The organism is Pseudomonas sp. SJZ078, from assembly GCF_007828255.1.
Taxonomy (GTDB): domain Bacteria; phylum Pseudomonadota; class Gammaproteobacteria; order Pseudomonadales; family Pseudomonadaceae; genus Aquipseudomonas.
This window is the reverse complement of sequence record NZ_VIUG01000001.1, coordinates 288358-344769: the sequence shown is the minus strand read 5'-3', so window position 1 is coordinate 344769 and position 56412 is coordinate 288358. Positions and strand designations below refer to the sequence as shown.

55 protein-coding genes and 2 pseudogenes (2 of these 57 cut by a window edge) are annotated in these 56412 nt (G+C 56.5%); 24 read left to right on the top strand and 33 right to left on the bottom strand.

Going from position 1 to position 56412, the window contains the following annotated elements; genetic code table 11:
* Positions 1-1431: the 5' portion of a type VI secretion system Vgr family protein gene (locus FBY02_RS01465; RefSeq protein ID WP_144922413.1), read on the bottom strand. Its footprint begins 771 nt before the window's first position; 1431 of the gene's 2202 nt are visible here — the first part of the coding sequence; the start codon lies at positions 1429-1431; its stop codon lies off the left edge, out of view.
* A 365-nt stretch (positions 1432-1796) separates the two neighbouring features.
* Between FBY02_RS01465 and FBY02_RS01460 the strand changes: the two genes are divergently transcribed.
* From FBY02_RS01460 to FBY02_RS01445, 4 genes are read left to right on the top strand one after another with little or no spacing between them, the layout of a single operon-like run.
* Positions 1797-2891 (top strand): DUF2169 domain-containing protein, encoded by a 1095-nt coding sequence (locus tag FBY02_RS01460; protein ID WP_178111850.1) that lies wholly within the window; start codon positions 1797-1799, stop codon positions 2889-2891.
* The gene (locus FBY02_RS01455; protein ID WP_144922407.1) at positions 2888-3919 is read left to right on the top strand and encodes a hypothetical protein; all 1032 of its coding nucleotides are present in this window, start codon (positions 2888-2890) and stop codon (positions 3917-3919) included. Before FBY02_RS01460 ends, FBY02_RS01455 begins: the two co-directional genes overlap by 4 nt.
* A 1-nt stretch (position 3920) precedes the next feature.
* Positions 3921-4910, top strand: a complete 990-nt coding sequence (locus tag FBY02_RS01450) for a PAAR-like domain-containing protein (RefSeq protein ID WP_144922404.1) — start codon at positions 3921-3923, stop codon at positions 4908-4910.
* Between the two features lie 32 nt (positions 4911-4942).
* Positions 4943-5776: a hypothetical protein gene (locus tag FBY02_RS01445; protein WP_144922401.1), complete on the top strand. Its 834-nt coding sequence runs from the start codon at positions 4943-4945 to the stop codon at positions 5774-5776.
* A 408-nt stretch (positions 5777-6184) separates the two neighbouring features.
* Here the strand turns inward: FBY02_RS01445 and FBY02_RS28260 are convergent.
* The 3 genes and pseudogenes from FBY02_RS28260 to FBY02_RS01430 all read right to left on the bottom strand — a co-directional run.
* Positions 6185-6390: pseudogene (locus tag FBY02_RS28260) on the bottom strand (c-type cytochrome); the annotation flags it as partial.
* A 13-nt stretch (positions 6391-6403) separates the two neighbouring features.
* On the bottom strand, positions 6404-6694 hold the full coding sequence (locus FBY02_RS01435; protein ID WP_144922398.1) for a hypothetical protein: 291 nt from the start codon (positions 6692-6694) through the stop codon (positions 6404-6406).
* Positions 6695-6789: 95 nt separating this feature from the next.
* A complete protein-coding gene (locus FBY02_RS01430) occupies positions 6790-7893 on the bottom strand; it encodes a polyamine ABC transporter substrate-binding protein (RefSeq protein ID WP_144922395.1) in 1104 nt (367 codons plus the stop codon).
* 136 nt (positions 7894-8029) lie between these two features.
* Here FBY02_RS01430 and FBY02_RS01425 point away from each other — a divergent pair, with 136 nt between their 5' ends.
* The 3 genes from FBY02_RS01425 to FBY02_RS01415 all read left to right on the top strand — a co-directional run bounded on the left by FBY02_RS01425 (position 8030) and on the right by FBY02_RS01415 (position 10296).
* Positions 8030-8821, top strand: a complete 792-nt coding sequence (locus FBY02_RS01425) for a helix-turn-helix transcriptional regulator (protein WP_144922392.1) — start codon at positions 8030-8032, stop codon at positions 8819-8821.
* A 302-nt stretch (positions 8822-9123) separates the two neighbouring features.
* Positions 9124-9804: an HNH endonuclease gene (locus tag FBY02_RS01420; protein ID WP_144922389.1), complete on the top strand. Its 681-nt coding sequence runs from the start codon at positions 9124-9126 to the stop codon at positions 9802-9804.
* A 126-nt stretch (positions 9805-9930) separates the two neighbouring features.
* The gene (locus FBY02_RS01415) at positions 9931-10296 is read left to right on the top strand and encodes a DUF5329 domain-containing protein (RefSeq protein ID WP_144922386.1); all 366 of its coding nucleotides are present in this window, start codon (positions 9931-9933) and stop codon (positions 10294-10296) included.
* A gap of 100 nt (positions 10297-10396) precedes the next feature.
* Here FBY02_RS01415 and FBY02_RS01410 read toward each other — a convergent pair whose 3' ends face one another.
* The gene (locus tag FBY02_RS01410; RefSeq protein WP_144922383.1) at positions 10397-11407 is read right to left on the bottom strand and encodes a tyrosine-type recombinase/integrase; all 1011 of its coding nucleotides are present in this window, start codon (positions 11405-11407) and stop codon (positions 10397-10399) included.
* A gap of 196 nt (positions 11408-11603) precedes the next feature.
* Between FBY02_RS01410 and FBY02_RS01405 the strand changes: the two genes are divergently transcribed.
* Positions 11604-12650, top strand: coding sequence for a DNA-binding protein (locus FBY02_RS01405; protein WP_144922380.1), 1047 nt, complete (start codon positions 11604-11606; stop codon positions 12648-12650).
* A 2-nt stretch (positions 12651-12652) separates the two neighbouring features.
* Positions 12653-12850, top strand: coding sequence for a hypothetical protein (locus FBY02_RS01400; protein ID WP_144922377.1), 198 nt, complete (start codon positions 12653-12655; stop codon positions 12848-12850).
* On the opposite strand, the gene FBY02_RS01395 is transcribed toward FBY02_RS01400, so the two are convergent.
* Positions 12847-14130: an OprD family porin gene (locus FBY02_RS01395; RefSeq protein ID WP_144922374.1), complete on the bottom strand. Its 1284-nt coding sequence runs from the start codon at positions 14128-14130 to the stop codon at positions 12847-12849. The two genes, FBY02_RS01400 and FBY02_RS01395, sit on opposite strands and share 4 nt — an antisense overlap.
* Positions 14131-14406: 276 nt before the next feature.
* On the opposite strand from FBY02_RS01395, the gene FBY02_RS28030 reads away from it, so the two are divergent.
* Both FBY02_RS28030 and FBY02_RS01390 read left to right on the top strand, forming a co-directional pair.
* A complete protein-coding gene (locus FBY02_RS28030; protein ID WP_178111852.1) occupies positions 14407-14565 on the top strand; it encodes a hypothetical protein in 159 nt (52 codons plus the stop codon).
* A 17-nt stretch (positions 14566-14582) separates the two neighbouring features.
* On the top strand, positions 14583-14807 hold the full coding sequence (locus tag FBY02_RS01390; protein ID WP_144922372.1) for a DUF2188 domain-containing protein: 225 nt from the start codon (positions 14583-14585) through the stop codon (positions 14805-14807).
* Between the two features lie 86 nt (positions 14808-14893).
* Here FBY02_RS01390 and dapA read toward each other — a convergent pair whose 3' ends face one another.
* Entirely contained in the window at positions 14894-15769 is an 876-nt protein-coding gene (gene dapA / locus FBY02_RS01385) for a 4-hydroxy-tetrahydrodipicolinate synthase (RefSeq protein WP_144922369.1), read from the bottom strand.
* A gap of 371 nt (positions 15770-16140) precedes the next feature.
* Positions 16141-17349, bottom strand: a complete 1209-nt coding sequence (locus FBY02_RS01375; RefSeq protein ID WP_144922363.1) for a methionine gamma-lyase — start codon at positions 17347-17349, stop codon at positions 16141-16143.
* A gap of 124 nt (positions 17350-17473) precedes the next feature.
* On the opposite strand from FBY02_RS01375, the gene FBY02_RS01370 reads away from it, so the two are divergent.
* Entirely contained in the window at positions 17474-17944 is a 471-nt protein-coding gene (locus FBY02_RS01370) for an Lrp/AsnC family transcriptional regulator (RefSeq protein WP_024777205.1), read from the top strand.
* Between the two features lie 88 nt (positions 17945-18032).
* Here FBY02_RS01370 and FBY02_RS01365 read toward each other — a convergent pair whose 3' ends face one another.
* Positions 18033-19205 (bottom strand): Bd3614 family nucleic acid deaminase, encoded by a 1173-nt coding sequence (locus tag FBY02_RS01365; RefSeq protein ID WP_144922360.1) that lies wholly within the window; start codon positions 19203-19205, stop codon positions 18033-18035.
* A 633-nt stretch (positions 19206-19838) separates the two neighbouring features.
* Here FBY02_RS01365 and FBY02_RS01355 point away from each other — a divergent pair.
* Genes FBY02_RS01355 through FBY02_RS01335 form a run of 5 tightly spaced genes read left to right on the top strand, consistent with a single transcriptional unit; the run spans position 19839 to position 24172 of the window.
* The gene (locus FBY02_RS01355; RefSeq protein ID WP_256662450.1) at positions 19839-20906 is read left to right on the top strand and encodes a 3-oxoacyl-[acyl-carrier-protein] synthase III C-terminal domain-containing protein; all 1068 of its coding nucleotides are present in this window, start codon (positions 19839-19841) and stop codon (positions 20904-20906) included.
* Positions 20881-21141: an acyl carrier protein gene (locus tag FBY02_RS01350; RefSeq protein WP_144922357.1), complete on the top strand. Its 261-nt coding sequence runs from the start codon at positions 20881-20883 to the stop codon at positions 21139-21141. The genes FBY02_RS01355 and FBY02_RS01350 overlap by 26 nt, the downstream gene beginning before the upstream one ends.
* Complete coding sequence (locus FBY02_RS01345) at positions 21134-21778, top strand: hypothetical protein (protein WP_144922354.1); 645 nt, start codon at positions 21134-21136, stop codon at positions 21776-21778. Before FBY02_RS01350 ends, FBY02_RS01345 begins: the two co-directional genes overlap by 8 nt.
* Entirely contained in the window at positions 21775-23127 is a 1353-nt protein-coding gene (locus tag FBY02_RS01340; RefSeq protein ID WP_144922351.1) for an MATE family efflux transporter, read from the top strand. Before FBY02_RS01345 ends, FBY02_RS01340 begins: the two co-directional genes overlap by 4 nt.
* On the top strand, positions 23117-24172 hold the full coding sequence (locus FBY02_RS01335; RefSeq protein WP_144922348.1) for an alpha/beta fold hydrolase: 1056 nt from the start codon (positions 23117-23119) through the stop codon (positions 24170-24172). The genes FBY02_RS01340 and FBY02_RS01335 overlap by 11 nt, the downstream gene beginning before the upstream one ends.
* A gap of 213 nt (positions 24173-24385) precedes the next feature.
* Here FBY02_RS01335 and FBY02_RS01330 read toward each other — a convergent pair whose 3' ends face one another.
* A complete protein-coding gene (locus FBY02_RS01330; RefSeq protein WP_144922345.1) occupies positions 24386-24931 on the bottom strand; it encodes an AraC family transcriptional regulator in 546 nt (181 codons plus the stop codon).
* A 427-nt stretch (positions 24932-25358) separates the two neighbouring features.
* Here FBY02_RS01330 and FBY02_RS01325 point away from each other — a divergent pair, with 427 nt between their 5' ends.
* Genes FBY02_RS01325 through FBY02_RS01300 form a run of 6 tightly spaced genes read left to right on the top strand, consistent with a single transcriptional unit; the run spans position 25359 to position 33212 of the window.
* Positions 25359-26609, top strand: coding sequence for an efflux RND transporter periplasmic adaptor subunit (locus tag FBY02_RS01325; RefSeq protein ID WP_144922341.1), 1251 nt, complete (start codon positions 25359-25361; stop codon positions 26607-26609).
* 43 nt (positions 26610-26652) lie between these two features.
* Positions 26653-27372 carry an ABC transporter ATP-binding protein gene (locus tag FBY02_RS01320; RefSeq protein ID WP_218570558.1) on the top strand — a complete coding sequence of 240 codons (720 nt, stop codon included), beginning with the start codon at positions 26653-26655 and terminating at the stop codon, positions 27370-27372.
* Between the two features lies 1 nt (position 27373).
* Positions 27374-29803: an ADOP family duplicated permease gene (locus FBY02_RS01315; protein ID WP_144922338.1), complete on the top strand. Its 2430-nt coding sequence runs from the start codon at positions 27374-27376 to the stop codon at positions 29801-29803.
* Positions 29800-31266, top strand: a complete 1467-nt coding sequence (locus FBY02_RS01310) for a sigma-54 dependent transcriptional regulator (protein ID WP_306085245.1) — start codon at positions 29800-29802, stop codon at positions 31264-31266. The genes FBY02_RS01315 and FBY02_RS01310 overlap by 4 nt, the downstream gene beginning before the upstream one ends.
* Positions 31259-32584, top strand: coding sequence for a PAS domain-containing sensor histidine kinase (locus FBY02_RS01305; protein ID WP_144922335.1), 1326 nt, complete (start codon positions 31259-31261; stop codon positions 32582-32584). The genes FBY02_RS01310 and FBY02_RS01305 overlap by 8 nt, the downstream gene beginning before the upstream one ends.
* Complete coding sequence (locus FBY02_RS01300) at positions 32529-33212, top strand: 4'-phosphopantetheinyl transferase superfamily protein (RefSeq protein WP_256662449.1); 684 nt, start codon at positions 32529-32531, stop codon at positions 33210-33212. The genes FBY02_RS01305 and FBY02_RS01300 overlap by 56 nt, the downstream gene beginning before the upstream one ends.
* 55 nt (positions 33213-33267) lie before the next feature.
* Here FBY02_RS01300 and FBY02_RS01295 read toward each other — a convergent pair whose 3' ends face one another.
* The 20 genes and pseudogenes from FBY02_RS01295 to FBY02_RS01200 all read right to left on the bottom strand — a co-directional run bounded on the left by FBY02_RS01295 (position 33268) and on the right by FBY02_RS01200 (position 52323).
* Positions 33268-33909, bottom strand: a complete 642-nt coding sequence (locus FBY02_RS01295; RefSeq protein ID WP_256667246.1) for a GIN domain-containing protein — start codon at positions 33907-33909, stop codon at positions 33268-33270.
* Positions 33910-33938: 29 nt separating this feature from the next.
* Positions 33939-35009, bottom strand: coding sequence for a MupA/Atu3671 family FMN-dependent luciferase-like monooxygenase (locus FBY02_RS01290; protein WP_144922329.1), 1071 nt, complete (start codon positions 35007-35009; stop codon positions 33939-33941).
* A complete protein-coding gene (locus FBY02_RS01285; RefSeq protein ID WP_144922326.1) occupies positions 34993-36300 on the bottom strand; it encodes a cytochrome P450 in 1308 nt (435 codons plus the stop codon). The genes FBY02_RS01290 and FBY02_RS01285 overlap by 17 nt, the downstream gene beginning before the upstream one ends.
* The gene (locus tag FBY02_RS01280; RefSeq protein WP_144922323.1) at positions 36290-37237 is read right to left on the bottom strand and encodes a 3-oxoacyl-ACP synthase; all 948 of its coding nucleotides are present in this window, start codon (positions 37235-37237) and stop codon (positions 36290-36292) included. Before FBY02_RS01280 ends, FBY02_RS01285 begins: the two co-directional genes overlap by 11 nt.
* Positions 37234-38088, bottom strand: coding sequence for a hypothetical protein (locus FBY02_RS01275; RefSeq protein ID WP_144922320.1), 855 nt, complete (start codon positions 38086-38088; stop codon positions 37234-37236). Before FBY02_RS01275 ends, FBY02_RS01280 begins: the two co-directional genes overlap by 4 nt.
* Positions 38085-39203, bottom strand: coding sequence for an acyl-CoA dehydrogenase family protein (locus tag FBY02_RS01270; protein WP_144922317.1), 1119 nt, complete (start codon positions 39201-39203; stop codon positions 38085-38087). Before FBY02_RS01270 ends, FBY02_RS01275 begins: the two co-directional genes overlap by 4 nt.
* Positions 39204-39231: 28 nt before the next feature.
* Positions 39232-40230: a 3-oxoacyl-[acyl-carrier-protein] synthase III C-terminal domain-containing protein gene (locus FBY02_RS01265; protein ID WP_144922314.1), complete on the bottom strand. Its 999-nt coding sequence runs from the start codon at positions 40228-40230 to the stop codon at positions 39232-39234.
* A complete protein-coding gene (locus tag FBY02_RS01260) occupies positions 40214-41035 on the bottom strand; it encodes an alpha/beta fold hydrolase (protein WP_144922311.1) in 822 nt (273 codons plus the stop codon). Before FBY02_RS01260 ends, FBY02_RS01265 begins: the two co-directional genes overlap by 17 nt.
* On the bottom strand, positions 41036-41524 hold the full coding sequence (locus tag FBY02_RS01255; protein ID WP_144922308.1) for a hypothetical protein: 489 nt from the start codon (positions 41522-41524) through the stop codon (positions 41036-41038). It abuts the gene before it with no gap.
* Entirely contained in the window at positions 41521-42648 is a 1128-nt protein-coding gene (locus tag FBY02_RS01250; RefSeq protein WP_144922305.1) for an acyl-CoA dehydrogenase family protein, read from the bottom strand. The genes FBY02_RS01255 and FBY02_RS01250 overlap by 4 nt, the downstream gene beginning before the upstream one ends.
* A complete protein-coding gene (locus FBY02_RS01245) occupies positions 42645-43076 on the bottom strand; it encodes a VOC family protein (protein WP_256662448.1) in 432 nt (143 codons plus the stop codon). Before FBY02_RS01245 ends, FBY02_RS01250 begins: the two co-directional genes overlap by 4 nt.
* Before the next feature lie 96 nt (positions 43077-43172).
* On the bottom strand, positions 43173-44690 hold the full coding sequence (locus FBY02_RS01240) for an AMP-binding protein (protein WP_144922303.1): 1518 nt from the start codon (positions 44688-44690) through the stop codon (positions 43173-43175).
* Entirely contained in the window at positions 44659-46212 is a 1554-nt protein-coding gene (locus FBY02_RS01235) for an AMP-binding protein (RefSeq protein WP_144922300.1), read from the bottom strand. The genes FBY02_RS01240 and FBY02_RS01235 overlap by 32 nt, the downstream gene beginning before the upstream one ends.
* On the bottom strand, positions 46213-46467 hold the full coding sequence (locus FBY02_RS01230; RefSeq protein WP_144922297.1) for a phosphopantetheine-binding protein: 255 nt from the start codon (positions 46465-46467) through the stop codon (positions 46213-46215).
* Positions 46445-48055, bottom strand: a complete 1611-nt coding sequence (locus FBY02_RS01225) for a class I adenylate-forming enzyme family protein (protein ID WP_144922294.1) — start codon at positions 48053-48055, stop codon at positions 46445-46447. Before FBY02_RS01225 ends, FBY02_RS01230 begins: the two co-directional genes overlap by 23 nt.
* On the bottom strand, positions 48052-49029 hold the full coding sequence (locus FBY02_RS01220) for a 3-oxoacyl-ACP synthase (protein ID WP_144922291.1): 978 nt from the start codon (positions 49027-49029) through the stop codon (positions 48052-48054). Before FBY02_RS01220 ends, FBY02_RS01225 begins: the two co-directional genes overlap by 4 nt.
* 2 nt (positions 49030-49031) lie before the next feature.
* A complete protein-coding gene (locus tag FBY02_RS01215; RefSeq protein ID WP_144922287.1) occupies positions 49032-49940 on the bottom strand; it encodes a hypothetical protein in 909 nt (302 codons plus the stop codon).
* 10 nt (positions 49941-49950) lie between these two features.
* Positions 49951-51276 carry a diaminopimelate decarboxylase gene (locus FBY02_RS01210; RefSeq protein WP_256662447.1) on the bottom strand — a complete coding sequence of 442 codons (1326 nt, stop codon included), beginning with the start codon at positions 51274-51276 and terminating at the stop codon, positions 49951-49953.
* Entirely contained in the window at positions 51242-51547 is a 306-nt protein-coding gene (locus FBY02_RS01205; RefSeq protein WP_144922282.1) for a hypothetical protein, read from the bottom strand. Before FBY02_RS01205 ends, FBY02_RS01210 begins: the two co-directional genes overlap by 35 nt.
* 255 nt (positions 51548-51802) lie before the next feature.
* Positions 51803-52323, bottom strand: a pseudogene (locus FBY02_RS01200) (transposase).
* 201 nt (positions 52324-52524) lie between these two features.
* On the opposite strand from FBY02_RS01200, the gene FBY02_RS01195 reads away from it, so the two are divergent.
* A complete protein-coding gene (locus tag FBY02_RS01195; RefSeq protein ID WP_256662446.1) occupies positions 52525-53010 on the top strand; it encodes a hypothetical protein in 486 nt (161 codons plus the stop codon).
* Positions 53011-53617: 607 nt separating this feature from the next.
* On the opposite strand, the gene FBY02_RS01190 is transcribed toward FBY02_RS01195, so the two are convergent.
* The 3 genes in view from FBY02_RS01190 to FBY02_RS01180 are tightly spaced (each overlapping or abutting the next) and all read right to left on the bottom strand, a layout consistent with a single transcriptional unit that may run on beyond the window.
* Positions 53618-53944 (bottom strand): hypothetical protein, encoded by a 327-nt coding sequence (locus FBY02_RS01190; protein WP_144922279.1) that lies wholly within the window; start codon positions 53942-53944, stop codon positions 53618-53620.
* Positions 53941-55305 carry an acyclic terpene utilization AtuA family protein gene (locus FBY02_RS01185; protein WP_144922276.1) on the bottom strand — a complete coding sequence of 455 codons (1365 nt, stop codon included), beginning with the start codon at positions 55303-55305 and terminating at the stop codon, positions 53941-53943. The genes FBY02_RS01190 and FBY02_RS01185 overlap by 4 nt, the downstream gene beginning before the upstream one ends.
* Positions 55306-56412 carry the 3' portion of a CitMHS family transporter gene (locus FBY02_RS01180; protein ID WP_144922273.1) on the bottom strand. 186 nt of this gene lie beyond the right edge of the window, so only the last 1107 of its 1293 coding nucleotides appear in the window; its start codon lies off the right edge, out of view; the stop codon is at positions 55306-55308.

Here is a 56412-nt window from a genome sequence, read left to right as displayed (position 1 = left end):
GCTGGAGCGGCTTTTCACCCCGCTCTGGGTGGCATTGGCAGGCAGCCCGTAGGGCACGGTCTGTTCGGCATTGTAGACGCGGCCGGTGATGATCGGCCGGTCCGGGTCGCCTTCGAGGAAACTGACGATCACCTCCTGACCGATCCGTGGGATTTGCACCGAACCCCAATTCTTGCCGGCCCAGGCCTGGGACACCCTAATCCAGCAGGAGCTGTTCTCGTTGGATTGGTCATGACGGTCCCAGTGGAAATGCACCTTGACCCGGCCATACTGGTCGGTCCAGATTTCCTCGCCACTGGGACCTACCACCACGGCCGTCTGCGGCCCGCGGACAATGGGCATGGGCGTCAGCGGGAGAGGGCGGAAGGCCTGGTGGGCGTCCATGCAGTCCAACTCGCTGACGAACTGTTCGGTCAGGTCCGGCTGCCCGCTTTCATAAGGATCCTGGCGAATCTGATAGCGTGCGACCACCACCAGGTATTCGCGATTCTGGTCCGCCCGGTCGTAGCCGGTCAGGGTGAACAAATGGCCGGAACCCAGCCCGCGAGCGAGACCACGCAGCTGCACCCGCTCGAATTGACTGTGAATGGCTTCGATGCGGGTACGTGCGTAGTGTTCACCGTCATTGCTCTGCAGGTATTCCCCGGGATAGTCATAGAGCGGGTAGTCGCCGTTGCTGTGGTCGCGCATGACACTGGAGCGTACTTCAAGGCTGGCGCGGGGGCGCTGGAAGTCATAGTCGTTCAGCGCCAGGGAACCGGGTTGGACTTCTCGCGCCAGTTGCCAATCGTAGAAGTGATCGCGCTCGCGCATCTGTCGATCGGGTGGGTAGAAGGGGACGCAGGCGTAGTCCGGCACCGTGGAGTGGGCGCCGTAGGCATCGGCCAGCACCAGTACATGGCGGGCCTTTTCATGGCGGAAGTAATAGTAGATGCCTTCCTGTTCCATCAACCGACTGATGAAATCGAAGCTGGTTTCGCGGTACTGCACGCAGTATTCCCACTCGCGATAACTGCCGCTCAGACTGTCTTCGAAGTCGGAGAAGCCGAGGTCACGGAACACCTGCTTGATGATGTCCGGCACGGTCTTGTTCTGGAAAATCCGGCAATCCGAGGTGCGCGTGAGCAACCAGAACCAGGGCCGCAGCGTGACACGGTAACCGGCGAACTGACCATGGCCGGTCAACTGACGGCAACTGCAGACAATCCCGTGGAAGTAGCGTTTACCGCCCTCGTACAGTTCCAGGGTCACGCCCATCGGCTTGCCCAACAACTGATCGAAGGTAATCGCCCGGTCCTCGGAGGTCAGATCCAGTTCGTAGTGAAAACACCGACCTAATTCTTCACCGCCGTCCATGCTTTGCAGCAGCAGGACGTTATCACCAAGGGGGCTGTCGACCTGCACCAGGCGGGTGTTTTGCGTGAGTGACATCAACGGCGCCCTCTGGCTGGGGTCTGGACGTCAGTGGGCCGTCTTGACTGCATAGCGCTGTCTATCCATCACAGGTTGATCTCCCTATCGGTCTATTCGATGCTCAGTCCCATCCGTTTTCTACGGACCGGGGTTGTCGTACGCGTTAGCCTCGTTCAGCTAGCGTAGACGGGAATGGAGGGGTTGTTACGCGTCTTATGGTCAAAGAGCCGGGCCAAGCGCCAAACCAGCGGCATGCTATCGTTGCAGTACAACAACGCAGGCGTGCGCCAAGGAAGGGAGGTGTGGGCTCGTAGCGCCACAGCATAGGGTGTTCATGCCCTCAAGACTGTTGCCAGGCTATGTGCACGAGTCACCAGAGCACTATGCAGATCACCAGCAATACCACTCCGTTTCTCGCCGAACGCTTTGTTTCAACAGACAAAAGCGGACAGAAGCACTGCGTTGTGGTTGTCAGGGCGACCTTTGACGTTAACGATCAGGGCGGCTGCGTGCCTGCATCGGAGCAGATCCCCTTTGTCTATTGCGACCAGCATCACGGCGATCCCGGCACGACATCGGTCCGTTTCGAGTCTGACTTCGCGCCGGTGAAACCACGCGTCGATGTGCTGGTCCACGCCTCGGCTGTTTCTCCGAAGGGTGAACCCGTGACCCGGCTACACGTCGGCTTCGCGGGTGCGGGTATCCATAAGCTTGCAGTGGTGAGTGGCGATCGCGTTTGGACGCTCGGTGTTACCGGGATCGTGGCGTCGCCGCCGTCACCCTTCACCTCGATACCGCTTTCCTGGGATCGTGCTTTTGGCGGCAGCGATCAATCCCATGACGACGAGACGAAACGTGGCAGCGATCTTCGCAATCCCACCGGTGTTGGTTTCCATTTGAATGACCGGGACGACAGCATCCTCAATACGAGATTGCCAAACGTGGAGCGCCCAGACGATCTGACGGGGGCTTGGACGGATAAGCCGCAACCCATTGGGTTTGCGCCCATCGGCCGGGGCTGGCACCCGCGTATCGGTTTTGCCGGGACATACGACCGGCACTGGTTCGAGACACGCCGGCCCTTCCTGCCGGAAAATTTCGACGTCCGTTATTTCCAGGCGGCACCGCTCGATCAGCAGTTGGATCGTCTGGAAGCCGGCACACGCTTTACCTGTGCCAATATGAGTCCGGGTGGGTCGTTCGTCGCTCAAACGCCGGCCTTCGACATCCCGATCACCTTCCTCTTCGAAAATCGCCAGGTGCAGGCGGCCATCAACGCTGACACCGTTATCCTCGAGCCCGGTTGTGCCCGGCTTACGTTACTCGGCAGGACATCGGTGTCGCTGCCTCGCAAACTGGCGCAACTGAGAGAAATACAGGTCGGCAGGCGCCGTTATACAGACCCGCACGGTAAACCGCATTTCGCCAACCTGTCAGACCTGGTCACCTCATTCGGACATGGGGAGACGAAGACATGATGCAGCCCGTCTACCTGTCTTGCCTGGGGTTGGTCTGCGCAGTCGGCCTGTCACCCGTGGCCGCCGCTGCAGCAATGCGTGCGGGGATCAGCGGCTTCAACGAATTGCCGTGGGTCGAAGATGGCCTGGAACCGATCATGGGTGCGAGAGTGCCAACGGTGGCGGAGGATCTCCACGGGCGTTCACGGCTCGTCGAAATGCTTATTCAGGTGTTGGGTCAAAGCCGTGCCACATTGGCGGATCGTGCGGATCTAAGCGAGCTGCCGCTGCTTCTCTGCACGTCCGAGCCACAAAGGCCTGGCTCGCGCATCGACGGCATCGTGACGCAAGTCGAGGCGCGATCAGGATGGCTGTTGCAACGTAAAGGCGCTGCCCATGTGGCCCTTGGGCATGTTGCAAGCATCGAAGCGTTGAGTCTGGCAGAGCGCGCCATGGACCAGGCCGACCGTGACGCCTGCCTGATCGTGGCGGTCGATTCCCTCGCCGATCCCCGCTGTTTGCTCTGGTTGGAGCACAGCGGCCGGCTCAAGACCACGCTACGCTCGGATGGCGTGATTCCGGGGGAAGGCGCTGCGGTGCTGCTCGTCAGTCGCAAGCCGATGAGTGCCGCGCCCTTGGTCGTTCGTGGCGTGGGTACTGGCAACGATGCCGCCACAGTGCTCAATGACGAGCCGCAACTGGGCCTGGGGATGACCACGGCTGTCGCAGCGGCCATCGCACAAGCAGGCGTTGCCATGCACGACATCGCTTGGCGTTTGAGCGATGTGTCGGGCGAAGCCTATGGGTTCGAGGACCTGGCCCTGGTCCAGTCTCGCCTGATGCGGCAAACCCGCCCGACCCAGGATCTATGGCATCCGGCGAGCTATGTTGGCGATTGTGGAGCGGCGTTGGGAGCGATACAAATCGCTTGGCTTGAACAAGCGTTTGCGCGTGGCTACGCCCCCGGTCCGATTGCACTGGTACACAGCTCGTCAGCGAACGGTGCCCGCGCAGCAGCCGTTATCAGTGGCACAGTGAGGGAGCGCTGACATGTCGCACGAGGTTTATGCCAACAGCAATGAGATCGCCGGAAAAGCCGGCATGGGCAAAGTGATCGCCTCGTTTCCCGATGTCTGCCTTTCGCCGCCAGGGCCTCCTGCCGGGCCGATTCCGATTCCTTATCCGGACACTTCCTTCTCGTCGGCGCTTAAACAGGGCTCCAGGACGGTCATGCTGCAACGTAAGCCGGCAGCGTTGTCACAACAGTCCTATTACCAGCCTTCCATGCTTGGTGACGAAGCGGCAACCCGGGCCTGGGGAATGTCGGTGATCACGCACCAGATTACGGGCAAGACCTACTTCCAGGCCTGGTCGATGGATGTTCAGATCGAGGGCAAGTATGTCTGCCGACACTGCGACATCACCACCAGCAATCATGCCAGCGCGCCTGGTGTGGGGGCTCCCAATCCGAATCTTGAAGCAGTGGGTTGGGGCGAATTGGAAGATGAAAGGCCTTACAAATGCGCGTGTTGCAATGGGCCTCGTCATTCCGCCGGTAAACCGATGACGATGGACGATTGGTACATGAAAGACTCTGCCGGCAATGTGGCCCCCCATGCGGCTGCATACACCGCCTTGATGAACGACGTGAACAATCGCAAGACGGCAACGCCGCCTTGCACCTGCAGCAGCCGGCTCGTTCCGTCTGCGCCTTGCAACGTATTCAGGCGACCCGTGACACCAGCGGAACGGCAGGCGAACAAAAGTGCCTGGAACAGCCTGCGTGACACGTACCAAGGGGTTTTCAACGTACCGAGCGAAGCACAAGTGATTGCAAATCTGACGCCGAAGCTGGGGCGCGCGCCGGTGCAGGCCGAGATTCAGGACGAGCGTCAGGTCAATCACCTGGTTCCCAAGGCTGCGGCCGGCGGCTGTCCCGTCGGTGAAGGTAATCTTGAGAAAAACGGCGACTTGTGTCCTGTATGTCGGAATCTGGACAAGCGCTTTGGTACGCTGCAGTCATTGGCCTCAAAAGCCTGAAACGACGCAAGCGACGATTGTGAGGAGTGACAATGGAGTGGAGTCGTTATGGCAACCCCGAAATGGTCGACTGGCAGGGGCGGGGATATTTTGCCTACCCTGACGCAGTGACCATGCCTCCCGGAAGGGAAGTCGGGCAGTTGCCGCAGGAGGGTGACTACTTTCAGTGGTTGGAAGCCTTGCGGCGGGCAAAACTTGGCGATTTCAGTCTACTGCCAGGGCTCGTCGAGTTGGGCAGCGGGGACACCCATCCGGTCAACCGACGCCTATGCGCGGAACTGTTAGGCGATGCCGGACCGACTTCTACTGTCGACACTCTCGCAGTACGACTGGCATCCGAAGAAGTGGGTCTTGAGCTCACGCTGGCCTGGGGCGCAGTGCTCACGCGGCGCGGAAAGCTGGCCGACATGCCCATTGTTCTCGCTGCATTCGAACGGGTCGCGACCATCAGCGACGCCGAGATCCTGCCAGTACATCTCTCGGCTTGCCTGGAGACGGGATACGAACTTTGCGACCATCAGGACTATGATTCACTGGACAGCTATCGCAACGCGGTGTTGAACAGATGCGCCGAACTGGCGGGTAGATTCGGTACGGATCAGGTCTGTGTCGACGGCGGTGAACCGCTGAGTGTGATTGGCCTGGCCCAGCGGATTCTACGGCGCCTGCGAGAACCTTGCTTCCCATTCGAACTGCGCCGGCGCTTCGAATGTGCGACCGGCATCGACTGCTCTTCCTTCTACCATGATCGGGTGTTCAGACCGATGCAGGCCTCAGCCCTTCTGGAAGCCTTTCTCGAAGACTCACATGTCAGTGGATTCGAAAGTGGCGTCCGTTATTTCTTTGGGCATCGCATTCCAGATTAACGCTGATTCCGAGTGAAGCTGTGCTCGTCACCACCATGCTTGTCCTTAGCATGCACCTGATAGTTGTAGGCTTGAGTCAGGACGGCGTAATGACTAGCCCGCTCTGGCGTTCCCATCGATGATCGAAACAAGCGCACACCTGATGTGGCGCTCGGCAGCATATTCATATTTTCCAGGACTCATTCTCCCCTGCACACACCTGCCGCAAGGAGGAAGTTGTCGACGGTAGTAGCGTCCGAATTTTTACGTTTTCTTGCTTAACGCATTGATTTAGAGCTATCGAGGGGAGCCCCAAGCTTGCTTCGATTTGAGGCGTGAGCGGTGCGTCGAATGGCGTATCACCCGTCGCCACGTCATAAGCGAACTTGATCCACACGAGAGCCAGCCTTGTGGTTTCTTCTAATCTTAATCATTGAGTCGTTTCTTGAAAGCGGCGCTGGTCAAGTCGGGGGGAGGAGGATTGCTTTTATTAGCCAAGAACCTGTGCCCTTGATATCGGCTCCATGGCACAGGGCGCATCTCTGGAGGTAGAGATTTTTGCCGTTAGTGTTGTCCGCCAAGGTTAGGGATGTTTGAGTGAGTGATAAGCACCCTAGCAAAAGCGGCAAGCCCAGGTGATTGCCGATTTTACGGGTGAGAGTCGCTATGTTGCCGGCCTGTGCCGGAATCACGATCCATGGCATGACGAACGTCCTTTTCGGCTGGGGCAAATTCGGGAAACTCCATCAGCAACGCCTTATTTCCGCCGATGATGAGTTTTTGCACTACCTGGGAGATGTTCACACGCACCACTCCAGTCGAAATGGAGTACATCGCCCAGGCTTGTTCGGGAGTGCAATGAATGATTTGTTCTTCAATCTCGTTATAGGCTTTGCGTTCGTCCGAGTTCAAGCAGGCTTGGTAATCACCTTGGCACATGATCCTATCCCTTCCTAAGACCCTATGACAGTCCCCCTTTAGTGAGGACTGCCTTCCCTATGTAGTTTTAATTACGACAGGCAAAAAACAGTGGATTAAATGCCGCTCTTCACTTTGGTCCAGACGCGGGTGCGAATTCGTTCCAAGGCCAATGGCAAAGGTTCTAGAGGGACAAGTGATGCAACTGTTTTCTTGTCTGGATAAATCCAGGGGTTGTCGCGCAGATGTTGCTCGACAAACTCAGTGGCGTCTTTGTTGGCGTTGGGATACAGGGTGTGATTTGAAGTCTTGGCGATGATTTCAGGGCGCAGCATGTAATTGATAAACGCCATGCCTTCTTTCGCATGGGGAGCATCTTTCAACAAAACCAGATTTTCCGACCAGACCAGCGCACCCTCGCGCGGGAGGCTGTAGGCAATCTTGCGCCCGGTTTGGTTTTTCTCGTTGATGGCCTGCGCAGCAAGAGCACCATTGGCCCATCCCACTACGGCACAGATGTTGCCATCGGCAAGGTCGGCGTCAATTCGGGATGAGTCGAAATAGAGGACGTAGGGACGGATTTTCAACAGCAGCGCCTGGGCCTTCTTGTAGTCATCCGGATTCTTGCTGTTGCTCGGCAGCCCCAGATAATGCAAAGCAATCGAAATGATCTCGCTGGGTGAATCCAGCATCGCCACGCCACAGGACTTCAGTTTACTGATGTTTTCTTCTTTGAATATCAGGTCCCAGCTGTCGACCGGAGCGTCATCGCCCAGTGCGGCCTTGACTTTATCGACGTCATAGCCAATGCCGGTGGTGCCCCAAAGATAGGGTACGGCATAACGATTGCCAGGATCGTTGACGGCAAGTTGAGACAAGATGTCTGGATCGATATGGGATAAATTGCCTAGCTGATTGCGATCCAGCGGCTGAAGCACACCGGCCTGGATCAGGCTTGGCAAGACATTGGATGTGGCGACAACCACGTCGTATCCCGTGCGCCCAGCCATCAACTTACTCTGCATGATTTCGGCGCTGTCGAACGCATCCATGTGGAAGCGGGTACCGGTTTCCTGTTCGAATTCCTTCGGGGTCTGCGGGGCGATAAACCCAAACCAGTTGTACAGGTGCACGCCGGATTCCACCGCTCCCACCGAGCTGCTTATTCCGATACAAAGAAGCGAGGCTGAAAAAATGCTGCGCAGGCGCGACTTGTTCATACAACTATCCCTGTCAAGGCGACGGCCCTCATGGCCCTCGTAACCCGGTAGCGAATATACCGGGCATTGACGAATAGTAAATACCTACGAATACTTACCCGCGCCCGACAAATCCCTAACCCAAAAGGGGTAGAAAATGCCTCTCGACCTCCATAGCCTGGCTTGGCATCGATCGATTGGACAATTGATCATGCGGTTGAACCGTCCAGAATTCTGGAGCTCACTTGTTCGTTTGTTGAATGAGTATGTGCAGGTCGACAATTGGGTGGTATTGATTTTCAGCAATCAACAAGTGCAAGTTGTCAGTCTTCCTGAAGTGGCCGACACAGAAGAAGTCGATGCGTTTATCCATCGCTATGTGAAGGGGCTGTACATGCTGGACCCGTTCTATATAGCAGATCGGGAAAACCCTCAAAGCGGCTTCTTTCATATGCTGGATGTCGCACCTGAGCACTTTCTCGAGACCGAGTATTACCATCAGTACTTTGAACAGTATATTTCGGTGGATGAGGCGCAATACAACGTCAGGCTCGACGCTGAAAGAACCTTGTGCGTTTCTTTCGGAAGTCATATCCGATTCAGTCAGGAGCAGATAACCACACTTGATCTTATCAAGCCATGGGTGACGGCGCTCATGCATCAGCGCATGAATCTCGAGGTTGACGTCGCGAAGGATTTTACCGCGCAAGCCCCATGGCCGGAGACAATGACCTCGCTTGGCGCACCGTTAACGATGCGGGAAAATGATGTGCTCAAATTATTGTTGAGCGGGTTTTCCAATAAGGAAGTCGCGGGAAAACTTTCTCTGTCAGCCGAAACGATAAAAGTGCACCGTCGCAACATCTACTCGAAACTGAATATCAAGTCACAGTCAGAACTGTTCGCTCGGTTCTTTACGTCGAAGCAGGATGCCCTTACGTCGAGTTGAACCTGCGTCCTGGCCGGTCACTCGGCCTCAAGCACGACTCCATGCTCCACAACGGCTGGTCGTAAAGGGTGAGCGGGGTACGGTTGAGCTGCGTGATGCGGGCCAGGGCGGCGTCGTGGGTCCGGGGTTCGCCGCGCCAGTCGTGGTAGGCGAGAGCGCCCTACATAGCAGTGCTGCCCGCCACCAACGCCATGCTCTTCGGTATTCCATCCGCCATCAGAAAAAGTGACCCTTATGATTGCTCACATAATGGCCGAGCCAGCCGAAAGCTTCTTATCGCTTGTTCTTGAAGGAGTATTTGAATGCTGGTGCAAGAGGCCGTGAGCTTTACTGAGGAGGATCAACGCATTCTGGATTCTCTGATGCCTGGGCAGGAGGGATGGCACACGCCGAGTGATCTGGAGTGTTTGTCCACCTGTCCCTATTCAAGTCGGTGTGTCGGCCATGGGCCGGCAGAGAAAGTCTGCTCTGATGATTGGAGACGGGCCCCATTGGATAAAGACTCCTCCAAGGTCTTCGTGCATGTCCTGCAGAACTTTGATTTTTACAACCAAGCCGATTTACCGCATTTAACCGTCCAATCGAAGGCAGTGTCTGCGCTTCATTCCAAATTCCTGAAAGCAATGGAAAGCCTGGTCGCTTCGGAATATGCGGAAGGGTCTTTGCAAATGACCCAGCATCGTCGGCGCGAGCGAGCCAAAGGTGTTTCTCTGCGGCTGAAGAACGAGCGTTTTTTTCAAACGAAAAAACTTGAGTGTGAGGCGTGTGGCGTCGATTTCTACGGGCTTTACGGAGCGGCGGGCTTTCGGATCATTGAGTGCCATCACCAGGTCCCGCTGTCTCATGGAGACCATAAAGGGAAAACCAAAGCGCAGGATCTGGCGTTGCTATGCGCGAATTGCCACAGGCTCGCTCATACATCGGAGTCACTGCATCGAACGGAGGCTTTGCGCCAATACGTTCAAGGCAAGGCAGCTAAATAATCAGTGTATGCTCACGGGAGCCATCCCGCCTGCACCCCTGGCGCCGGCTCCATTTCTACCAAAACCGGCTTCTTGCCCTCTGTTGTCGAAGAGCGAATCGCAACAGTGCCAATACGAGGAAAAATCATGCGGATGTGGATGATGGCAACGGGTATTTGCCTTATCGCAATTGTAACCAACGCCCAAGCTCAAACCACACCTCAAGCCACTCAAGAGATAAGGGGTCTGCTGGACTTTGTCGAGCACAGTGAATGCCAATTCGTGCGTAACGGAGAGGCGTTCCCAGGGTCCGAGGCTCGTATGCACCTGGAGAAAAAGCTGGATTACCTGAAGGACAAGAATAAGGTGAACAGTGCAGAAGACTTCATCGATCTTGCTGCCACGAAAAGCAGCATGAGTGGTCGCGACTATGAGGTGCGATGTCCAGAAGGCGTACAGCCTGCAAGTACCTGGCTCAAGCGGGAACTACAGAGACAACGGCAGCTTCATTGATTTTGCCTCAAGACGAATATAGCGGTTCTGGTTCTTGCTTGCTTTTATTCAACAACAATAGCGTATTGAGCCGGGGACTCTTCGATACGCTTTTCATTGTCTAAAAGAGTGTTTGAAGCGTGCCGGGTAGGTCTGCGTTTGGGGATCGCCGGCCGCCCCCTTTTTTCTCCAGCACGGGCGCATGCTGGGCAGCGCGCAGAGCCATTCCGCCAAAGGACACGCTGGCATCCACATAACGCAACGCCGATTTCATGTCCTTCCAGCCCACATATCCCATCAATCCCTTGATGTCCCAACCATTCGCAGATGCCCAGGTCGCAAAGCCGCGCCGCATCGAGTGACTGCTGTACAGCACCGCAGGCAAGCCTGCTTCTTTGAAAATGCGGCGCAACACGGGAATCAAGCTATGCGGTTGCATGGCTTTGCCTGACAGGTTGCCCCAGCGATCAATTCGCTGGAACACCGGGCCCTTTGCAATCCCGGCAACTGTTATCCAGTTGATGTAGGCCTCCACGGGACAGAGCATGGCGAGCGCCGGCGTCTGGAAGGTCGCTCCTTCATACTGGCGGTCGCCCTTGGAGTAGGGCAGGAAAAAGGTAATCCCTTCACCGCTGATGGCTTTCGTGTTCTCCACCGTCAGCCTGGTCAACTCATCGCCTCGAAAACCACGCCAGAACCCGATCAAGATAATCGCCACCGAACGGCGATGACGCACCAGCGATTTGTAGTCTCCGCGTTCAAGCGCGGCAGTGGCTTGCCCTTCAAGCCAGGCGACTGCTTGCTCCAGGTGCTTCAGCAGCAGCGGGGCGGCCTGTCTGACCTGTGCAGGGTGCACGACCCTGATGCCTTTGATCATCTGGCGGACGTCAGGCGTTTTGGTCGGGTCAGGGAAGCCCTGGGAGATGTGCCATTGGGCCAGGGCCGCCAGGCGCTGCTTCAGGGTATTGATCGAGAGCTTGTCAGCGTACTCCGCCAGGTACCGAACCACGCCTGTGCCAGTCGTGGGCAGATATCCACCCCAGGTGACTTCGAAGTGTTCGATCGCCGCCCGGTAGCTTTTCCGTGTGTTCTTTCGGGTGCCGGCACTGAGATATCGATCTGCCTTTTCCATTGTTTGCCGCCTTCAAAATCGGAGCATTGCTACCTGCATACGCCGCTTGGAGGTGTTCCGGGCGTAGCGACGAGTCAAGAAGCCATAAAGCATTATTATGGACTTGTAGAAAGTCAACATGAAAGGGTGTAAGGTTCGTCAATTCCAGTATGTATTTACATGACATGTAATACAGTACGAAATCATAGGAGGCTTTATGGCTCGAGGCGGGATCAACAAGGCTGTAGTGCAAAAGGCACGTCAGGCGCTGCTCGCCAGGGGCGCCAACCCCAGCATTGACGCCGTGCGCGTCGAGCTTGGAAATACGGGTTCTAAAACCACGATTTCTCGCTATCTAAAAGAACTTGAACCGTCCAATTCAGAGCCTGTGACCTCACGTGAGCGCATGAGTGAAACGCTCAACGGCATGGTGCAGACGCTGCTGGATCAACTGATGGAGGAGGGCCAGGAGGTCATCTCCCAGGCCTCTGCGGCTTTTGAGCAGCAACGGGCCGCGTTGGAAAACCAGCTCATCGAGCTCAGATCAGAGCTGGCTACCGCTCAACGACAATTGGCTACCCAACAGGCCGCGATAGACACGCAGAACGCGGAACTCACAACCGCCCAGTCCTCGCTCCAGGCTGAGTTGACGCGCAACGCACGCCTCAGCCAGCGCTGCACCGACCTGGAATCCCTGGTTGCTGAAAAGGACAAGCACATCCAATCGCTGGAGGAAAAGCATGTCCAGGCCCGTGGGGCGCTCGAGCACTATCGAGAGGCGGCGAAGGAGCAGCGTCATCAGGATCAGCGCAAACACGAGGCTCAACTGCACGAGATGCAGGTTGAACAGCGCAAGCTGCGAGAAACCATCGCCGTAAAACAGGACGACCTGACCCGACTGAATCGCGACAATGAACGCCTGCTCGCTGAAGCCAGGCAGCAAACCAAGGCCCTGCATACCCAGGAAGCCCTGGTTCAGTCGCTCAACACCCAAATTGCGGCGCTGCGCCAGGGTGAGGCCAGGACCGCTGGGGTGACTGAACACCTCATGGAACAGATCTCGACTCTGCATGAGGAGGTAAAGGCGCTTCACAAAGCCACCGCTGTAGCCGAGCTGCGTGAGCGGGAAACCACGGCGCTGATCGCTTCGCTTCAGAAAGAGAATGAGCAACTTCGGCAGGTTGAGACAAGCCCGGAGGAGGGTAGCGATACCTCCTCGGGGGCAGAGACGCACACCAAGCCTTCGAAACGACCCAGGAGATAAGCATGAATCAGATCGCAGGAAATCCGCAGGGCCATGATGAAGGCTCGTCAGCGTGGAAATTCGCTCATCAGCGACTTTCCCAAATCCTCATGGGCCGGTTTGAGTCATTTGGCCCTTTGATTCCGATCATGAAGCTGGATGCAGCCGGCAACAGAGATCACCGGACGATATTCAAAGTCAGCGGGAGGCAGACCGGTTAAAAACGTCCCAGCTTGAGGGGGTACTCGACCACGATGTAAACCCGGTCGATGTCATCCCCGCCCTGAGCGCTGTTGGCCCGATGGGTCACATGGGACACCTGCATGGACAAATCCTTGGCCGGCCCCGATTGCACGGTGTAGTGCAGATCGATATCCCGCTCCCAATGGCGTCCGCCGTCCCCTTGTTGCGGGACAAACTGGCCGGCGTCCGGGTCAAATGGATTGTACGCCCCACCTTGGGGGGCATGGGTGCCATCGATGCCGCGGCCGGTGACGTAGCGGGCCATGAGTTTCAATCCGGGGACGCCGAAAGCACCCAGGTCGAGGTCGTAGCGCGCCTGCCACGAGCGTTCGCCGGCGCCGTTGAAATCAGCGTATTTGATGGAGTTGGCGAGGTAGATCGAGTCGCCGCCCACAAAGTCGAAGGGCATGTCGCCATGGATCTTCTGATAAGCCAGAGTGAATCCCTGGGCGCCGACGGTGTATTTGCCAGACAGGCTATAGGCGGTGTTATCAATTGCGCCGGCCTCGGCGTCGCCGTAATCCTGGGTGTGGTAAACGTTGCCGTCCAGAAAGAACCCGGATTGCTTCAGATGCAGGTTGGCGTAGTACTGACGCCAGGTGTCGCTCAGCTCGGATGCATAGAGAGCACCGCCCAGCGGCTGATCCTCGAACAATTGGGCACCGAGGAAACTGATGCTGCCGGTCTCGGTGCTCACTCCATAACCGGTGAAATCCCCTCTGCGGGTCGAGGCATCCTGATTCTTGTACGCGGTGAAACGTCCGGCCTGCAAATGCACGTCGTCGAACTCCCGGCTGTCGAGCAGAAACCCCGTGGCGTATTCAGGTTGTAGGCGTTTATCGGCGGTGTCGAACACCGGTGTTTCCACGGTCATCTCACCGTAGGCCAAGGTGGTTTGGGACATACGCAGTTTCAACGCACCGCCGGCACTGGAAAAGTCGCTCTCACTGCGGCCATCCGAATCCAGCGGCAGCAATCCCGTACCGGAATGCCCCCTGCCGCCATCCAGTTTCACACCGAGAAAACCATGGGCGTCGATACCAAACCCGACGGTGCCGGGGGTAAAACCGGAGGCAAATGAGGCGATGAAACCTTGAGCCCACTCCTGCTTATAGTTTTTGTTCGCCGGGGAGGGGGATCGGTAGTCATTCTGCAGGAAGAAGTTGCGGCTCAACACATCCAGGGTTGAGCCGTCCATAAAGCCTTGTGCCGATGGCTCGGCAGCCAGGGCGGTGCCGCAGGTACCGATTAGCAACATGGATAACCAGAGCCTGGATCGTGGCCATTGTTGGGCGCGAGTTTTATTGCTGCAAAGGATGCGGGGGGTCAGTGCTTGAGTTGCGGTGCGCATGCTGGAGCCAGTTCGGTGACGAGGGGCCGATTATTGGCCGCAGGGCTCTGGCTGGTGAGTTAAACGTTGTTAATTCTGAGTGGGTACGACTCATCGGCTAACGCTGGCGCAAACTCGTATGGCATTGAACGCCTCGCAACGGCTGTCCTCCAATCACTATCGCAAAGAAGAAGGAGAACCAGCATGCAGCCTGAGACTGAAGGACTTGAAGAGCACGGCCCTAGCCGCGTGCCTTACATAAACGATCCGGAAAAGCCCACGTCACCGCCCTTGAACGATGCCGACGCCACTGATGCCGCCGAGGCGGAGGAAGATATTCAGGACGAAGCAGAATCCATTTGAATGTGAGGAGCAAGGCAATGGACAACTATCACCTGAGCCCGTCTGCGGATGGCTGGGAACTTAAGAAAGCCGGCGCAGAGCGTGCCTCTAAAAAAGCGGCCACTAAGCAGGAGCTGATGAACGCTCTGACAGATTTCTTTGATGGCAAAACTGCCTCGGTGAAGATTCACAGGGCCGACGGCTCCATTGAGGAAGAACGCACCTATCCGCGTTCCGCTGACCCCAGGCGGTCGAAGGGGTGACCCCAATTCGAAGATCTCGTCGAAACGACGCTTAGGGTGTGGTGGTTCTTGGGCATAGCACCACACCCATGAGATCGCCGCCCGACCTATGCGCTTTGACAGGTCAAACCTGAAAGCACAGATCTGAGTCGCTCCATCGTCGTTGATGAGCAAGTTTGCATGGGCTCACGAAGCTCGTTGCTGATCAGGCCGTGGATGCTCAGAGCTGCTTTGATGACAGCCTGGTTGGGCTCAGCGAACGCCATCCTTATCCAAGGCAGGAGGCGGTAAAAAGTAGCCCGGGCGCCTATGACATCGCCTCTATCCATCTCCTGCATCATCTGGACATACAGATCTGGACGGATGTGTGCCGAGGCTGAAATGGCGCCGGCCCCGCCCAGGGCGAGGTTTGTGAAGATCTGGATATCCTCGCCGGTCAGAATCTCTGCATTGCCGTCCTTGATCAAGGCCATGGTGGTTTCGACATCACCACCGCAGTCCTTGACCGCTGCGATTTTTGGGTGGCGCACGATCCTTCTCAGCGTCTCTCGTTCGATCCTCACGTCCGTTCGGTAGGGGATGTCGTAAAGGACTACTGGGACAGATGAGGCATCAGCGACTGTTTGGAAAAATGATTCGATGCCTTGCTGCGAAGGCCGGATGTAGTAGGGCGCCGGAACCAGAACGCCGGCAATGTCACGGCTCTGGATCTTTTGCTGGAACGCCAGGGCTTCCTGCAGGTTGTTGGCCGACAGCCCCATGATCACCTGGTCAGGTCGAGCGATCTGCAGAACTGCATCCAGTACCTCGAGTCGTTCATCCTTGTTCATCGCTGCGGCTTCGCCAGTGGTGCCGCATACGACCAGCCCCCTCACGCCTCCAGAAAGGAGCGTTTTCACCAAACCTTCGAGCGCGTCGAAGTCGACGTGTCCCGAATGAAAAGGCGTGGCCAGTGCAACCCAGATACCGCGAAAATTAGACATGCATTACTCCTCAGGCAGACCGATTAGTCGACGTCAGAGGAGGGGATGGGAATCAAGCGGGGAGGAGGCCTGGCGCTATCTGTCCTGTCAGCTCATCTGACGGGACAGCGCCCCGGTCAAATGAGCGGCTGTTTCTTGGATTTCTTGGCAACGGACACGCATGCGCATGCCTGGGCGCAGAGGCCCTTGGCAAACAGCATGTGGTCAGTGGTGAGAATCATGGTTGATCCGTTGCGAAGAGGAACTGCTCGATAGTGCACAGGGTGCGGTGCCTTGGTCAACTATGCAGCGGAAAATTGATCACGCAGTTTGGTGGGGCGCCATGCTCAACGGCGTGATAGTCCACGAGGGGGATAAGCGGTGGGGCATGTTCAACCTCCTTGAGCACAGGCATCCAGCGCTTGGGCGATGTCGGCTAGCAGGTCCGCGATGTCTTCAAGGCCCACCGACAAACGCACCAACCCCTCGGAAATCCCGTGGTGCACACGCTCTTCAGGCGTGTAGGTGGAATGGGTCATGCTGGCTGGATGTTGGGCCAGGGACTCGGCGTCTCCCAGGCTGACCGCGCGGGCGAACAACTCCAGTGCGTTCATGAAACGCCGGCCGGTGGTCAGGCCGCCCTTGAGTTCGAAGGCGATCATGCCCCCGGGCAACTTCATCTGCCTCGACGCCAGGTCGTACTGAGCAAAGGAGGGCAGGCCGGGGTAAGTGACCCATTCGACGGCCGGGTGCGCTTGTAAGTACTCGGCGATCACCTGGGCGTTGCTGCAATGGCGCTCCATGCGCAGTGACAGGGTCTTGAGCCCGCGCATCAGCAGAAAAGCGTCCTGAGGCGACATTACCGCACCGGTCAGGTCCTTGAGGCCTTGCAGGCGAATGCGGTCCGCCAGTGAATGACTGGTAACCACGATGCCGGCCGTGATATCGCCATGGCCACTGAGGTACTTGGTGGCCGAATGCACTACGACATCCGCACCCATTTCCAAGGGACGTTGCAGGTATGGAGTGCAGTAGGTGTTATCGACCACGACGGTGACATTCCGGTGATGGTGGGCAATCTTAGCCACCGCGCAGATGTCGACCAACTGCATGTTCGGATTGGCCGGGGATTCGAAGTAGATCATGCGCGTCGAAGGACTGATGGCATCGCGCAGTTCGGCCAGGTTGGACATGTCAACGTGGCGCACCTTGACGCCAAACTCGCCGATACCGTGGTGCAGCAAGGCGAAGGTGCAACCGTACAACGTACGGTTGAGGATGATCTCGTCACCGGGGCGCAGCAGGGTCCAAAAGGTCGCGGCAATGGCTCCCATGCCGGAGCTGAAGGCCACCGCCGCCTCGCCGTTTTCCAAAGCCGCCATGCGTGACTCCAACAGAGCCAATGTGGGGTTGGAGATCCGCGTGTAAAAATGCCCGGATTCTTCGCCGGCGAAACAACCGGCGCCGTACTCGACGGTAGGGAAGGCGAAGGTGGAGGTCAGGTAGATCGGCGGGATCAGTGCGCCGTTGTTGTCCAGCGGGTTATAGCCGTGATGGATGGCGCGGGTGGAAAAGCCCAGTTCATTTTTTTTATTGTTCATGTTGAGCGCTCCTGTGTTTCCTACAATGCTATGCTCAATCTCTACAAGAAAAATTCCAAATTGGCCCACAAATAACCAATCAATTGGAATAAACGCTCCGAAAAACACAATTTGGAGGCAAGACATGCCCGGCGAACTGGATCGTACCGACAAGGCCCTACTCGCGGCCCTGCAAGGCAACGCCCGGCTGACCATCGCCGAACTGGCCGAACATGTGGCCCTGACCACTTCGCCGTGTTGGCGACGGGTGAAAATTCTCGAAGAAAACGCAGTGATTACCGGCTACCAGGCGATTCTTTCGCCAAAGGCGCTCGGCTACGGCGTCACCGCATTTGTCAGCGTGATGATGGAGTCCCACAGTCAGGAAATGGCCCGATCCTTCGAACAGCGCCTATTGGAAATCCCGGAGATCGTCGCCTGTCACAACGTTTCCGGACGCTACGATTTTCTACTGGAAGTGGTGGCGAAAGACCTGGAGTCTTTCGGCGAATTTGCGCGAGAGGTGCTGCAAACCTTGCCGGCGGTCAAAGAGATCTATTCAAGTTTTTCGTTCAAATCGGTCAAGCCCTCGCGAGTGATCCCGGTGCTGGGCTGAGCGCGGTATTACCTTTGTCTATCGGGCCGGGCGGGCGCGTTATCTGAGCAGCCCGTTCGGATCTAATTGCGCACCTGTTGACTACCGGTCAGATATCCATATCGCCCCAATCAATGTTCAAAAAATCATGCCAATTTGAGTTGAAATTATCTATCTGCAAAAAGGCGAGGAAATCATTTATTTGTTTTAAAGCCATTGCCACCGGCTTTAATGATGAGTCGCTATCGTATTTTGCCTTCTTGGCTATAAGCAGGTCATTACAGTTCTTGTACAGCCAACTGTAATTCCGAAGCGATGTTATGATTTTTGTTTTGATGTTGGCGTCTAGATGATCGCTCACGCTGTATTTGATAATTTTGCCGCTAGAAAAATCTTTTTTTATTAATTTCAATGGCTTGCCGCCGTTGTTTCCGAGCTTTTCTACAAACATATTCGCTCTTTCGAGGCAGGTCTCGTTTGCCCCTGGGTCGGTGTGCGCATAATATATTTTGAATCCCCTGACATTTTTTGCATAATGCGCCAAGAAGCTAGCGCACATTAAGCAGGGTTTTAAAGTGACGAATAAGTGGCTGTCGTCCGGGATTTCGACTGAAGAATTCACAAAATAGTTGTATAGACAGCACACCTCGGCATGAAAAAGCCTGTTGGTGCCGGATTTATTCAAACCATAGCTTATGATTTCTCCATTTTTCGCCACCAGTAGCGCAGCTACGTTGTAGTCACCCAGTTTGCCGCCCAGTTTAGTCTGGTTATGAAGAAGTGCAAAAGCCGCGCACATGTAAAGGCGAGGTACATTTACATAGCTCTCATCCGTGCTGGCGAGATCCATCATTGAAAAAGAAGAATTGATTTCAAGCTTTTTATGTGTAGGAATAGGAAGCGCTTGTACGATATTTTCTGTTTTTGTCGAAGGAATAAAAAACTTGCTCTTCAGGTGCCCCTCCGATGCAGGGGCGTACGTTTGTACGTGCAAGGTTTTCCCAAATAGAACTACTCGCCCTACAAAATTGTACAACCCCAGGAGAGGAGGGATGTTGGGATTTGCGGTGGCATCATGCACCAGCAAGTCCAGATCAGTACTCATGTTAGGCCTTATCACGCTCCCCAAAGCAGCAAGAATCTCAAAATATTTCAGTTTGTGAAGTTGAATGACTCTATAGGCTGTGCGATCTTCTGCCTTGCTGCAGGCGAAATTCTGATCAGTTCCCAGGTAATAAAATTTACATAATGCAAGCCAGTTTTTCCATTCCTGCAAGTTCATCGGCAAGCTCCTTCTATTTCTGCATCTCCAGGTGTAGCTTTATGGCTATAACGTTTTGCGTTGGATGATGCGATCTCCGACCACGACCGGCAGCTCGACGTCATCAGCACCACGATCACTGAAACTCCTTCGACATGAGGTCCTGCAGTTAGGAGGACTTCATAGTTTTACATCATAGACATCGATCTGCTTTTTCGCGATCAGTCGCGACATGCATAAGGAGTGGAGGTTTTGCATCGTGCTCTCTGGAACTGGATTCGCAGGGAGGCGGTGATCGCAATTGCCATCGGGCCCCAGAACACCCTGCGTGTGAGCGGGATCGAAAGCACAGTGGCAAGCGCCGTCGGCGTCATCATCCACATGCGGGAAAGTTCTGCAACCGCGCCACCCGCGTCGATGCGATAACCGGTCGGCAGTTTGGCTTCGACCTCCTTGAGTAACGGCCGGATTTGCTGCGTCGCCGATACACCCGGTTCTGTTCTCCATCCTTCACGTCGGCACGCACTGTGATCGTCATGTCGCGATTGCGGCGCCACAGTACCGGTTCTTCCAGCTCAGCGCGCACCGGTGACTTTTTGTCCCCCCCTAAACCCCGTTGAACGCCGGTAGAAATCCCATTTGTGGGACCTGCAAATGGGAAAAACATCCTCTTTAAGCAATTTTAGGCAAAAAGCCCGATCCGTTTCTGGGACGATGTGGCTAATTGATGCAGGCACTGAAAATATTCTTTGCGGGAACGTTATGCTGCCACTTAATTATTTATGCTGGTTGCCGGTTCGTATTTCACTAGAGCCTCTCAGCACGCTTGAGCAGTCTCATGGTTTAAAACCTGGGGGCTGCAAGGTACTACAGCGTTATTATTCTTTGCACTCCGTCGGAATGTCTTCCGGAACCCACGCCGAGATGCTTGTGGATACGCTGTGCGCATTGGTTATTGCAAACCCACAGGTGAAAAAGGTCAAAGGTTGCCTGGTGTATGCCAAAACACAAACGCATAACACATTCTTTGATGATCGCTGGCTGGAGAATGTTGCCGAGGCGTGCGGGATAGGGCACTGGGAAGTACTCAGTGTGAGTTTGAATCATTGCTCATCTGCCCTGTCAGCGATTCATTTATTAAAAAACAGTTCGAGCAAGCGCGGCGAGCCAATGATTCTTCTTACAGGGGAAAAGGCTTTTCACAGTGCTGTCAATCGACTGGATAACAGCGTATTGGCTGAAATACCGGCCGCGATGCTGCTCAATGCGGGTCCCGCCCAATGGTATTTGACCCATACGGCGGTAAAACACATGTCCTCATTTTATGACAATCATCGGCATGAATCTGCCGCGCGCCGGCGCGAATTATATGCATCGCTGGAGCAGGACTATCATGATTTTTACCTCTCCGTGCTGGATAAGTTCAACGTTCCCGCTGATAGCATCGATGCCATCGTTCCGTGCAATCTGGACTTGCCGATGCTTGAAAGAGTTGTCGAGAAATTGAATTTCAAAGGCATCCTGTTTACCAGACATGTCGCTGAGTACGGACATGCTTATTGCTCAGACGTTCTATTTAACTTATCTGGCCTGTTGGAAGACTTCACGGGAAAGAAAATTCTCTGCCTGACCATGGGCATGGGGGTTACGCTTTCATGCGTTTTAATTGAGAAAAATGAAAATAGCGAGGTTCTACATGTCAAATCTTCTGTCAGCAGTTAATGAAGCGCTCAATGATGTCATGTCTTCGACCGTGTCGGTTGGGCTGGAAACGGATTTCAACGAAGACCTGGACCTGGATTCGGTATTGTTCGTTCAGTTTTTACTGACGCTTGAGGAAAAAGTCCCTGGGCTGATGTTTGATCCGGATCAGATCAATCAGGATGCATTTACCACCGTTGGCAAGTTGATCAGTTGGATTGGGCAGCACCTGCAGCTGGAGAGTGCGTATGCCTGATGGGCCGTTTAACCGAACTTATCAGCTGTTTGCGGACCATGAGCCCGCAGAAGCCGTGCGGCTATTGCGCGTTGGCTTACCCGATCAGACCAAGCCGGTATTCAGCCAAGGATATCAACTCATGCCGTTCGAGCGGGATGACGCTGCCGGCCAGTCCGGGCCGGCAGATCGGGTACTTGCCTCGCTTGGCCTGGATCTTCGATACCTGGGAGCGGAGCAGGCAACGGTCGTCGATGACACTTGCCTGATTATCTCCGTCGCGGCCCGCTTGGGACTGCTGACGCGCATGTTGGGCATGAGTTGGACGCATCTGTCAGCGCGCCGCAGCTTTGGTGTGAAAACCACCCAGCATCAGTTGATTAAGGCCGAGTTTGCCGACGTGAGCAGCCAGTGCAGCCTACTGATGTTGCAATGGGAAATGCGCATCGCCGCGCAGGACTTTCAAGACGCCGAACAAGACCAGTGGCAAATCACCCAGTTGGCCAACAGGGCGGAAAAACTGATGGGAGGCCACGGCTATTTGTTGGGCGCGACGCACACGCTGTCTTATCTCTCGATGATGATTTACAGCCTGCATGGTAAAACGACGAGGCATTACACCCTGCCACGGCACGCAAGCGTGGGGGAGGCCCTGTGAACACATCACCGGACCTGACCCTGTCGCAGCGCCAGGGAGCAAGCAGGGATATTGCGGACCTGCTCAAGCTTGCCTGGCCAATGATTGTCGTTGCCGTCGCTGTGTCTTTTTCACAGAACATCCAAACCGCTATTTTGGGGCATGGCGCCGAGACAACGTCGATTTACTGGTTGTCGATGATCCAACCATTCAGCTTTTTGTTCCTGGCTATTCTCGAGTGCCTGGCGATCACTAACCAGGTATTCAGTGCAAGGTCGCTGAACCTTTGGTCAAGGCAGAAAGTGCTGGTAGCCACGTCCATTTTGTCTGTGCTGGGTATCTTGGTCGTGGCCTTGCTCAGTGGTGCGATCGCACTCTGCGCACCTTGGCTGGAGAAGCTGCTGCCTGTATCCGGTGGGGGCTTTTATCAGGAAGCGCTTCCCCTCTACTTCCTTTCGATCTTGCCGTTCATTCATCTGGAAATGTGCAACAGCGCCTTGCGAGGGCAGGGCAAGAGCACGTTGAGCATGTTTCTAGTCATTGCCTATATTGTCCTGAACGCCGGTATTTGCTACATCAGTTACCACGTCTACGGCTTGGGCTTCTATTCCATCATCGTGGCCAATGCCTTGGCGTCCGGCCTGTTGATGCCCGTTGCGACATTGCTGGTGTGGCGTGTCGGTCGTCAGCAGCAGGACGATCGTCCGCATGCGTTCCTTGCCCGATTGAAAGGGCTGCTGCAGTTGGTTGGCCTGCCGATCTTCGTATCTTTTATCGTGGTGTTCTTCAGTTCATTGCTGGTGTTTCCCCTGATTGGAACATTGGGTGAGCAATATGTCGCCGCGTTCCTGATCATTACCAAGATCAGGATGTTCATCGTCATTCCCGCCGTGGCATGCGGCTCTGCTCTGGCGATTTTGGTAAACCAGCGTCTGACAATCAGTAGCGGCGAGGGCTTGAGGCGACTCTTGCATCGCGGACTGATGTTCATTGGCGGGCTTTATGCCGTGCTCACCGTCGGGGTCTACCTGAGTGAGGACGCGTTGATCGGCATTCTTTCAGGCAACGGGACGATCAGGGACGCCAGTCAACAGATGATGCTGATTTTATTACCGACGTTCTTTCTCACGGCATTCGTGGCGTCGTTGCAAGCTTTACTTGAGCAACTTGACCAGGCGCGTCGGGTGCTGATTCTGACGGTGATCATCGAGTTGCTCATGGTGATCGTTTTATTGGTCGGTTGGGATCGCTTCTCTAGCTTGAATGCCATCATGAGTATCATCATCACGTTCAGTGCGATTAATTTCTTGGCCTTTGCCAACGAATACTGGCGGCTGGCAAATAAAATCGGGAGCGAACATGTTATTTAGCGCGATCTATCCGTTGTTGCTGATAGTGTCGCTGATTCACCAAAATTACTTTCGCGTGCTGGTGGTATTGCGACGTCGGCCGAAATTGTTGATGAAGGCCCGTGTCCGGCCAACGACTCACTATGTTCGTGTGTGCCGTTTAATAAGGTTGTTCGATCTCTACTCGTTGAACATGATGTCTTCTTATCTTTCAGCGATGTGCGCATTGCGCCTGTTTGAAAAGACCCGACCGTTGCCCTATAAACCCGCCGAGATGATACTGCTCAGCCAATGCCAACAGGAAAATTTCACCTGGCGGCAGACCTTCGTAAAAATGTTCATTTACCCTCAATCCGCGAAGCAAGCAGAGAAAGTCTTGCTACTGCATGGCTGGGATGGGCGAGGCATCATGCTCAGGCACCTTGCCCAGCGCTTGCAGGCAAAGGGGTACAGTGTTTTTGTGCCTGATCTGCCAGCCCATGGCGTATCCCCGGGCAAGGGTGTGTCTTTCTACGATCTCTCCAGGGCGGTCATCGATATCGAGCGACAATACGGTCCTTTCTCGGTGGTGGTCGGGCACTCCTCCGGCGGGTTGGTAGGGTGCATGGCCGCACTCCAGGGATTGTTACTCAAGAGAATGATCTTGATCAGTAGCCCCTGCAGTTTTGGTGAGGTCCTGGATAATTATGTGCTTAACAATAAACTACCGCGCAACATTGCGATGTCGATGAAAAGGCTCTATCAGCTACGGTACGGCGTACACCCGGATAAAATCGGGCCGGAGCTCATTGCAAAAATTAAACAGCCGGTGCTGATATTGCATGATAAGGGAGACGTGAGTATCGACTTGGAAGAAGCCATGGTACTTAACTACGCACTGGATAAAAGCAAGCTGATCATAACCGAAGGAAAAGGCCACAATGGAGCCCTGCGCGATCCCACGGTGTTCAATCGTATTTCCAGATTTCTGGACAATACCGCGCAGGAAGATTATTTCGCCATGGTTGATCCGGCGCTGTGTCTGCGCAGCGGTTTTCGTATAGGTATCAAACGTACAGGGCGCTGATTGCCACTGATAACCGAGCGACTCAGATCGCCCGCGTACTTTTCCTGCCGTCCCCCAAGCACTCGCTATTCTTTCAACCGCAAGTGACTGTCGCCTCGACCACGGTTTTTGCTTTCTCCCGACAAGGGGAGATCCGTTGCGCCATGACGCTGAGTTTTCATATCTGCGGTTGTGCGAGTGACTGAGGGAGGCGGATCCAGCGGGACTTATTACTTACAATGAATTTATGTTGTTGAGCAGCATATTGCGTGAGAAACCATTTCGTTGAATGCCAAAAATAAAATCATATTCGGAGGATTCTTTCTTCACTTTCTGGCCGGTCGATTTCATTACGTCCTGTTTGAATCTCAGTGGCGTTTCGTTGTAGGCCTTGCTGAAGCTTCGAGAAAAATGCGGCAGGGACGAAAAGCCACAGGCGTAGCTGATGTCGGTCAATGACCATTCCGGGGCCAGGTTGATGAACTCTTTTGCTAACGCCAGGCGGACCTTCCACATCCATTTTATCGGGGTGACCTCATAAAACAGATTGAACACGCGACAAATATCGAATCGGGTTTTACCACAGATTTTCTCCAGGTCTTCCAAGGTGATTTCCTCCGAAATATTTTCGACCATGTAATTGATCACCGTGACAATGCACAGCGCCTTTTCCGTATGTGCATGCTTGCCATAGATTTGAAAATGACGTGTGTACAGGTCATCCATTATTTTTTGCGTAAAGAGGGTCTTCTCAGCATTCGAGATTTTAACGTCCCACATACAGACTCCGTTCTGCAGGCCCAATGGTGAAGTTTTTTATTATCGGATAGGCTGTGACTCCCTCACGCTATGGCAATTGCCATGCCAGTTTTTGCGTCATCATAACCAACTGTTTATTAAGGGCTTTTTGTGCTGCTCTCGATTTAGGGAAATTGAAGTCCCATTTTCGGGATACTTTTTTTGCGGGGTATTACCTTGCGTTCCATTATTGGGATTTTGATTTCATGCGGCTTTCCCATAAATAACAGCCAATCCGTAGTGCACGTTTCGCTGCCGTTTCGAAAATGAGACGTCGCGGCCTCGGTCTTCACTTGCTCTCGTCTTTCCGAGAATTTTATTCAATGAATATCAAGAGGTTATGATCACTCTCTACTCTTGGCATGGAATGTGCTGCAAACAATCCAGGTGGTTAATATTGGTGTTTTTTATGGATATCTCTATCCCGCAACAGGGAAAAAAGCGTGTACTCAAGAAGCACAGGAACGCCATGGTGGGTGGTGTCTTGTTGTTGATCCTTCTGCTGGTGATCTACAACTATCAGTTTTCGCCTTACCAAATTGCTCGCAGCAGCGTCACGGTTGCCGAGGTTAAGTTCGGTGACTTTGCCATCGAGGTGCGGGGCAATGGTGTACTTTTACCTTTGGACATCAATTGGGTGGCGGCGAACGTTGACGCTCGGGTGGAGCGAGTCATTTATAAGGCGGGGATGAAGGTCAGCAAGGACGAGTTGCTGGTGGTCATGAGTAACCCGACGTTGGAGCAGCAACTTCAGGAGCGGCAACTGGAGCTTAAGGCACTTCGAGCAGAAACCGAGGCCAAAAACGCCGAGCTGCAAAATAAAACGCTAAATCAAGAGGCGTTGATGTTGGACGTGAAGAGCCGGCTACTTAGTTCTTCACTGCGCCTCGCTGCCCAGACAAAGTATATTTTGGCGGTGCCCAGATTGGAGTATGAAACCACGCGTATTCTGACGGAACAGTATACTCAGCAAGTCAGTTTCGAAGAACGACGGCTAAAGACGCTTAGACTCAGCGTCGAGGCAGAAATAAAGGCTAATATTATCCGCCTTAACAAAATGGAGTCGTTGGTTGCATTGAGTCAGCAGGAGGTTGATTCGCTCAAGGTTAAATCGCCGATAGATGGCATTTTGCAAGACGTGAAAGTTCAGGTTGGCCAGCGGGTAACGGTCGGCAGTGATATCGCTCGCCTGGCTAAAGAGAAGGAGTTATACGCCGAGCTCAAAGTGCCCGAGTTGCAGTCGCGCGATCTGGCGGTCGGCCAGGCCGTCACGATCAACACGGGCCGGAGCCGGTTCCCGGGTGTGTTATCGCGGGTTGATCCCGCGGTGATCAACGGTACGGTCAAGGTCGATGTGACGTTCGATCAGCCGCTGCCACAGGAGGCACGTCCCGACCTGAGCGTGGATGGATTGATCGCGGTGACGAAAATCAATAATTCGTTGTATGTCGAGCGCCCACCGTTCGCGCAGAATAACCTGCCTTCTACGCTCTACCGGCTGGATGAAAAAGATCGTTCAGCGACCAAATTGAAAGTGGATTTCGGGCAGGGTTCTGCTGACTACATCCAGATCACCAGCGGGCTTAAAGCTGGCGACAGAATAATTCTCAGTGACAGCACCGCCTGGCAGGGTGCCGAACAGATTCAAATTGCCAACTGATGCAGCTCACGCCGGCTACCGGAACAATGCCCTGGAGACAGTAATGATGGAACCTTTGGTAGAACTGACTGACCTAAACAAGATTTTCCTCACCGATGAAATTGAAACCCATGCGCTCAGCAAAATCACGCTGACCATTTCCAAGGGTGAGTACGTGGCCATATCGGGGCCCTCCGGTTGTGGGAAGTCGACGCTGCTTTCAGTCCTCGGGTTGCTGGATACGGCTTCGAGCGGCACTTATCAGTTGGCAGGGCAAAATGTCGACAACATTTCCAAGAAACAGCGTGCGCAGGTGCGTAACCGGGACATTGGCTTCATCTTTCAGTCGTTCAACCTCATCAGCGATCTGACGATCGAAGAAAATGTCGCGCTGCCGCTGACGTACCGCGGTGATATTTCCAAAACCGAACGCCAACAGCGGGTGGCCGAGGCCCTGGCCAAGGTCAACATGTCCCACCGCAGTCGTCACTATCCTTCACAGCTTTCAGGCGGCCAGCAGCAGCGCGTCGCTGTCGCCCGGGCCATCGTGGGTAACCCGTCCATCCTTCTGGCGGACGAACCCACCGGTAACCTCGATTCGAACAATGCAGAAGCGGTACTGAATATCCTCGACAAGTTGCATGAAGAAGGGGCCACGATCTGCATCGTGACCCACGACCCTCGTTCGGCTGAGCGTGCGCAGCGCAATATTGTCCTGTCCGACGGAAAGGTCGTCGGCGATGGAGAACAGGCGCGCCAACTGACCCTGGTGAAGGAAGCATAAAATGCTTTTCGATATTCGCTATGCCTTGCGCCTGCTCCTGAAAAGCCCCGGCTTCACGTTTGTGACCGTGCTTATCATGTCCTGTGGCCTGGCACTGACCCTGTATATGTTTTCAGTGATCAACACCATCATGTTCACCGCGCTTCCTTATCCTGATGGGAAAAGTATGGTGTTGATCAATCCGACCGTGAACGGTGTCAGTCTGAGTGATTCCGGACTGAACTTCATGGACTACGGCGATCTCAAGGCGCGCTCCACCCAATTCGAGGACATGGGTTATTTCTATGCCGAGCGCGCGGATATCAGCGATGGCAGCAAGGCTGTTTCGTACATGGCCATCAGGAACACCGCAGAGCTGTTTTCCTATACCGCTGTCCAGCCATTTCGAGGACGTTTGCTCAATCAAGAGGACGTTCAGGCGGGGGCTGAGCCTGTCGCGGTGATCAGCTATGCCATGTGGCAAAACTACTTCGCTTCCGATGAGCAACTGATTGGCCGCGATATCCGGATCAATGGCATACATACCCGCATCGTCGGCATCATGCCGCAAAACTTTGCCTTTCCCTTCTTCCATGATCTGTGGTTGCCTTCCCAGCTTGTTCCCTCACAGTACCTGGAGCGTAAAGGTGCGCCGGAAGTGTCGGTGTACGCACGTTTGAAGCCGGGAGTGAGCCTTGGGGATGCCAACCGCGACCTCAACAGAGTGATGCAGGCATTGGCGTCGGAGTACCCGGAAAGCAATAAAGGGCTTTCCGCCCAGGCATTGACGTTCCAGGAAAACTTCATGGGTGAAGAGACCACGCCAATCTTCATCGTGATGCTGTTTGCCGTCTGCTTTGTGCTGTTGCTGGCGTGCTGCAATGTCGGGAATTTATTGTTGGCCAGGACGACCGAGCGAGCCAAAGAGATCGCCATCCGGGTCGCGCTGGGGTCTCCCGCAGGGCGTCTTGTCCTGCAAATGATGCTGGAGAGCTTGTTTATCTGTTTGCTATCGGGTGTCGTGGCAGTCCTGCTGGCCGCATGGGGGTTGGAAATCACCAATTCGATACTGCCGGGTTTCGTGCCGAATAAGATTCCTTTCTGGTGGCAACTGTCACTCGATAATGTATTGGTCCTTAATGCGCTTGTCCTGGTGGTTATCACCGCTGTACTTACCAGTGCATTGCCGGCCTGGAAAATCGTCCGTGGCAACTTCAATGAGGTGCTGCGAGATGGCACCCGTGGTGCGCAGAGCCGTGGCGCAGGTCGGGTTTCCCGGATCCTGGTGATCGTTGAAGTGGGGCTCTCTTGCTCGATCCTGTGTATCAGTGCGTTGTTCGCACTCTTGGTCTACCAGGCGACCCGCGCTGATTACGGTGTCGACCCTCGTGACTACCTGACTGCACAAATCCATCTCAACGCGAACAGTTACCCTGATGATGCAAGCCGTATCCTGTTCTACCAGCGCTTGCAGGACGCTGTCGCGGCGATCCCCAGCGTTGAAAACGCAGCGTTGACCACCAGTGCCGTGGGTCAGTTCACCGTACCGCGCCAGGTAGAAGTCGACGCATCGACCAACAATAGGAACGAGCGCTGGTCTTACCCGATGGTCAACGATGTGCAGGTGATGCCGGGTAGCTTGTCGGCGATGGGGATTACGCCTAAGGCGGGGCGGGAGTTTGTCCACGGGGATACCCAGGACTCACAACAGGTGGTCGTCGTCAGCCAGTCCTTTGCCGAGCAGTTCTGGCCGGGCGAGCGTGATGTGATTGGCAAGCGCCTGCGTTTTCGCGATACCGATGACCAGCGCTGGTACACCGTAGTCGGTGTGGCGCCCAGTGTTATTCATGGTCGACCTTTCAGCGCATTCCGCCACCGCACCACGGTGTATCGCTCTCTGGAACAGCAGTCCGCCCCCTCATTGATGCTGGTGCTACGATCCCAGCACGCGGAAACGATCGGGCCCGCCCTGGTCAACGCGGTTCGTCAGGTGGACAGCGATCTTTCTGTCAATCAGATCCAGACGTTGGGTGAGCGCTTGGCCCGTAATACAGCCGGCTTGCATTTTATTGCCAATCTTTTCATGTTGTTTGGCCTGGTAGCGATGATACTGGCGGCAACGGGGATTTATGCGGTGATGTGCAACTTGATCAATCAGCGTACCCAGGAAATCGGCTTGCGCATGGCCATGGGGGCCACTGAAGGTAATTTGTTACGTATGCTGATGGTCCAGGGCGGTAAGCAGTTATTGACCGGTCTGATCATCGGCTTGCCGCTGGCATTTTTCGTCGCGCCCAAACTGACCCGTGTCCTGGGTAACGGAAACACGCCTTTTGTGCTTCTGTTCTGGATGGTGGCGCTGATGATTACGCTGGTGGTGGCCCTGGCGGTCTGGGTTCCGTCCCGACGGGCGACCAATATGTCGCCCGCCGACGCGATTCGTTATGAATGAACGACTGCCTTGCTCCCCAGGGGCAAGGCGCTCTAAGCAGGATGCTTGAGATGAATGATAAGAAACATATCCTTGTTATCGACGATGACACGGGAATCCTGACCAGCCTCGATATCTTATTGCGCATGCAAGGGTACGACGTGACCCTGGAAACCCAAGCCGATCGCCTGCTTGCGCATTTGTCCGCCAAGCCTGTCGATCTGGTCTTGATGGACATGAACTTTCAGAAAGACACCACCTCAGGCATGGAAGGTTTGCAGTTGCTGGCCGAGATGAAGAAGTTCGATGATTGCCTGCCGGCCGTCGCGATGACGGGGTGGGGAAGTGTCGACATCATCGTCAATGCCATGCGAGGGGGCGCGGCCGACTTCATTCAAAAGCCTTGGGATAACGAGCGCCTGCTGAGCATCGTTCAGCAACAGATTTCGATGAGCCAAGCGCGTCGTTCAGGCAACTGCCTGCGGGAAGAAAACAAGCTGCTCAAGCTGGCACTCGAAGATGACATGGACAGCCAATGGGTGGTCCGCTCGCCAGCGATGAAGCGCTTGATCAGCCTGGTGGAAAAGGTGGCGGGCACCGACACCAGCGTTCTGATCCTGGGAGAAAACGGCACCGGTAAAAGCCTGCTGGCGCGTTACATTCACCAGATTTCCTCGCGTGCCGAACACAGCATCGTCGAAGTGAACATGGGGTGTATCAACGAGCAGTTATTTGAAAGCGAGATGTTTGGCCACGTAAAAGGTGCCTTTACCGATGCGCGGGAGAATCGTATCGGTCGTTTCGAACTGGCAGACAAGGGGACGTTGTTCCTTGATGAAATCGGTAACTTGCCCCTGACACAGCAGGTGAAATTGCTGCGGGTGCTGGAAGAGCGGAAATTTGAGCGTGTCGGGTCTTCGCGCACCCAGACCACCCAATGCAGGATCATCGCCGCCACCAACTCTGACCTGGACAAGGCCGTGGCGGAGGGGCGGTTCCGTCAGGACCTGCTATATCGCATGAACCTGATTCAAATCCAACTGCCGCCGCTTCGCGAACGGCTGGAAGATATCGAGCCGCTGACTGAGCGCTTCCTGATACGTTTTGCGCGTAAATACAACAAACCCCGGCCAGCCTTGTTACCGCAGGCGCGCCAGGCGCTGTTGGAGTATTCATGGCCCGGGAATATCCGGGAGCTGAGTCACTTGTTGGAACGCGCTGTGTTGCTATGTCGCGCCAATGTGATTGACGCCGAAGACCTCTGCCTGCCGTCTTCGGTATCATCGCGCAGCGAAGTACGTCCGGCCAATGAATCGTCGTTAGGGTTGACGGACGCGTGCACCCTGGCCGAAGCCGAAGAAACCTTACTGCTACAGCGTCTGCGCCAGTATGACGGCAATGCGGTCAAGGCCGCGGAATCACTGGGGCTTAGTCGCAGCGCTTTTTATCGCCGGCTGGAAAAACTAAAAATCTGTCATGCGTAAGTTTTTTCAGTCATTTGAAGTACGCCACCTGTTGCTGTGCAGCCTGGCACCGATCGGCGCAATCGTTGCCTACCTGCTGCTTTGGTTTTTTCCTGACCAGTCCGTTTACCTCAAGCTTTTCACCTTGTTCGTGCTGTGTGTGACGACGGTGTATTTCTGCTATCACTTTTTTCAGCAGTTGATCTACAAAATCAACGTCATATCCAATTTGCTGGAAGCGGTGGAGCAGGAAGATTTCAGCCTGCGTGGGGTGACCAACGGAACGGGGGTTTTCGAGGGTGTCATTGAGCAGATCAATGACATTTCCTGCCAGTTGTCGCGCCACCGCCAACAGCAGCGGGAAATGGATTTCCTGCTGCAGAAGGTGATCTCCAACATCACGGTTGCCATCTATGCCCTGGACGGCAGTCATCGGCTGATCTGGTGCAATGATGCGGCCTCGCGGATGCTCGGCACCTCACTGGACAAGTTGATTGGCGATACGGCCAGCGCCTGGCAACTGGACAATCTTTTGCAAAATGCCAATACGGACCAGCCCGTCGTGTCCGATCATGAGGGGCGGCCGGGTCGGTACAAAGTGACCAGTGACACCTACATGGTGGACGGTGTGCAGAACGTGTTGCTGTTTGTCAGTGATGTCGACGACATGTTGCGTCAGGAGGAGCAGAAAGCCTGGCAGGATCTGCTCCGCGTGATAAGCCACGAAATCAACAACTCCCTCAGCCCGATCGCCTCCATCAGTCAGATGCTGCAACAGCACTATCGGCATCATTCAGACAACTTGCCTGCGGGGTTTACTGAGGGCATCGATCTGATTAACCGGCGGGCCCGCGAACTGATCGCGTTCATCAGCAGCTACCGGCAGTTGAGCAAACTGGCGCCGGCGCTGAAGGAACGGGTGGATTTGACGGCCCTGGTGGCGGAGCTGCCGCTGCTGTTTTCCCACCGTGTGATTACCCTGAGCGGACCGCGTCCGTTGATGGCTCACCTCGACCGGGTACAGATTCACCAGTTACTGATCAACCTGATCAAGAACGCCGATGAGTCGATGGGCAGTAGCACCGACAGTATCGATATCGAATGGGCCGAGGAGAAAGGGCGCTTACTGATCACTGTCCTCGATCGAGGCGTAGGCTTGACGAATCCGAAGAATCTGTTCGTACCTTTCTACACCACCAAACCCAATGGCACCGGCATCGGCCTGATCCTGTGCCGGCAAATTGCCGAAAGCCATGGCGGTTACTTGTCCCTGGAAAATCGCCATGAGCAGACCGGTTGCAAAGTCACCATCAATTTACCGCTGCAATCTCCTGCCTGAGTTGATCGACGGCCAGGGTGTCTGCCTGCTGCAGCACTTTAACGATGCGCTGCCGCAAATGACGGTTCGCCAACAGGCGCAACGTTGGTTGCATCAGGTGCTCGCGGCCTACCTGGCGATCCCGGTCGATCAGGTGCGCATCGCCAGGACAGCCACCGGCAAACCGTGGCTGCCAGAACACACCTGGCTGCATTTCAACCTGAGCCACAGCGCTCACTCGGCCGCAATCGCCCTATGCCGGGAGCATGAGGTCGGAGTTGATCTGGAACGCGTCAGCGGAAAGGTCGCGGTAAAAAAGGCGATTGCCCAGCGTTTTTTTCACCCGGATGAGCAACGCTGGCTGGCGCTTGACGAAGCCAATTACGTCACTCGGTTTACCCAGCTCTGGAGTATCAAGGAGGCCTGGCTGAAAGCCCGGGGTACGGGGCTGACGCAACCGCTCGGGAGTTTTTCTGTCATCCCGCAGGCGGGGGCGAGCGGGATGGCACGGGTTATGGTCGCCCCCCCAGCCAGTAGCGGGCAGATTCATTATTGCCAGGTACAAGGGGACGGGCGTTTTTGTCTGGCGTATGGGGCGATCGTCGGCCCGCAACAACCGTTGGTTCAATGGCAGCTACATTGCCCCTGATAGCAAGCTCAGTTCTCACGGCTGGAAAACTGAGCTTGGCAGGTTTCCCGAGCGATCACGAACAACCTGAGGTTGAAACTTCGCTGGCGAAACTGCCCGTGGCCCCCGTATCGACCTGAGCCGATGGGCTGACCGATATCCGGGCACCAGCAGACAGGCTGCCATTGATCTTCGGAATGTCGCACAGGGACGATTCCGCCCCCATGCTCATGCGCACATTGGCCACATCCGCCGTAAACGGCTGCGGCTTTTTGTTGAAGGTGCCACCCATTGCCAGGTCAAGCACCAGCTCACCGGTCTTGCCCTCGATCTGGATGTCTGCACCCATGCTGCCGGCGACCGCCAGCCTGGATTGATCGACAGCACAGGCAGGCGCCACGATCTTGACCCCGGCCGTGCCTGTCAGCCCGGTCAGCGGCGCGCTGGTATACAGCGTGATATCCAGCGTATGGGAGACCAAGCGATCATTTTTCGCGGCATCATTCACGAGCAATAACGCCTTATCGTTGGTCGTCACCTGGAGCTTGCCCAGCGTATCGGCAGAGCCTGATACCACCATGGACGAGGTGGCCGCGCATTTGATCGTCAAGTTGATGCCCTGGCGGACTTCAACGCTGTTGAAGGCGTTCAGCGGAACGGTTTTTTCGGCGGCCAATGCCGTGTAACTGGTCGCGCCGGCCAGCAGTGCCAACACCATCTTCATCGTGTTCATACAATCTCCTTATTTCACAGTAATGTCGCGAGTGTACGCAGCGTTGTTTCCACGCTGTCCTGAGACATGCCAAAGTCCACTAACCCTGCTACTTCATCGATGCCCTCACGCTTGAGCTGCCTCAACTGCTCCAGGCACTCTGCGGCAGAGCCAAACAAGCCGTAGTGGCTGAGGTACTTTTCCACCCCCAATTTGAGTGTGTAGGCCCGTTTCTTATCACTGGCCTCCCGAGCCAGCGTAGAGGGTTCATGGAGGTTCTCAGACAACTGCATGAACGCTTGCAGGTAGCCGGTGAGGGCCGGCCGCAAGCGTGGCAACAGCGCTTGCCGGTCCTCTCCGGCCTGGGTATGCATCATTAGCGTGATTTTGCCGGCCGCTGGGTCCAACCCGGCAACCTGGCGTGCAAGGCGATAGCTGGCGCAGTTTTCCTGCAGTTGTTCACGGGTTTGCGCTATCAAATGGGTCAACACGTTCAGGCCGCGTTTTCCGGCCTCGCTGAACAACAACGGATTGCTCCCCGTCGTGATCCAAACGCCAATTGTGTCTTGATAAGCGGGTGGCCAGGTTTGCAACGTCACCGGCTCCGGGTGTCCTGGCAGGGAGAGATCGTGACGCGTCACGGATTCACCCCGCCACAATGACTGGACCTGCTCCAGGGAAGTAAACAGCACCTCATGACGTTGGCGGTAATTCTGCGCGTTGAGCACAAAATCGTTACGTTGCCAGCCCGCGGAGAACGCGATGCCGACCCGGCCACGAGAAAGATTATCCACCAGCGCCCACTCTTCAGCGACGCGCAGCGGATCGTGCAAGGGGAGCACCACGCTGCCTGCACGGATCCCTATACGCCGGGTGCAGGCGGCCAGTGCGGCGCTGATGATGGAAGGATTGGGAAACATCCCGCCGAACGTGTGGAAATGACGCTCAGGCGTCCAGATCGCATGAAAGTTGAGTTCATCCGCCAGCCTGGCGGTACTCAGTAACTGTTCATACTTTTCGGCAAAGCTGTCTCGGGCCACGTCCGAAAAACAAAACACACTGAGTTGCGGGATGGCGTCTCCCGCCACGTTAGGCGATGCATTCATGCTGGCTGACCCTGTCAACGGATTCGATGGTGAAACAAATGGGCCCTCTGGGCATTACATTCAGCCCATACAGCGGTGTGAGTGCCGCGGGTGCGGTCGATGGCGCCAGGGAGAAACGACAATGGCCGCACAGTGCTTCAACGGCCGTCGTGAGTTGGTCGAGTGCGAGCGCCATGCCCACGCAGTTTCGCTTGCCCATGCTGAAGGGTACAAAGTGCTCGCGTGGAATTTTCCGGCCTTCAAGAAAACGTTCGGGCCTGAAGCTCAGCGGTTCGGGCCAATAGGCGGCATTGCGATGCACCAACCAGGGGGAAAACAGCACTTTGGTGCCGGCCGCAATTCCCACGCCGTCAATCTCCAGCGGATCCAGGGTGCCGCGCTCGAAGAAGGCCGTCACCGGCGTGATACGCAGCGATTCCTTGACGATGGCGATGGCCATGTCGCGTTTGCCCTGGCGGGACTCTTCCCGGACCTGATCCTGATAGTGGCGATGCTGCGACAGGTGAGCCAGGCACCACAACAGCGCGATCCCGGTGTTATCCACGCTGGCGACCAGGTTACCCAGCAACAGGCTGATCGCCCGTTCGCGTTCCTGAGGGTGGGCGCTGACATCCAGCGCCTGGCAAAAGCGCACCAACATGTCGACCTCCCCATCGCCCGCGCCCGTCACCAACGGCCCGATCATCGATTCAAGCGTCTCACGGAACGCGATGAGGGCAGGGTGCTGGCTTAACACGGCGTAATCTTCGGTTGGCTCGGCGACAATCAGTTGCAGGTAGATCCGGCGGAAGTGATTGATCAGCTCATCAAGCTGTTGATAGCCAAGCCTTGCGCCGACGAAGCCTTGCGCGACGCACATCAGCGCCCATTGCAGGCAGATTTCCTGCATTGAGTTTTTTTCCGGGTCATGGAGCGTGTCGACCAGCCACTGGGCGGAGAGTCGAGTACCCTGTTTCAGCAGTGCTGATTTTGGATTGACCAGCGGTGTCGTCAGCTTTCTAGCCAGGAGCCACTCTTCACCTTCACGCGCGGTGATCAGCGATTGACCCAGCAGTAAGCGCCTGACTGAAGCGCCATTGTCGAGTTCCTTATGAAAGCTGCTTTCGTTCTCGAGAAAGAACCGCAGATGTCGAGCGCCGGCCAGCAGCAATACAGCATGCTCCTCCTCACCGATCCAGACTTTATCCCCGTGCTGGCGACAGGCACTTTCGGCAATTTTCAGGAAGCCCAGCTGCGCGTACTTGGCGGCGGACGGCTTGACGGTCGCAATAGTGCCGGGGTTATTGGGCATGGGCGGTCTCCGCCAAGGTGTCTGAAGTGATGGCGGCGCAGCCTACCCAGCCGCCCAGGCCCACCGATAGCAGCAGGGCAGGGCGTCCGGTCTCTTGAGGAGGATAGCGATCGAGCAGGAGCAGGGGATCGGCACTGAAGCAATGCCCACACTGGCTCAGCAGGTCCGTGGCGACCTGTTGATGACGGTTGTCCGGAAGACGCAGCCAGGTCTGCCAACTGAGGCGGTTGATATTGTGCGGTAGCAGCCAGGCCTGCTTGCGCAGGTCCTCGGGGTAGTGTCCCAGCGCGTGCGCAACCAGGTGGTTGTGGGACTGGTAGAAGCGCTTGGTATCCTCACGGCTGCCATCCAGCCCTTGCCAGAACCCGGGATGATAGAAACATTGGATGCCCGACACCCTGCGTTGACCGCCACCGGGCTTGAGCAGGGCGGCCACGAAGGCGTCGCCAATTAATGTGCAGCCTGGGATATAGCGCTCGGCCAGATCGAAGTCAGCCAGTGTGTCGCCCACCAGCAGCGCTACGCAGCGGTGCTTGCCGCTCGCCAGCAATCGTTTGGCCAGGCGTAATCCCCAGAAGACAGTGGCGCAGTTCTGTTGGTTGAGGGTCAGCAGGGACGCGTCCGCCGTGACAAAGCGTGACTGTTGGCGCAGGGTCGACAGGTTGACGCTTTGGCGAGAGGATCGAGCGGGCAGGCCCTGGACCAGTATGAGCGCGTCAATTTTCTCTCCGTCATCCAGGCTTTCACCCAACTGTTGCAGGGCGGTATGGAAACAGCCTTCGGCGCTTTCTTCATTTGCCAGGGTTGACGCCTCCCCCATACCGAACAGTTGGGTAAATGTACGGGCCTCCGACGGACTCCCGCCACGGTGAGCGACAATCTGGTCGATGTGCACCCTGGCGGGTGGAATATAAGTGGCCAGCGAAGCGATGTTCATCGTGGACCTTCCTCGGCGGCGAGCCCGCACAGGCTGATTCCGTTGTCGTTTTCGCTGATCAGCAGGTAGTCGCATTGCGGCTGCCAGAGGGCGCGCAAGGCAACGAAAGGCGCTGCGCACAGCAAACGGGGGTTGACGGCGAACGACTGGGTGCCGACAGGCGCGATCTCCAGTAACCGGGCCGGGCCAATCAAGACCAGGCGCTCCTTGACCAGTCCCAGTTGCTCGATCGCCCGCAGGAGCGACTCACTGGACCATTGATCCACGGGTGTCCGCCTGAACCCTTGGTAGCGCAACCCGCGCTGCTGCTTATTCAGCAGGCACACGCAGGCGTTATTTTCCGGTTGCAGAGCTGCCATCAACGGCGAGAAGTACATCAGGTTCTTCTGCTCGGCGATCAATAAGAGACCATCCTCGTCCTTACCGGCCAGGCAGTCATTGAGGCCGTCCAACGCGAACAGGCCAGCGTCCGGTCCTCGGTCGCTGATGGCCAATGCCAGACAGGCGGAAAGCCCCAATTGATGGATGGCCGCATTCACCACCGAACTGCCCATGTGCAGGTCTGGCGTCCAATGCGCCATCAGCACGGTTTTCACTCGCCCAGGTTCGATGACCGCGGCCAACCGGGGCAATAGCGCGGTGATCATGTCGCTGAAGGAGGCGCGCTCCGGGCTGGTGACCCAGGCCTGCACTTGGTCATGCTGCGGGTTGAGTGTCTCTCCGTTGGCCTGGAAGAGGTGCTGCGCATAAGAACGCCAGTGCGGAATATCCGTGTCCCACTCGGGTTGGGGCACTTCAGTGTGATCAAACGATTGGAACACGATATCGGTAGGATCGAGGCAGAGTGTCACAGGCTTATCCCTTGGGCTGCAGGCGCGCGGAAGCTGTTGAGAAGATGGACATTACTGGTGCCTTCCATGTATTCGAACGAAAAACTGTCGCGATAGCGCTTGCGCAGTAGGCGATCGTCCAGCCAGTCGTCGCGGTCCAGCAAATGGGGCAGCTGGCACGCTGTTTCCTCGACCAGGTGGGTGGCATTGCGTTTGAGCTGACTGGTGAGGGCATACTGGTGCCGGCCATTGCTGTAGCCCTCCGCCGCGGTAAGCATCTGTTGATAGATCGCGTGATACTTTCGCCATTGCCGGCCGACCCAGCGTCGCGCCGCGGTTGGTAAGAGGCGGATGTCGAGGGCGGTGAGCAGGCCGAACGCCGTGCCCAATGCCATGGCCGCCACCATGGGACGATGACGTTCGAATACCTGACTCAGGGCGTTGAGCCCCTGGAGCAGTTCGCGGCGCTCGTGCCCCAGGATGTCCTCTTCCTTTACGCTATGATCCTTGAACGTCAGGCGCGACAACCCGGCACCGGCCAAGCCGACCGTGTCCAATGACTCACGTTGCAAAGTCGGCTCGGTGTCATCCGGGAAGACCATCACCAATCGCCGGCTGTGTTGATAACGCGCAAACACAAGGCCGACGCTCGCCAGCAGGGCGCCCCCAATCAGCATCTTGGTGCCATTGAGCCGCCAGCCCTGGTCACCGCGCGTGAGTTCAGTGGAGATAGCGCTGGCATCGGAACCAATTTCGGGCTCCGTGATAGCAAAGAATGTCCAGGCAGGGCGCTCGGCAAAGCAGGCAAAAAAACGCGCCTGTTGCTGCTCGTCACCCAGGGTCAGGACGGCGCGAGTGCTGAGGGACGCGCCGGGCAAGAGCATCATGGCGCTGGCGTCCGTTCGGCTCAGGTACTCGATGATCTGCAGGTGCCGGGAATAGCTGACATTGGAAAATGTCGGCGTTTCCCACGGATTGAACCGTGAGGGGATGCCAATACAGGCCAGGCTGTGGAGCTCCGGGTGATCTAGATAGGCGATCGCCTGGACGAGGTTGTGTTCCGCGAGCTGTCCGGCAGCAAGAAGTCGCTCTGACAGCGCATAAAGTTGTGGATAGCAGCGGGTAATATCGCTCATGAGTGGTTGCGTTCACGTAGAGAAAGAACTAAGCACTCACTTTATTCGGCCTCGTATCCGGGTATTGCTTGAGGTTGCAAAAGACTGGGATTTCATTGCCTGCGGGCAATTCAAGCAACAGTGAAGAAAAGGTCGCGCCCATGCCGACGCTGACCAGCATGACCTTATCGCCGAGAGAAAGCTGTTGATCCCGGATAAGTGCGGCCAGGTTGAGGTAGGGGTCGGCACCGAAACAGTGGCCGTAGCGGGGCACATTCTGTAGAAAAATCATGCTACGGGGGATCTCGAGCTCATCGGCGATTTTTTGCCAGGAGGAAAGGTTGACGTTATGCGGGGCTATCCACCCCAGGGCGTCCGGGGCGCAATCGAAATATTCCATGGCGCTGCGCATGGCATTGCAGACAAACCCGAAATAGGCCTCGGCGAATGCCGGGTTGGTTTTCGGCTCATTCCCCTTTTGTTCACTGAATTCACCGGCTTGCACACTGTACCGGGCGGTGACCTGGGCGTGCGCTCCCGACCGGCTGAGCAGTACGGCGCACGCGGCTTCTCCCATGATGGTGGTGTCATCGAGCAATTCTACTTTTGGATGAAAGGCCTTTTCACCGACCAGCAGCAGCGCATATTCCCCGTCCCTGAGGCGGCTGCATGCATACTCCACGGCAGGCAACGAGGTTGCACAATGGCCCATCGTCAGGCTGCAGTACTCGGTGTCGTCGGCAAATCCGCAGGCGTCGAGCAGTGTCCTGCCCGTCTCGTGAAAAGGGCGCAGGGTTGGTACGGTGTGCGCATGCACCACGTGCCGGATGCGCGTGACGATATCAGGATGAGCCGCGACGAACTGCTCCAGGAGCGCACGTATCAGATCATCTACCGTGCCAGGTTGACGCGGGAAGCTTTCCAGGCCGTAGAACCTTGAAAACATCCTGACGTCCAGTGCACTCAGCCCAAGGGAGAGGGCGGCCTCGGCCAGTGACTTGCGTTGCTCGGGGATGTGCAGGGTGATGGATTCAATATGCCCCAACATGATGATTCCTTTTTTCATGGTCGGCGTTTTGAGCACAGAGAAACCTGGTCAGCGCCTGCAGGGTATGGGGGTGCGAAAGAATACCCAGGTGACCTGTGCCTTCGATCATATGCAACTGGCTGTCCGGCCATTGCGCCTGGATTTGCCTGGCGTCGGCAGGGTCGACTCGCTGGTCCTTTGAACCATGCAGGATGAGCGCACGGGCCCCGCGCAACGCGTAGGGCTGTGCGGTTTGCAATGCGGCCGGCAGGGGATAGCGGCTTTGGTAATAGGCCTTGAGCTGCGGCAGGTGCTGTGCCGATACCCGTAGCTGCGCGAGGGAGTGCTGTAACAGACTGGACAGCGAGGCCGGGGCACAAAGCAATGCAACCCGGTCCAGGGTAAAACCCAGCCAGTGGGCCATCGCCGTGATAATCCCGCCGGCCGAATGGGCCACCACGCTATCAAATGGGCCGTAGGTGGCCTGCATCGCCAACAACAACGGGCTTTGCCCGGGCAAATCACATCCGGCAGGGAAGTGAGGATCATGGCCCAGCAGGAAGGGCGTGTAGACCCTGTATCCGCCGGCGTGCATTAGCGTTTGCGCCTCGTACAGCATCATGGGATGGCCGCCCCAGCCGTGCAGCAACAGCGCGCTTTTGGCGTGTGGATCCTGCTGCTCCTTGACCAGCACTCGGCTGCGGTAGGGGCCGCAGGTTATCACCTCGGTTTTCAGGGCCGCCAATTGGCACGACTCGGCCGTACGCATCGGCATCACGCAAGGCTGTGCCAGGCGCTCGATCAGGGACGCAAGCTGGATATCCATTCACACCCCCAAGGGTTGTGCGGAAAAAATCAGGTAGTGCAGTGTCAGCTGTTGAGGCGCGGGATCACCATTGAGGCGCTGCAATGGGTCATACAGGTAAAGCAGCCGTTGCCCGGGTTGCAGCACCTGAGTTGCCAACGAACCTGCGTACTGCGGATCGAATTGCCCACTGCAGATGCCCCAGGTCTCGATAAACGCCGGGCATTGCGCTAATAGGCTTTGCAGCAGGGGAGTGGCGCCGCGTGCGGGGGGGTAAAGGCTGTCGTAGACCAACTGTGTGGGATGAGGTTCGCTGCCGACGCTGCGACACAGCTCCACGGTGGCCCTGGCGTGCAGGCGCTCGCCACAATCGTCTTGTGGCCAGTGCTGGTACCAATGAGTTTGGGATGATGGTGGCTGCGTGGCAATAAAATGTCGGCTATCAGGAACAATGGCTTCACAGGTACTGACGATGCTCAGTTGACCCTGTGTCAAAAGGGCAATGGTCATCGGCACTCCTGGCTGGCTAGTCGGGGTGAAAAACTCTGGCCCAATCGATGGATCTGTCGCGTTCCCTCTGTGTATTCAAAGGCCTTTACATCACGAAAGGCCTGCCATAGACCGGTCGGTAGCGGCCCTTGGTCTGCAGGGAAGGCATGGATCAGTTGACTGACAATCTCCTCGGCAATCATCACGCTGGTGGTCTTCACCATGCCAGGGCTTTTTGCCGGGGCTTGCTGCTTATCCGCCTGCTGACAGAGCGTCAGCGCCTCGTGGTAAGCGGTATGCCAGCGCCGCTTTAATCGCGACAACTGTTGCCGTTGCGCTGGGTCAGGCGTGACGCAAGCTTGCCACTCGTGCAATGCGCGTCGCGCCACACCCAGTGCCAGGGCGCCCACACAGGGGCGCAGCGCATCGAATGTGGCCATCGCCGACCGCGCAAAACGCTGGGTCGGTTTTAAATGCAGTCCGAGTACATCGGCTGTTGGGATAAACATATCGTTGAACTGCATATGCGCCAGGTTTGTGCCTTCAAGCCCAGTCAATGCCAGGCGTTGACGGGTGATGGCCGGGTTTTGCGGCGAAAATAGAAAAGCGTTGATTCCCAATTGACCTGGGGCGGTACGCGCAAAGAGCACACCGGTTTCGGCGACTATTCCGTTTCCAATAAACATTTTTTGCCCAGAAATGAGGTACCCACCGTCGACCCGCGTCGCCGTGGTTTGCATGGCACCGGCATCGCTGCCCCGTGCCGGCTCGGTCATTGCGAAGCACGACCAGCACAATGTCTCCAGAAACTGGCCGAAGAACGCATCCTGCTGCTGTTCATTACCCAGCCCGGCGACGACATAGGCCGACATGCTCGGGCCCGGCGCACTGAACATCAGCGCCGGGGAAACGAAACCCACCTGTTCATAGAGCTCATAGCGCGAGGCCAGGCTGTTCACCTGGTGACTCGCCGTGTCCAGGTACCGTGGTGGCACGCCAAGATGATTCATGGCCGGGGCGAACGACCACTGGCCCAAGACCTGTCGTGTATCGCCGAAATTGCGCAGTTGGTCGGCAACCTGCTGGGCGTCTGAGCCCAGCAGGCAAGATCGTCCGGTGAAAGCATCATCGTAGAGTTGACTCATAGCGGGCCTGACATGATTTCGATAACCCCGGCGTCAGGGTGATAGAGGTGGCTGGAACGGTGATTGACATCGAAGGCATTGAAGGGTCGCGTCAATACGATCCAACCCGTGGCCTTCATCGTTTTGAGTTGCTCGTCAAAGTCCTCGACTTCGAAGCAGATATGGTAAGGCAGCGACGACTTACCGGATTTAGCCAACAACTCGCGCAAGGGGAGATTGTTTTCCAGCGGTTCTACCAACTCTATCTGGCTGTTCCCTTCAGTCGTCGCCAGCAGCGTGATGAACACTTTTTGTGCGGCCACATATTCTTTGTATCGGACGACAACGGGGAAAAACGGTTTAACCGCGACAGCAGTTGCATCGCTGTCGCAAACCACATAACCAATATGACTGAAACGCATCGTGCCGCCTTTTTTCTCGAAGAACACGTTTTACGCTGGCACCCGCCCGGCGCCGGTGCACAAAGTAACGGGCATTGTCACTGTCATGACGAGCCGTTTTTTATATGTGCTTGCAGATAGCCATCAAGTCGCGGCTGACAGCGCTTTGTGTTGTTGCACCAGTTGCTGGCGGTCGATCTTTCCATGCAGCGTCACGGGGAAGGTCTGACAGAAGTACATGGATTTCGGGATCATGTAGGCGGGTAGCTGTTCTGCCAGGAAGCGGCGCAGTGCTTCGCGGTGGGTCGCATTGTCCTCGCGCAATTGAACGAAAAGTTGCAGGTCGATGACCTTACCGTCGTCCTTTATCGGCACCGCGCAACACTGGATGACCTCCACACAGCGGCACACGCTGCTTTCAATTTCAGCCAGTTCGACCCGATTACCGTGCAGCTTGAGTTGGTTGTCATCCCGGCCGTGGATAAACAGGGATTGATTTTCGTCCATGAACCCCCGGTCGCCAGTCGCGTAGTAACGTCCGAACTCGTCTTGACCGAAGGCGTCGTTACGCGGGTCGTCTTCAGGCTGATAGCCCAACGCGACTTGCGGGCCGTACAAGCGCACCTCACCCATTTCGCCAGGTGGCACGCTGTCGCCGTCGGCATCGACAATCCTGACCCGGGTCAACCCGCAAACCGGACCAAGGGACAGCAGGCCCGCGCTGTGTTCGGGCGGCTGGCCGAGCGCAAAAGTGTGAGTCATGCCGGTGGTTTCGGTCGGGCCATAACCATGCATCACCTCCAGGCCTGGGAAGCGAGCCTGCAACTGGTGCACCAAGCCCAGCGCAGCGCGTTCGCCAGCCACGAAGAATCGCTTCAGATCTGGCAACTGCTCCCGACTGAACAACGGATCTTTCAGCATCAAATCGATAAAGCTTGGTGTAGAAAACCAGCTGGTGACCGGGCACTGCGGGTGACGCGACATCAGGCGGATATTTTGTCGGGGCAGCATATTGTGTCGATGGTCCAGCATCAGCAGGGCCCGACCTTGGCTAAGCACCGGGAAGAGGTCCAGCAGGCCCATGTCGAAAGAGAAGCAGGCATGGCTCACATGGCATCCGTGAGAGATGCCGTCGGCAATCAGCGGGCTGTACCAGCTCGAGAAGGCGGCGAAGTTCTCATAGCTGACGATCACGCCCTTCGGCTCACCGGTACTGCCCGACGTCGGAAGGATATAGAACGCTGGCTGAGTCAGTTCCGGTTCAAGTGGCAACGAGGCCGGGTCGCCATTTTCCAGAGTCGACAGGACTCGTTGCGGCCAGCGGTCCAGGCCCTCCACTGGGTGTGTCGTGGCCGTGAGGATCAGTTCGGCGCGGATCAGGTTGGCAATCTTTTCAACCCGCGCTACAGGGTTGGATTGATCGACAAAAGTAAAGCAGCATCCCTGGCTGATGCAGGCCAGCATTGCGGCCACGGCATCCAGTTGCTTATGACCATGGACCAGTACGTTACGGCCCGCCCATGGCGCTAACAATCGGGCAATCGCGGCGGTGCGCAGGCCCAGTTCGGCAAAGCTGTAGATACCTTCCTGGTTGATCAGCGCGGTCGCGCTGTCCTGATATTTCAACCGCTCAAACAGTGGTTTGATTTGCGATAAAAACATACTTCTCTCCTTTATCCATAGCCAGTTGCCGGGCGACTGAACGATCCAGTTTGCCGTTATGATTCAGTACGGTGCGGGGGGTGCTGTACCAATAACGCGGAATAGCCCACGGGGGGAAATGGGCCTGCATGGCGTTGCCAAGCTGCGACAACTCGCAACCTGGATTGAGGATCACGCAGGCCTGGATCGCCTCGGCATTGCCCTTGCGCCAATAGGGTTCGACCACCACGTCAACGACCAGGTTACGATCGCGCAGGAAGTGTTCGATTTCATGCAGGTCAATGCGGTGTCCCTGGATTTTGACCTCGCCATCTTCGCGCCCCAGGAAGTAGTACCAGATGCCATCGAACAGACCGATATCACCCGTGGCGTACGTGGCTTGTCCATCCTGCCGGCTGAAACTGGCCTGACGCGCAGGCGCCGCATTGAGATAGCCTGGGCCGACGCACTCACCACTGATCAGCAGTTGCCCCCGGCCGCATGCGTCCACGGGGTCGGCCAGGCGCAGTGCCGCTCCCGGCCTGGCGTTGCCTATCGGCAAGGGCAGGGGCGAAGCCAGCATGTCCGGGGTGATCACCACCCGTGAAACCGCCACGGTACATTCGGTAGGGCCGTATGTATTGATCACTTGGCAGCCTGGAAAACGCGCCCATAACTGGGTAACGATCGCTTTGGGCAGCGTTTCGCCGCAAAAGATAAAACGCTGCAAGTGCGTCAGTGCCTGGGCATTGAAGGTCGGGTCCAGCAGATAGAGACGGACCATCGACGGTGTGGAGACCCAGCAGGTCAGTGCCATTTGCGCGTGTTGGGCGATCACCTTGCGGGTGTTGATCAAATCGCGATGGTCGAGCACCGACAGGGGTTGCAGGAACTGCCAGGCGAGCCAGATTTCAAACAGCGAAACATCGAAGCAGTACCGCACATTTCCGGTGATAGCCCCGTCGAGCGCAAAGTCGCGGCGTATCCAGGCCAGGAAATCGACCAGATTGGACAAGCTGATTTGAATGCCCTTGGGCTCCCCGGTGGTGCCCGAGGAAAACATAATGTACGCCAACGGGATTGCGCTCGCGTTATCGAACCGCCTCCGGGTCGCCTCCAGTAAAGATTGCAATACGTCGTCTTCATGGCGCCGCCAGGGCAGGGCGGCGAGGGCAATGGTCTTGGCACTCGCGACGAACAGGGGGAGCGCGTCGGTGTTCAGGATCAGGCGTGCACCAACCGTCTGAACAATGCGCTCCAGACGCTCGGGAGCGTTATCGGATTCAACCGGCACAATCGGACAACCACACAGAATGCAGGCCCACCAGGCCGCCAGGAAGTCGAAGGACTTGTGGCCATAAACCAGCACCGGCGCCAGGGGACTTTCGCTGACAGGCTGCTGCCGGACTATCTCAGCGGCGATCGCCTGCGCACGCTGGCTGAGCGCACCATAGCTGTACGTCCGTGAGTGGTGGCACCAGGCGGTCTGCGCCTGATCCTCAAAGCGCATGAACACCGTGATGAGCTCAGACCAGGCGTCCATTCACGCCGCCCGGTTGGCGAGCTGAAGCTCAATGAAGTTCGACAAACTGCCCACGGTTTCGAAGTGCTGGAACTCCAGCGTGGCCGGGTCGAGTACCAGGTCCTCGATGCGCTCCTCAAGGTACATGATCAGTTCGATATACAGGCCGCTTTCAAATCCCAGGTCACGTTCAAGATGGGTTCGGGCGCTCAGTTCCGAGAGATTCGAGGACTCCAGAACCAATCCAATGGCTTCAATAATGGTGGACGTATGCATGATGACTCCCTGTGTGTTGTGTGCACCCGACGTTGAGGTTTTTTTCCTGGCGCGGCAGGAGAATGGCTAATTGGCCTCGGTCAACTTTCCCATTGTTGTTTTTGGGTAACGCATCACTGAAGTAGTAGCGGTGTGGCCGTTTGTAGGCTTCAAGATGGGCCTGGCAAAAGGCTTTGAGTGGCGCGATGTCCAAAGGCTCGACGCACTCGATGCAGGCCACGATCTCATCGCCATGAATAGGGTGGGGGACGCCAATGACGGCAACCTGCAACACGCCCGGGATTCGTTTGAGCACACCCTCGACTTCCCTGGGGGCGACTTTTTCGCCATGGGTCTTGAGCATGTCATCTTTGCGCGACAAGAAATAAAGCAAGCCCTGCTCATCCAGCCGGCACACGTCGCCGGTGTACAGGACCGACTCGCCAGGCAGTGGGCCCGGCCGCAATTTGTTCGCGGTCTGCTCCGGGTTGCGCCAATAGCCGCGCATTACCGTAGCGCCGCGGATCACCAATTCACCGGTGGCGTTGCTACGGTGTGCCACGCCGTCATCGTCCACGACCCAGAGTTCGGTGTTCGGGATGGCGTAGCCCACGCTGTCTTTGTGTTTGGCCAGCAGCGCAGGAGGCAGCCAGGTACAGCGGTGGCATTCGGTCAGCCCGTACATCGAGAAAATCTCGGCCTGAGGGAAGAGCGAAAGCAACAGGTCGATGTCGCTGGGGTGCAGGGCCGCCGCGGTGTTGGTGATTTTGCGCAGGGAGGAGAAGTCATAGCGCTTGGCCAATGGTGCGATGAGCGCCAGCAGCGTGGGGACGATCGGCAGCACGGTGGCTTTGTGCTTGACCAGCTGTTTAAGGGCAAAAAGCGGGCGGCTGAAATCCTTCTCGATAATCAGCGTTGCGCCAACCTTGGCGGTCATGATCGCTTGATACAGCCCGTAGTCGAAGCTCATGGGAATCGTGCAGAAAATCCGGTCGCTTTGCGCCAATTGCAAATAGGTGGCGACAGAGTCTGCCGCGCTGAGCATATTGCGCTGGGTCAACATGACCCCTTTGGGGTCGCCTGTGGAGCCCGAGGTGTAGATCAGGCACGCCAGGTCGATATCCAACGCGTCTTGCACAGGCAACGGCGTTGCCAGATCCTGTGTCGCTATCTGTTGCAGAGACAGGAGTGACGAACCGCTCTCTTGCGCATCGGATGCTTTATCGAACAACACCTGCAGGCCGGGGTTGCCTGGTGCCGCTGCCAACGCCGCGGCCTGCCCGGTCTGGGCGATCAATAAACGCGACGCGGCGTTATCGAGCAGCCAGGCGACCCGCGCCAACGGTGTCTCCGGATTTACCGGAACGAACACAGCCTGCAAATATTGCACTGCCCAGAAGCAGACGACGAAATCGACCCCGCTTGGCAGCCATACCAATACCCTGTCGCCGCGCTCAACCTGTTGCTGGCGCAAGTAGGCAGCGGTGTTGATCACGCGTTGGTGGAGTGAGGCCCAAGTCACCGCCTGTTCACCTTCGATCAGCGCCGTTTTTTCAGGAAACTGGTGCGCAGCCAGCGCCAGCCATTGGGTCAAATGGTTCGTGCTCATGTCTCATCCTCGTGATTCAGTTCAAGAACGATGGCTGCAAAAGTGCCGGCGACGCCGGACGCCAAGGCCAGAATGGGGGCCACGGCGGTGGCGTCATCGCGGTGCGTCAGGAGACTTTTCAAATTGACGAACGCATCGCTGCAAAAGCAGTGTCCCAATTGGTAGAGATGACGACGGAAAATGATGTTCCGGGCAAAGCCGGCACCGTCGGCGATCCTGTCAAAGGTCGGTGGGCTAATGTGGTACGGGATCAGCGTACGCAGCTCTTCAGGACGCCGTCCTGCGTGCCGCAGCGCGGTGTGGACGGTCTCGAGCATGGTGGGGATGAAGGCGTGATCATAGGCATTCTCACGCTCGCGATCCGTCGCCCGCATGCGCGTACCATAGGCGGCCAGTTGCTGGACGTGCACAGCGCTCAGGCGCAACGCGCCGGGCGAAGGCGTCGCGCTGAGCAGGGTGGCGCAAAATGCTTCGCCGAAATAGCCATTTTGATTGGCGTATTGCACCGTGTCGTGGAAGCATTTCTCCCCAGTGATCAATAACCCACAAACGTTATCCTGCCGTGTGTGTGCCGCAGCGAGCTTGGCGTCGAGAAACTTCAACCCAACCAGCGCCGATGCGCACGACGCTTGGGTGATGGAGAAAAACTCAATCTGCGGGCGCCCCAGAAACGTCCGCACATCGCTTGCCAGGCAGGGGACCAGGTCAAAAGGGCTGGGGCCATGCAGAGAATGCGCCCAGGCCACATAGCCAATTTTCTCGAACAATGCCGGGGGACATTCGGCCCGGAACCTTTGCAACAGCTGCATGATCAGCTCAGGCAACGCCTCGCGCTCAAACAGGCTGGCCGACTCCATCCGATGAAAACGACCAAAGATCTTGCTGTTGCGCTCACCCCAGGCATATTTCTCCGCCAGGGCGGGCAGGGGCGTGAGATTAGCAGCGACCAGGCTGGTTATCGTATGGATATACACGCTCAAGCCTCCGCCACGAAGCCTGCGCAGACGAGATATTTGCCCTCCGGCAGCAGCCATAAAATGCGTTGGCTGCTCGTCGCAAGCTCTTTTGTGCGGACCCAGGGGGCCGAAGAGAGCAGCGTCTCATCCCAGGTCTCGATGCGGTGAGTTGCCAGCTGCGCATGCTGGCGCAATTGCTCGGCAAAACACGGCGTGGTAAGGATCAGCAGGGGAAGGAGATTTTCCCCGGAGGTGAACATATCCAATGTGACGAGCAGGGTATCCAGTGTCGAATGCGTGCCTGGAAAAACGATTTTTCGATAATGTTTGAACACGATGCTTGCGGGCTGGCCGTCGGTACGTTCGCCAGGCAGGCTGCGCAACATCACGACGCAGGCACTGGGCGCAGGATTTAAACGGGCCAGGGCGGGGCTGTCATACAGGATGGCATCCTGGTCAGCGATCAGCAGCAGAGCCTTTTTCCCCTGGCTGCCATGGTTCATGTCGCCGAGGTAATCCTCGATGACTTGCAGTGCCAGGAACGTACCGCTCAGGCCATGATCGCTGATGGCCATACCGAAGGCGTCGTGGGCGCCCGTCTCATGAATAATGGCATTGGTCACTGAGCAGCCGACCTCTACGTCCGGCGTCCAGTGGGTCAACACCACCAGATCCAGGTCATTGAGCACGACGTGGTTGTCCAGTTCTTTGACCAGTTGCTTGAGCATCGTCCTGAACGTCAAGTCTTGCGCGGCGTACCAGCGCAGGGCATGGGCGTCCTGGGCCTGACCCGAGTGACCATGAGAGCGAAAAAAAGCGTTGACGAAGTCTTTCACTACGTTCAATTGCCCATCGTCTACGGCAGGTGCATCGTTTTTTCTTTCAAACTGGCGCCACAGGATATGGGAAGTCGCGAACTCCAGAGACATAGCGATTCCTTCAACCGTGGGCCAGGGATAAACATTGGTACACCTGGGGAGCCAGCAGGGTGTCTACGCTGTCCGCCGCGCGGATCAGAAAAGCCTGGTCATTTTCGACAAGTACTTCTGCCGGATGCCCGAAACTTAAAAAGCTCACGGGTGATGCGCTGGCACCGTAGGCGCCGGAATGCCCGATACCGATCAAATCCCCCGAACGAAGTTCGGCCAGCAGGACGTTTTCGCCCAATAGATCAGTGGGCGTGCACAGGGGGCCGGTCACTTGGTAGCGATGCTGATCATTGTTCCGCCGAGGCGGGCCAAGGCGCGCCATCGGAAAGTTCCGGCGGATCAAGGAATTGATGCCAGCCGCACTGCCGTGGCAGTTGGCACCGCCGTCACACACCGCAAACCACTCATCACGGGATGGCTTGAGGTAGTTGACCCGAGTGACAAAGATACCTGCGCGCGCAATCAGGAAGCGGCCCAGCTCGATAACGATCTTGCAGCGCGGAAAACGTTGGCGGTAGTTATTCACCACAGGGAGGAGTGCCTCACCCAGGGCGGCCAGGTCAAGTGCCTTTTCTTTGTCGAAATAACGCACGCCAAAGCCACCACCGACGTCCACGAAGTCGAGGTCTATTCCATAATCCTGCTGAAGCGTGGCGGCCAGTGCCAGGATGTTTTGCGTGTTGTTAGCCAGAGCCTGCCAGTCAAGAATACGGGTGCCAAGATAAATATGAATCCCCACCAGGCGCAGTTGCACAAGTTTCCCGAGAACAGCAAATGCCTGCGGCAGCAGTTGTTCATCGATACCAAATTGCCGGGGCTTGCCGCTCATCACCAACTTGGCTTTTTCGCCGGTGAAGTCGGGGTTGATACGCAGTGCAATGTTCTGGACCACGCCCAGGCCAGCGGCAATATCATTGAGTAAATGCATTTCTTCGATGGATTCGACCACCACCGCTTTAATGCCGGCAAGGCAGCATTGCGTTAGTTCATTGATGTGCTTGCCCGGCCCGACGAAAATAATATCGCCGGGGGCCACACCCTGGCGCAATGCAATCTCCAGTTCCACCAGAGAACACACTTCGCAACCCGTCCCGGCCTGATGCAATAGAGCAACCAACGTTTTATTCGGGTTGGCCTTGAGGGAATAGAAATAATCGATGCCTTGGGGAAGGATGCGTTTAAGCTCGGCAAAATCCGTTTTTATCTGCGTGGCGCTGTACGCATAGAAAGGCGTGGGCACCTTATCCGCCAGAAGCTGATAGGGCACGCCTTCGATCTTGTCGGTGTGAATGTACTGACTATCAGGAGCTAAAGCTGACATGGCCGAATTTTCCATTCAATAACGACTCGATTCGATTGATATCTTTAAAGTTATCGAACAGATCATCATCGAGAATATCAAAGAAACTCTCGGCATTGCCTTCGCAATTGTCGACCCATTCACCAATGGCTGAAATAAGGCCAACTAGATGTATGGAGTCCAATAACCCCTGCGGTCCGTAGATTTCCGCACCGTGATTGATGGCTTGGAGCTTGTCCTGAGCGACTCCGATGTTTTGCAGCGAGGAAAGTATGAATGCCCGTGTCGTTTCTGATGGAACGCTCATGAAATGATCAACCCTTTAAACGTCGTAAGAGTGATCATATCTTTGGCGGGTAGTGGGATTTGCTTGAGATTGCAGTGGGAATCTGCCTTGGACTCTTGGGGGTATCTTTGGCTATTGGTCGACGTCAGAGGAGGGGATAGGAATCAAGAAGGGAAGGAGACCTGACACTTTCTGTATTCGTTTCTGCCAGAGCTGACTTGAATGATTCTAAGATTTAGTCTCTCCTCTTAGAAACGACGAGGCGCCTTGTAGTGGTCAACTGATCCCGGACACGACGTTAAGTTTTTTCTCGGCCTGAGCTGGCGTCAGCCCAGCGTTGAATTGATGTGGCCGAATCCAGTTGTACCGATGCATCAGATAATGGCTGATGTCTTGGTGCGCTTCTCGGGCCGTCATGCTTGAGGCCTGCCACGCTGTTCGTAAGCCATACCAGACTTGAGTCGGTGCCGGAACATCAAACTCTCGATTCAAGATGTTAGGAATGTCAGGCCGCTCCACCGTCGCTTGTTTGTAGGCATGTGATCCAGGTTGTTTGCTAACCAACTCCAGTCGATTCGAGCCTCCAGTTCTTGGATTTTCTGCTGCTCGGGCGTCAGCGCTTTGCTCTGCGGAATCACGCCGTTGCGCTCCTGCTGGAGTTGGTTAACCCAGCGACGTAATGCAGACTCGACCACCTCTAAGGAAGGATGTGAGGATGGTAACGCAAGAGGCTGATTTTTCACCGTCCGGGGTTTTGTGCAAAACCGACCGGGGGTTAGTGGAAGTGGACAAGTCATGAACATATCTGACATAGCATCTGGTTTAACATAATATACATTATGCGTAACAAGATATTACCAACCCCGACCCTATATGAGCCTCCATCGTCCCAGCATTAGCTGGATTTCCATTCAGAACGCCGAGTACCTCGACATGTCGCTACATTTGAGATTCAACTCACACGCTACCGGCTCAGCTCTTGTTCGGCGAGAAAGTCCGTGCAAGCCTTGTCCAGCTTTGAACCTTGGAACCGGCAAAAAGCACCTACAATCGTTTCCTTCATTCGGACCATCATGATGCAGCGTTTCTTGCCCCTGGCTTTATTCCTCTTGTGCAGCCAGGCCATGGCGTACCCAGCCCTCGAGGACACTGAGCTCTACACTCAAAAAGCCAGCAACTGTGAGGATGTCGACCTCAACATCTGGCAGCATCCAGCGCGAACCGTGCTGGAAAAAAACGGTATCAAGCTGGAACGGGTCCAGCTATGCAATGGTGGGCGCTATCCGATCTTTCTGGGTGAAGTCCCGTACGATCCGCAGGGTCAGACCAAGGATTTCTTTTACCCTTTGTACGAGCAACTGCGAAAGGCAAACGGCAAGTGGCCCTATGTACTGGTTGCCAGCAATTATGGCGAGATGGTGTATGTCAGCTACCCAAGGAGCGATTCGATCTCCCTGGCCTACGAAAACTTTGAGGCGCCCTAACGCTGGCTGACTGCGCGCGGAAACGAGTTCTGCAGTCCTTCTACCCTGCCCCGAATTGCCTGGGTTTTCCTTCGGATACAGAGAGTTGTGCGATCACGAGATGCCAGGCATGGCTGCAGATTCCCCATAGCAGTTAACCGCTCGCCTGTAGAAAAACGCCAACATAATGGCGCCTGTTTCGTCCACAATCATCAGTGCTCGAAAAAGTGACGTTTTCCCGACGGAAGGTATTAAAACGCCGTTGCTGGAGATTCGAAGGAAGGATCATCATCCGCTTGTCACTGCTACTCGCTTAAGCCTTCCCGGGCTTTTGCAAGACACTTCAATTGCATTGCTTCTATGGGAGCAACATCAGGATGATGACCGTATACGTTATGGTTATGACCCTCTGCAGGGGTGACGAAGGCTGCGTGGACGTGCGTAAAACGGAGCCGACCTATGCCACTAAAGAGTTGTGTATGGCGAAAGCCAGGGACATAACGCCCCGTAAGGGTGTGAAGTTCAAATGTCGCAGCGAGCGGTCGTGGGGGCCGAGCAAGGTTCCCGGTGCGGATACCTTGGACAGCGTTGTCTCGACAGACGCCAAGCGACAACCTTGAAAACCGGCTCAACCGCTCGGCATATCCAAGTCGAGCAGCGCCGCCCCCAATGCCTTCCCATGGGCATCGAGTGCCAACGAACGGGTGACACCACCGCGCAAGACACCGGGCAAGACGAAGTTGAGCGCGTACACCCGATGAAGTTCATAGCGCTGTATCGCTGGTCCATGGGGGGGTAGCAGTTCTGCGAAATGCTCGGCCACCCGCTCCGCCGTCAGCCATTCGCACAGGCGTGGATAATCTTCGGCGTGGAACGCGATCACGGAAATATTGGACGTGTCGCCCTTATCTCCCGTACGGGAATGGGCCAGGTCACGCAGTTTAAGACGACTCATTGTGCGTCCTCCGAATGAATCTGTACGCTGACGGCGTCCCGTGGCAGCAACAGCGAAGCCACTGCTACCACTTCACGCACGGATTTGCTCGCTCCGCCACCGCCGTAAGGGCCGTTGGTGTAGAGGGTTTCCACTTCGTTGCCGATCCGCACGGCCTCGGCGCGATCGGTACAACGGGCCGCGACCCGCAGGCGTACCTCCCAAGGCTCACCGTCCAGTCGGGAACCCAGCTCAGTGCCGTGCAAGGCATCGACGCCGATCAACTCGGCGCGGATTTCCTCATAGACCACGCCCGTCAGCTTCAAGCGTTCCAGCACGATTTCCCGCGCCAATCTGCCTCGCGCCAAGGCACCCGGTCCGCCATAGGACATCTGGCCTTCGCCGATCCACCCGTCGAGATAACCCGCTGACACTTTGAGCGATGAAGGTCGCTCCCGGCCATCGGCGCCCTGGACCTGCACCCGATCCGGTCCTTGGAGGGTAAACGACACTTCGGAAAAGTCCGCAGTGACGTCCGGTGTGAGGTATGCCGCGGGGTCGTGCACTTCATAGATCATCTGTTCGGTGCAGGTCGCGGTATCGATGCGCCCGCCTGAACCTGGGACTTTGCTGATCACCGCATGGCCTGTCGCGTCCACTTCGGCGAAGGGAAATCCCAGTCGTGCCAGGTCCGGCACATCCTTGAACCCAGGATCGGCAAAGTAGCCACCGCTGATCTGGCCTGCGCATTCGAGCAAGTGCCCGACCAAGGTGCCGCGGCCCAATCGTGACCAGTCGTCCGCGGCCCAACCGAACTCGAACATCTGCGGCGCGAGGAACAGTGATGGATCTGCCACTCGACCGGTGATGACCACGTCGGCATCGGCCTGCAAAGCCGCGATGATGCCTTCCACGCCCAGGTAAGCATTGGCCGAGATCAGGCGATCGCCCAATGAAGCCAGGATCATGCCGTTGTCCAGCGTCCGGGCTGGATCGGCCAGTAGGGTCGCGAGCACATCGTCGCCGCTGACCGCAACGACTTTAAGCCCGGATAACCCCAGTCGTTCGGCAATGCGCCGCACTTCCCGCGCCGCGCCCAATGGGTTGGCCGCGCCCATGTTGGTGATCACACGCAAGCGCCGGCGCCGGCCATCGGCACCACGACCGACAAAGGGCAGCACCCGATACATACGCTCGCTCAACAGCGGATCGAAGCCGGCCTGCGGATCGAGCAATCGCGCTTGTTGCGCCAGGGCAATGGTACGTTCGGCCAGGCATTCGAACACCAGATAATCCAGCTCGCCATGCTCGGCCAGTTCAATCGCCGGCTCGATGCGATCCCCGGAGTAGCCGGCACCGGAGCCGATGCGTAAGGTTTTCATTCAAAAGACTCCAATGAGCTGCGCCGTCACCGTCATCAGCACCGAGGCGGCGAACAGAAAAGGAATGGTGAAACGTTGATGATCGGCCAGTTCGATCTTGCACAGCCCCACCAACAAGAAGGTCGCCGGGGTCAGTGGGCTGACCGGGAACCCGGTGGTGTGAACACCCAGCAGCGACGCCTGGGCCACTTGCAGGGGATCGACACCCAGGGCACGGCCGACTTCGGCTATTACCGGCATCACGCCAAAGTAGAAGGAGTCGGGATCGAACAGCAGGCTCAGCGGCATGGAGATGAACCCCACGACCATCGGAATCAACTTGCCGTGCCCGGCGGGAATCTGCGCCACGGCCACCTCGGCCATGGCCTTGAGCATGCCGCTGCCCTGCATGATGCCGGTGAAGACCCCGGCGGCCAGGAGAATGCTGGCCATCGTCAGGGCGGTTTTCGCATGGGCGTCGATGCGTGCCCGTTGGGCGTCGACGTTGGGATAGTTGATGCACAGCGCCAGCACCGTGCCGAGCATGAACATCACCACCGGATCCACCACGCCGGCAATCATCACGCCCATCACCACCACGGTCAGTATCAGGTTGATCCAGAACAGCCGTGGTTTGCGCAAGGCGATTTCGGCCTCGGACAATACCCGCTGCGGTATCACCTCAACCCCTGCCCCGGCGCCTAACCCCAGGCGTTTTTCTTCGCGACGGCCGAGGAACCAGGCGCAAGCAAAGACGAACGTCAGGCCAACGATCTGCACCGGAATCAGCGGCTGGAACAAGTCGGCCACCGGCACGTGCAAGGCCGCTGATGAGCGCAGCACCGGTCCGGTCCATGGCAGGAAGTTGACCCCGGCCGCCATCGCCGTGACGCAAGCCAGGATACGTTTATCCATGCCCAGGCGCGTATACAACGGCAGCATGGCCGGAATGGTCACCAGGAAGGTCACTGCGCCGGAGCCGTCCAGGTGTACCAGCAGTGCCAGCAACGCGGTGCCTACAACAATGCGCGTCGGGCGGGTGCCGACGCGTTTCAAGATACGGTCAATGATCGGGTCAAGCATCCCGGCGTCGGTCATGACACCAAAGAACAGAATCGCGAACACAAA

Bases quoted from the DNA above. Each gene is read 5' to 3' on its own strand.
- FBY02_RS01460 (WP_178111850.1), top strand. From the start codon at position 1,797: ATGCAGATCACCAGCAATACCACTCCGTTTCTCGCCGAACGCTTTGTT.
- FBY02_RS01455 (WP_144922407.1), top strand. From the start codon at position 2,888: ATGATGCAGCCCGTCTACCTGTCTTGCCTGGGGTTGGTCTGCGCAGTC.
- FBY02_RS01450 (WP_144922404.1), top strand. From the start codon at position 3,921: ATGTCGCACGAGGTTTATGCCAACAGCAATGAGATCGCCGGAAAAGCC.
- FBY02_RS01445 (WP_144922401.1), top strand. From the start codon at position 4,943: ATGGAGTGGAGTCGTTATGGCAACCCCGAAATGGTCGACTGGCAGGGG.
- FBY02_RS01435 (WP_144922398.1), bottom strand. From the start codon at position 6,694: ATGTGCCAAGGTGATTACCAAGCCTGCTTGAACTCGGACGAACGCAAA.
- FBY02_RS01430 (WP_144922395.1), bottom strand. From the start codon at position 7,893: ATGAACAAGTCGCGCCTGCGCAGCATTTTTTCAGCCTCGCTTCTTTGT.
- FBY02_RS01425 (WP_144922392.1), top strand. From the start codon at position 8,030: ATGCCTCTCGACCTCCATAGCCTGGCTTGGCATCGATCGATTGGACAA.
- FBY02_RS01420 (WP_144922389.1), top strand. From the start codon at position 9,124: ATGCTGGTGCAAGAGGCCGTGAGCTTTACTGAGGAGGATCAACGCATT.
- FBY02_RS01415 (WP_144922386.1), top strand. From the start codon at position 9,931: ATGCGGATGTGGATGATGGCAACGGGTATTTGCCTTATCGCAATTGTA.
- FBY02_RS01410 (WP_144922383.1), bottom strand. From the start codon at position 11,407: ATGGAAAAGGCAGATCGATATCTCAGTGCCGGCACCCGAAAGAACACA.
- FBY02_RS01405 (WP_144922380.1), top strand. From the start codon at position 11,604: ATGGCTCGAGGCGGGATCAACAAGGCTGTAGTGCAAAAGGCACGTCAG.
- FBY02_RS01400 (WP_144922377.1), top strand. From the start codon at position 12,653: ATGAATCAGATCGCAGGAAATCCGCAGGGCCATGATGAAGGCTCGTCA.
- FBY02_RS01395 (WP_144922374.1), bottom strand. From the start codon at position 14,130: ATGTTGCTAATCGGTACCTGCGGCACCGCCCTGGCTGCCGAGCCATCG.
- FBY02_RS28030 (WP_178111852.1), top strand. From the start codon at position 14,407: ATGCAGCCTGAGACTGAAGGACTTGAAGAGCACGGCCCTAGCCGCGTG.
- FBY02_RS01390 (WP_144922372.1), top strand. From the start codon at position 14,583: ATGGACAACTATCACCTGAGCCCGTCTGCGGATGGCTGGGAACTTAAG.
- dapA (WP_144922369.1), bottom strand. From the start codon at position 15,769: ATGTCTAATTTTCGCGGTATCTGGGTTGCACTGGCCACGCCTTTTCAT.
- FBY02_RS01375 (WP_144922363.1), bottom strand. From the start codon at position 17,349: ATGAACAATAAAAAAAATGAACTGGGCTTTTCCACCCGCGCCATCCAT.
- FBY02_RS01370 (WP_024777205.1), top strand. From the start codon at position 17,474: ATGCCCGGCGAACTGGATCGTACCGACAAGGCCCTACTCGCGGCCCTG.
- FBY02_RS01365 (WP_144922360.1), bottom strand. From the start codon at position 19,205: ATGAACTTGCAGGAATGGAAAAACTGGCTTGCATTATGTAAATTTTAT.
- FBY02_RS01355 (WP_256662450.1), top strand. From the start codon at position 19,839: ATGGGAAAAACATCCTCTTTAAGCAATTTTAGGCAAAAAGCCCGATCC.
- FBY02_RS01350 (WP_144922357.1), top strand. From the start codon at position 20,881: ATGTCAAATCTTCTGTCAGCAGTTAATGAAGCGCTCAATGATGTCATG.
- FBY02_RS01345 (WP_144922354.1), top strand. From the start codon at position 21,134: ATGCCTGATGGGCCGTTTAACCGAACTTATCAGCTGTTTGCGGACCAT.
- FBY02_RS01335 (WP_144922348.1), top strand. From the start codon at position 23,117: ATGTTATTTAGCGCGATCTATCCGTTGTTGCTGATAGTGTCGCTGATT.
- FBY02_RS01330 (WP_144922345.1), bottom strand. From the start codon at position 24,931: ATGTGGGACGTTAAAATCTCGAATGCTGAGAAGACCCTCTTTACGCAA.
- FBY02_RS01325 (WP_144922341.1), top strand. From the start codon at position 25,359: ATGGATATCTCTATCCCGCAACAGGGAAAAAAGCGTGTACTCAAGAAG.
- FBY02_RS01320 (WP_218570558.1), top strand. From the start codon at position 26,653: ATGATGGAACCTTTGGTAGAACTGACTGACCTAAACAAGATTTTCCTC.
- FBY02_RS01315 (WP_144922338.1), top strand. From the start codon at position 27,374: ATGCTTTTCGATATTCGCTATGCCTTGCGCCTGCTCCTGAAAAGCCCC.
- FBY02_RS01310 (WP_306085245.1), top strand. From the start codon at position 29,800: ATGAACGACTGCCTTGCTCCCCAGGGGCAAGGCGCTCTAAGCAGGATG.
- FBY02_RS01305 (WP_144922335.1), top strand. From the start codon at position 31,259: ATGCGTAAGTTTTTTCAGTCATTTGAAGTACGCCACCTGTTGCTGTGC.
- FBY02_RS01300 (WP_256662449.1), top strand. From the start codon at position 32,529: ATGAGCAGACCGGTTGCAAAGTCACCATCAATTTACCGCTGCAATCTC.
- FBY02_RS01295 (WP_256667246.1), bottom strand. From the start codon at position 33,909: ATGGTGTTGGCACTGCTGGCCGGCGCGACCAGTTACACGGCATTGGCC.
- FBY02_RS01290 (WP_144922329.1), bottom strand. From the start codon at position 35,009: ATGAATGCATCGCCTAACGTGGCGGGAGACGCCATCCCGCAACTCAGT.
- FBY02_RS01285 (WP_144922326.1), bottom strand. From the start codon at position 36,300: ATGCCCAATAACCCCGGCACTATTGCGACCGTCAAGCCGTCCGCCGCC.
- FBY02_RS01280 (WP_144922323.1), bottom strand. From the start codon at position 37,237: ATGAACATCGCTTCGCTGGCCACTTATATTCCACCCGCCAGGGTGCAC.
- FBY02_RS01270 (WP_144922317.1), bottom strand. From the start codon at position 39,203: ATGAGCGATATTACCCGCTGCTATCCACAACTTTATGCGCTGTCAGAG.
- FBY02_RS01265 (WP_144922314.1), bottom strand. From the start codon at position 40,230: ATGTTGGGGCATATTGAATCCATCACCCTGCACATCCCCGAGCAACGC.
- FBY02_RS01260 (WP_144922311.1), bottom strand. From the start codon at position 41,035: ATGGATATCCAGCTTGCGTCCCTGATCGAGCGCCTGGCACAGCCTTGC.
- FBY02_RS01255 (WP_144922308.1), bottom strand. From the start codon at position 41,524: ATGACCATTGCCCTTTTGACACAGGGTCAACTGAGCATCGTCAGTACC.
- FBY02_RS01250 (WP_144922305.1), bottom strand. From the start codon at position 42,648: ATGAGTCAACTCTACGATGATGCTTTCACCGGACGATCTTGCCTGCTG.
- FBY02_RS01240 (WP_144922303.1), bottom strand. From the start codon at position 44,690: ATGTTTTTATCGCAAATCAAACCACTGTTTGAGCGGTTGAAATATCAG.
- FBY02_RS01235 (WP_144922300.1), bottom strand. From the start codon at position 46,212: ATGGACGCCTGGTCTGAGCTCATCACGGTGTTCATGCGCTTTGAGGAT.
- FBY02_RS01230 (WP_144922297.1), bottom strand. From the start codon at position 46,467: ATGCATACGTCCACCATTATTGAAGCCATTGGATTGGTTCTGGAGTCC.
- FBY02_RS01225 (WP_144922294.1), bottom strand. From the start codon at position 48,055: ATGAGCACGAACCATTTGACCCAATGGCTGGCGCTGGCTGCGCACCAG.
- FBY02_RS01215 (WP_144922287.1), bottom strand. From the start codon at position 49,940: ATGTCTCTGGAGTTCGCGACTTCCCATATCCTGTGGCGCCAGTTTGAA.
- FBY02_RS01210 (WP_256662447.1), bottom strand. From the start codon at position 51,276: ATGGAAAATTCGGCCATGTCAGCTTTAGCTCCTGATAGTCAGTACATT.
- FBY02_RS01205 (WP_144922282.1), bottom strand. From the start codon at position 51,547: ATGAGCGTTCCATCAGAAACGACACGGGCATTCATACTTTCCTCGCTG.
- FBY02_RS01190 (WP_144922279.1), bottom strand. From the start codon at position 53,944: ATGAGTCGTCTTAAACTGCGTGACCTGGCCCATTCCCGTACGGGAGAT.
- FBY02_RS01185 (WP_144922276.1), bottom strand. From the start codon at position 55,305: ATGAAAACCTTACGCATCGGCTCCGGTGCCGGCTACTCCGGGGATCGC.